The following is a 53,904-nucleotide window of genomic DNA, read 5'->3' as shown; positions in this document are numbered from 1 at the left end:
GGACAGTCGCTGCCCGATCGGAGCCCGCCTCACGGGCAGGGATGGCGCCGCCCGTCATAGCCGAGGAAGGTGCCGCTGCGCGGATCGTAGGAGCGATAGCGCTGCGAGCAATAGGCCACCCAATTGGTGCCCGGGGGCGGGCCCTGGTTGGCGGCAAGGGCCGCTGTTGAGCCGATCACGACGCCGGTCGCGACCGCGCCGCCATAGCCCCAGCCCGGACCCCATCCGGGGCCCCAGCCACCACCCCAGCCCCAGCCGGGCCCATAGACCGGCGCATAGCCCCAGCCGGGACCCCAGCCGACCGGCCGATTCCATCCGGGACCCCAGCCGGGGCGGTTCCAGCCCGGGCCCCAGCCTGGCCGTCCGGCCCAGCCGGGTCCACCCCATCCTGGGCGGCCTGCCCATCCCGGGCGACCGCCCCATCCGGGGCGTCCTGCCCAGCCACCGCCGCCCCATCCGGGGCGACCGCCCCAGCCGGGCCTGCCACCCCAGCCGCGGCGATATTGAACCTGTTCGATGGGGAAAGCGGCGGTGCCGGCGGCCTTCGCGCTCAGGGGCTGCATGGCCCCGAGCCGCAAGGCCTGTGCGCTCGCCGGCGCCATACTGAACCCAAGGCCCGCCACCGCGAGGGCGGCGGTGAAGACTGAAACACGCAAAGGCGTCCGCATCGTCATCTCCTGCCCGGATCCCGCCGGGCGCAAGGCACGAGGCCCCTAGCCTCAATTTAGCAACAAAGCAGAGCGAACGGGCGCAATGATGGCGGCTTAAGCCTTGGCGGGCGGGCAAATGTGTTGCAGTGCGGTGTTTTGCGAAGGGAGCCGGCTTGCGTTTCGCGTGACAGTCCTGTAACGAGTGCGGCCTTCGAACCGGCCGGCGACAAGGGCTGCCGTGTTGGTTCTTATCGCTCATATCAACAAAAGGCTGAATGCCCCGTGCGGCAACGTGCGGCGGATGGCGGTCACGGAGAGCAAAATGCCCAAGATGAAGACCAAGTCGGGAGCGAAGAAACGCTTCCGTCTGACGGGTACCGGGAAAGTTATCGCCTCCCAGGCCGGCAAGCGGCACGGGATGATCAAGCGGACCAATGCCCAGATCCGCAACCAGCGCGGCACCACCATCCTCTGCGAGAGCGATGGACGGGTGATCCGCAAGTCGTTCCTGCCGAACGGCTGACGCACTGCGATCTGAAGGAGATCATCCATGGCCCGCGTGAAACGTGGCGTAACTTCCCACGCCAAGCATAAAAAGGTCTTTGAAGCCGCCAAGGGCTTCTATGGCCGTCGTAAGAATACCATCCGCGCTGCCAAGTCGGCCGTCGAACGGTCGATGCAGTATGCCTACCGCGACCGCAAGGTGAAGAAGCGCACGTTCCGCGCGCTCTGGATCCAGCGCATCAACGCCGGCGTGCGCGAACTCGACCTCGGCCTCACCTATGGCGGCTTTATCAACGGTCTCGCGAAGGCGGGGATCGAAGTGGACCGCAAGGTGCTCTCGGATATCGCCATCCACGAGCCCGAGGCGTTCAAGGCCCTGGTGGAAAAGGCCAAGGCCGCCTTGGCCTGAGCCTTACTCCGGCGCGACCCGCCCGACCGAGACTGACAAGCCCCGCACGGAGATCCGTTCGGGGCTTTTCGCTTTGCGCGGGACGCGTCTATAACCGGCGCCGAATTCATCCCGTCCCGGCCGGGCGTCAACCGGCCGTCCACGCGACTCCGCCAGCGCCCGCCTCTCGGGGCCACGCCGGCGGACCGGCGCGGATCCTCCCGGGCCACGCCGGGGGATGACGGCACACCACTTGGCTGCATCTGAAGGCCCGACCCATGTCCGAGCTCGTTTTGACCGATCATCCCGGCCTCGATGCCCTGGAGCGTGAGGTCTCCGCCGGGATTCTCGCGGCAGGCGACGAAGCCGCGCTGGAAGCGGTGCGCATCGCCGCCCTCGGCAAGAAGGGCAGCGTCTCCGAACTGCTGAAATCGCTCGGCGGCATGACGCCGGACGAGCGCAAGACCATGGGTCCGGCCATCAACGGCCTGCGCGACCGGGTGCAGGGGCTGCTCGCCGTGCGCAAGGAAGCGCTGAAGGCCGCCGCCCTCGAAGCGCGCCTCGCCACCGAGCGGGTGGACGTGAGCCTGCCGGTGCGCGAGCCGCGCGCCGAGATCGGCCGCGTGCATCCCATCACCCAGGTCACCGAGGAACTGACCGCGATCTTCGCCGACATGGGCTTCTCGGTGGCGGAAGGGCCGGACATCGAGACCGACTTCTATAATTTCACCGCGCTGAACTTCCCCGCAGGCCATCCGGCGCGCGAGATGCACGACACCTTCTTCCTGCCGCCCAATGCCGAGGGCGAGCGCAAGGTGCTGCGCACCCACACCTCCCCGGTGCAGGTGCGGACCATGATGAGCAAGACCCCGCCCATCCGCGTCATCTGCCCCGGCCGCACCTATCGCTGCGACAGCGACCAGACCCATACCCCCATGTTCCACCAGGTGGAGGGGCTGGTGATCGACAAGGGCTCGCACATGGGCCACCTCAAGTGGATCCTGCAGGAATTCTGCAAGGCCTTCTTCGAGGTGGAGAATGTGACGATGCGCTTCCGCCCGTCCTTCTTCCCCTTCACCGAGCCGAGCATGGAAGTGGACATCCAGTGCGACCGCTCGCGCCCCGGCGAGATCCGCTTCGGCGAGGGCAATGACTGGCTGGAGATCCTGGGCTGCGGCATGGTGCATCCCAACGTGTTGCGCAATTGCGGGATCGATCCGGACGTCTACCAGGGCTTCGCCTGGGGCATGGGCATCGACCGCATCGCCATGCTGAAATACGGCATGAGCGACCTGCGCGCCTTCTTCGAGGCGGACGTGCGCTGGCTCTCCCACTACGGCTTCCGCCCGCTGGACTTCCCGACCCTGGCTGGTGGGTTGAGCGCGTAACGCTCCCCTCAATGCCTCGCCGGTGTTCGTCCTAACATGCCCTCTTCCCTCCCTCCTCGGCCGTGACGTCTGGGTGAGGGACACTGGAACAGACCGATGAAATTCACCTTCTCCTGGCTCCAAGAGCATCTTGAACCCACGGCCTCCTTCGAGGAGATCGTCGATCGCCTCTCCCTGATCGGCCTCGAAGTGGAGGGCGTGGAGGACAAGGCGAAGGCGCTGGCGCCGTTCGTGGTGGGCGAGGTGCTCACCGCGCAGAAGCATCCCAATGCCGACAAGCTGAAGGTCTGCACCGTCTCTATTGGCAAAGGGGACCCGATCCAGGTGGTTTGCGGCGCGCCCAACGCCCGCGCCGGCCTCAAGACCGTGTTCGCCGCGCCGGGCACCATCATTCCGGCCACCGGCACCGAGCTGAAGATCGGCAAGATCCGCGACGTGGAAAGCCGCGGCATGCTGTGCTCGGCGCGCGAGATGGGCCTGTCGGAAGAGCATGACGGCATCATGGAATTGCCGGAAGACGCGCCGGTGGGCGCGCCGTTCGCGCAGGTGCTGGGCCTGAACGACCCGGTGGTGGAAATCGCCGTCACCCCCAATCGCGCCGACTGCCTCGGCGTGTCGGGCGTCGCCCGCGACCTGGCAGCTGCCGGGCTTGGCGAGCTGCTCGCCCCCCGCATCGCTCCGGTGGAGGGCAAGTTCCCCGCGCCGGTGAATGTGACGCTGGATTTTGGCGAGACACCGTCGCTCTGCCCGGCCTTCGCGGTGCGGGTGATCCGGGGCGTGAAGAACGGCCCCTCGCCTGACTGGATGCAGGAAAAGCTGCGCGCCATCGGCCTTCGGCCCATCAATGCTTTGGTGGACGTGACGAATTTCCTCACCTTCGACCGCAACCGGCCGCTGCACGTGTTCGACCTGAACAAGGTGAAGGGCGATCTCGTGGTGCGCCGCGCCAAGGCGGGCGAGACCCTGCTGGCGCTCGACGGGAAGACCTACACGCTCGACGAGAGCATGTGCGTGATCGCCGACGACAAGGGCGTTGAGAGCATCGCCGGCGTCATGGGCGGCGAGGAGAGCGGCTGCGACGAGACGACCACCGACGTGGTGATCGAGAGCGCGCTCTGGGACCCCATCAACATCGCCCAGACCGGACGCAAGCTGGGGCTGAATTCGGACGCCCGGTTCCGCTTCGAGCGCGGCATCGACCCCGCCTTCACCGTGCCGGGGCTCGACCTCGCCACCCACATCATCCTCGACATCTGCGGCGGCGAACCCTCCGAGATGGTGCTGGCCGGCGCGATCCCGGACACCACGCGCACCATCGATTTCCCGCTCAGCGAGGTGAAGCGCCTCTCGGGCCTTGAGGCGAGCGAAGACGAAATCCGCGACGTGCTCACCCGTCTCGGCTTTGCGGTTTCGGGCGCGGCGCCGATGGTGCAGGTGGTGCCGCCCTCCTGGCGCGCCGATATCGAGGGCAAGGCCGATCTGGTGGAAGAAGTGGTGCGCATCCTGGGCCTCGCCCGCGTGCCTGCCACCGAATTCCCCCGCGCCGACGACGCCCGCCGTCCCGTCCTGACCCCGCTGCAATTGCGCGTGCGCAAGGCGCGCCGGGCGCTCGCCGCGCGCGGCATGGTGGAGGCGGTGACTTGGTCGTTCGTCTCCAAGGAACAGGCGGAACTGTTCGGCGGCGGCGCGGCGGAACTGGCCTTGTCCAATCCCATCGCGTCCGACCTCTCCGACATGCGGCCGAGCCTGCTGCCCGGCCTCATCCGCTCGGCCCAGGCCAATGCGGACCGGGGCTATGGCGATGTGGCCCTGTTCGAAGTGGGACAGGTGTTCGCCGGCGATCAGCCGAAGGACCAGCGCATGGCCGCCACCGGTCTGCGCCGGGCCACGGCCAAGCCGGAGGGTGCCGGGCGTCACTGGGCCGGGGCTGCGAAGAGCGTGGACGCCTTCGACGCCAAGGCCGATGCCCTGGCGGCGCTCGCGGCGGTGGGCGCGCCGGTCGCCAACCTCCAGGTCACGACAGATGCGCCCGGCTGGTATCATCCGGGGCGTTCGGCGAGCCTGCGGCTCGGCTCGAATGTGCTCGCGACCTTCGGCGAACTACACCCGCGGGTGCTGGAAGCGCTGGATGTAAGCGGACCGCTGGTGGCGTTCGAAATCATTCTCGACCGTGTGCCCGAGGCCAAGGCCAAGCCCACCAAGGTGAAGCCGCCGCTCGATCTGTCCGCCTTCCAGCCGGTGCGGCGCGATTTCGCCTTCCTGGTGGATCGCACCGTGGCGGCGGGGGATATCCTGCGGGCCGCCCAGGGCGTGGACAAGAAGCTGATCACCGACGCCTCGGTGTTCGACGTCTATGAGGGCGTCGGCATCGAGGATGGGAAGAAGTCGGTCGCCATCGAGATCACGCTCCAGCCGCGCGAGCGCACGCTCACCGACGTGGAGATCGAGGCCGTGGCGGCGAAGATCGTTGCCGACGTGGCGAAGAAGACCGGCGCCAGCCTGCGCGGGTAGGATCGGGATCGGCAGCCGGGGAGGGTCGGACGGGGATTGCCGCCCGTCCGTAGGTCCCTGTTTGCCTTTTCGCGGTTCGTGCAAGGGCGTCGCCGGAACGCCTTGCCGCGCGGACCGCGCGCAGCTTACCTTTCTCAGGCTATGGAGCGGAGGACGGAATGGGTGCGGCCGGAGGCTGTCTGTGCGGCGGCGTGCGTTACGAGATCCGCGGCGATCTCACCCAGCCCGTGGCCTGTCATTGCGCGCAATGTGCGCGCACCAGCGGCCATTTCGCGGCCATGACCTGCTGCAAGAGCGAGGATCTCACCCTCATCGCATCCGAAACCCTGGTGTGGTTTCGATCCTCCGCCGCCGTCGCGCGCGGTTTTTGCGCGCGCTGTGGAGGAAACCTGTTCTGGCGGGAGGACCCCGGCACGGAGACCTATGTCACCGTGGGCACGCTTGATCGGCCCACCGGGCTGAAGCTGGCCGGACATATCTATGTCGGGTCGAAATCGGATTATTACGAACTGGGCGACGGCCTGCCGCAAAAGCAGGAATGGTAGCTCAGCCGGGCTGAGCGCGGCGCCGTCGCTTATTGGGAAATGCTCGCCGCGCCCATGACGCCCAGCACCCGCAGGGCCTGCGTCGCCGCGCGCTCGCCGGAAAGCCAGGCGCCGTTCACCGTGCCCCACAGCGTCTCGTGGGCATGTTCGCCGGCGAACATCAGCCGGCCGTTGACCACCTCCGTGAAGGCGCGGCGCAGATTGCCGCTGCCGGGCAGGGCGCAGGAGAAGGCGCCCAGCGCCAGCGGCTCCTTGGTCCAGCGGGTGTGGTGCACCTTGCCGACGCGCGCCGCGACATCGGCGCCGAACTCGCGGGTGAGCGCCTCCTTCAGGAAGGCGGCGCCGGATGTTGCCGGGCCGTCGGCCAGCTCTTGGGCGAACTTGCCGCCCACCTCCAGCATATGCAGGTCGCTGCCGCCCATGCGGGCGACGAGCGCGAAGGTGCGCGGGCCGTCCGCCTTCACATGCACGGTCTCGTCGGGCGAGAGGCGCAGCGGATTGCCGGGGAGCTCGAAGGCGATATGGTCGTATGCGCCGAGCGTGATGCGCTCCACGGCGCTGCGATAGCGCAGCGGCAGGCCGGGATTGACGCGGATCTTACCCGCGAGCAGCAGGCTGGGCGGCACGGCGAGGATCACCGCGCGGCCGGAGAGCGTGCCCTTGTTGGTGGAGACCTGCACCAGCCGCCCGCCCATGTCGACGCTGGCGGCTGTGGTCTCGAACCGCACCGAGAGGCCCTCGGCCATCTTCGCCACCAGCGCGCCATAGCCCTGGCGGCAGAACAGATCCTCGCCGCGCTCCTCGGAGCGGGAGAAATCCACGCTCGACACCTGGTCGAGATCCTTGGCGCAGCTGAACGGCCCGGCGACGAAGGCGGCGCTCGGTCCCCATATGCCGAGGTCGGGCAGCACCCGCGAGGCGGCGAAGTCGCGCCCCGCATCGCCCGCGGCGCCGATCGCCCGCTCGCCCCGCCGCACGGCGGAGACGAAATCCTCATAATCGCTTTGGGACGCCTCGCGTCCCTTGATATAGAGCCGCGCGCCCTGTGGCGGGGCATAGAGATCGAACCCCGCCTGCGCGCCGAGTTCGGCAAGCGGATTGTTGTCGGGGGCGTGCAGCCAGTGGGCGCCGCGGTCGAACGGCACGCCGAACAGGCTGGTATCCGTGAAGGCGCGCCCACCGACGCGCTTGCTCGCCTCGATCAGGGCGTAGCTGCGCCCGGCGGCGGCGACCTTGCGCGCGGCGGAAATGCCGGCCGCGCCGGCGCCGATGATGACCACGTCCACTTGCCCGGAGGCCGGCACCTGCCCGAGCGCGCGGGCGGCGCCAAGCGGCGCCACGGCCAAGGCGGAGGCTCCGGCGATGAAGGTCCGGCGGGTCATGGGGGAGGGGGGCGGTCTGCGTATCACGATGGGGCGGACGCTAGCATGGCGCGGCGCGCCGCGCGACCGGGCCGGCCCGGCGCGGGCCTGAGGCGGCGATCAAATCTTGCGGGCCGGGGGGGCGCCCGCTCAATTCTTGCGCTCGGCGACAAAGCGCGCCGCCTCCGCCAGGATCGCGCCGCGTGCGCCGAAGGGGGCGAGCGCGTCTTGTGCTTCGCCGACCAGTTCCCCCAGAAGGTCGCGCGCCGCGTCCACCCCGAGGCTCGCCACCAGGGTTGCCTTGCCGGCGGTCACATCCTTGCCGGCGGTCTTGCCGAGGTCGGCGGTGCTGCCCTCGATGTCGAGAATGTCGTCGGCGATCTGGAACGCCGCCCCGAGCGCGCGGCCATAAGCGGCGAGCGCCGCGCGCTCCTCGCTCGTCGCACCGCCGAGCAGCGCGCCCGCATCCACCGAGACCGCGAGCAGGGCGCCGGTCTTCATGGCCTGGAGATCGCGAATTTCCGCCATGGAGAGGGCCAGCGGCACATGGTCGGCGAACCGGCCCTCGGCGGCGAGGTCGAGCATCTGCCCGCCCACCATGCCGCCCATGCCCGCGGCCCGCGCCAGGGCGGACACGAGCGCGATGCGCACCTTCGCGTCGGGATGGGCATCCTCCCCGGCGAGCAGGTCGAAGGCGAGGGTCAGCAGCGCATCGCCGGCCAGGATGGCAGTGGCTTCGCCATAAGCCACATGGACCGTGGGCCGGCCGCGCCGCAGCACGTCATTGTCCATGGCGGGCAGATCGTCGTGGACCAGGGAATAGCAATGCACGCATTCCACGGCCGCAGCGGCGGTCACCGCCGCATCCGGCGCGAGGCCGAACAGGGCGGCCGTCTCGATGACGAGGAACGGCCGCAGGCGCTTGCCGCCGTCGAGGCTGCCGTGGCGGATCGCCTGCATCAGGCGCTGCGGGCGGAGCCGTTCGCCGGGAAGCGGGGCATCGGCAAGGGCGCGTTCGAGCCGCGCCTGGGTCAGGGCGGCTGCAGCTTCGAGGCGGGCGGGGAGGGATAGGGACACCGGGCGGGCCTTCGGGCTGGAGCGCGTCGGGGAAGCGCGCGGTTGACGCGCTCCTCCCGGTGCCCCAACCAGAGCGGGCGGTCAAGCCGCAGGCGGAACCGAAGCTCGACCTTCGCACTTACCATACGTTCTTCTCTCGCCCCGCGGAGCGGCCATGTCCCTGTTCAGGCGGTTCGTGATCCTGGTGCTGGTGCTGGCCCTCGTCCCGTTCGTGCTCTCGGTGCTGTATAATGTGGTGAACCCGGTCTCCACCCTGATGCTGGGCCGCTGGCTCACGGGGCAGAGGGTGGAGCGCATCTGGACCCCCATCGCCGACATGGCGCCGATCCTGCCGCGCACCGTCATCGCCTCGGAGGATGCGCGCTTCTGCCGGCATTGGGGCGTGGACATCACCGAGATCCAGGCGGCCATCTCCCGCGCCGATGACGAGATCGAGGACGCGCGCGGCGCCTCCACCATCCCCATGCAGGTGGCGAAGAACCTGTTCCTGTGGCCCGGCCGCTCGTTCGTGCGTAAGGCGATGGAACTGCCGCTGGCGCTGTGGCTCGATCTGGTGCTGAGCAAAAGGCGGCTGATGGAGATCTATCTCAACATCGCCGAATGGGGGCCGGACGGGGAGTTCGGCGTGGAAGCCGGCGCCCGCCGCGCCTTCGACAAGGGCACGGCCAGCCTGACCGCGGAGCAGGCGGCCCTGCTGGCTGTGATGCTGCCGAACCCGCATCGGCGCGATGCCGGCAAGCCCACCACCGGGGTGCGGCGGCTTGCGGCGCGGCTGCAAGGGCGGGTGGTGTCGGAGGGGCCGGAGATCGTTTCCTGCCTCGGCCTGCGTGGCTAAGCCAGTGCGCGCCGGTGCGAAATCCGCCGCCGGCCTTGATTGCGCCGTGCCGGCTCTGCAAAAGGGGAGCGGAAACGAGGATCCGATGACTGAAAGCGCCGCAGCCGAAACCGCCGTTCGCCCCAAGATGAAGCCGGGCCTCAAGCTCGCCCTGGAACTCGGCCCCCTGGTGCTGTTCTTCATCGGCAATGCCTATGGCGGCATCTATGTGGCCACCGGCGTGTTCATGGTGGCGACCCTCGCCGCGCTCGCGGCCATGTGGGTGCTGGCGCGCCGCATCGCGGTGATGCCCCTGGTCTCGGCCGTGGTGGTGATGGTGTTCGGCACCCTGACCCTGGTGCTGCAGGACGATCATTTCATCAAGATGAAGCCGACCATGGTGAACGCCTTGTTCGGCGTTCTGCTGCTGGGCGGGTTGTTGTTCCGCAAGCCGCTGCTGCCTTATGTGTTGGACGGCATGGTGCGCCTGACCGACCAGGGCTGGCGCATCCTGACCCTGCGCTGGGGCGTGTTCTTCCTGTTGATGGCGGTGCTGAACGAACTGGTGTGGCGCAATTTTTCGACCGACACCTGGGTCAATTTCAAGACCTTCGGCTATCTCCCGCTGACGTTCCTGTTCGCGTTCGCCCAGGCGCCGCTGATGGCGCGGTGCGAGGACAAGAGCGCCCCTAAGGACTGACGGCGGCGTCCCGCCGGGCTCGCCGGTTCAGTCCGCCTTGCCTGAGAGCTTTGCGACCAGCGGCAGCAGCGTGGAGCGCACCGTCTCCTCGTTCAGCGGCCCGACGAATTTGTGCGCGATGGTGCCGTCCGGCGCCACCAGGAAGGTCTCGGGTACGCCATATACGCCCCAGTCGATGGCCACGCGCCCGTTGGGATCGACCCCGACCGCCGCGAACGGCAGGCCATATTGCCCCAGGAACCGGCGGGCATTGTCGGGCGCGTCCTTGTAATTGATGCCGATCACACGCAGCCGCTGATCCTTCGCGAGGCTCATGAGCAGCGGGTGCTCCTCCCGGCACGGCGCGCACCAGGAGGCCCAGACGTTCACCAGCGTGACGCGGCCCTTGAAGTCGGCCGAATCCAGCCCCGGCACCGGTGTACCGTCCTTCAGCAGGCCGGGCAGGGGCGGCAGGCCGAGGGTGGGCGCCGGCCGGCCCACCAGGGCGGAGGGGATCTGCGAGGGATCGCCGGCGAACAGGCGCACCAGGAACAGCGCGGCGAGCAGGCCGAAGGCCACCACCGGCAGCAGCACCAGCAGCGGGCGCCGCCGCTTGGCGGCCGGCGCGGCGGGACGGGGAGGCGTATCGCTCATGGCCGGCTCCGTTCCGAGCGCCGGCGCACGCCGCGCGCCTCGAGGTCCGCCAGGGCCTTGGCCTGGGCGCGATAGTCCAGCACCAGCCACAGCGTCAGCACGCCGAGCCCGAGTGCAGCCGCGCCGTAGGAGGCATAGATGAACAAGGCGTGCTGCATCAGGCCGCGGCCTCCGCGGCGGCGCGTGCTTCCAGCGCCTGCACCCGGCGGCGCAGGATTTCGGTCCGCATGGCGACCATGTGAAGCGTCAGGAACAGAAAGGTGAAGCCGAGCGCGCAGGTGAGCAGCGGCCACAGCAGGCTGCCGTCGATGGTGGAGCCGCCCATGCGGAACACCGAGGCCGGCTGGTGCAGGGTGTTCCACCAATCCACCGAGAATTTGACGATCGGCACATTGATGAAGCCCACCAGCGTGAGCACCGCCGCCGCCCGTCCCGCCCGGTTGGGCTCGTCGATGGCGGCGCGCAGAGCCATCAGGCCGAGATAGAGCAGGAACAGCACCAGCACCGAGGTGAGGCGGGCGTCCCACACCCAATAGGTGCCCCACATGGGCCGCCCCCACAGGGCGCCGGTGAGCAGGCACAGGAAGGTGAAGGTGGCGCCGATGGGCGCCGCGGCCTTGTGCGCCACGTCCGCCAGCGGGTGGCGCCACACCAATATGCCGAGCGAGGACGCCGCGAGCATGGAATAGCCGAACATGGAGAGCCATGCGAACGGCACGTGAATGTACATGATCCGCACCGTCTCGCCCTGCTGGTAGTCCGGCGGGGCGAGGAAGGCGAGGGTGAAGCCAAGCGCCAGGGCGAGCGCCGCCGCCCCCGCCGTCCAGGGAATGAGCCGGGCGGAGAGGGAGAGGAAGCGGGTCGGATTGGCGAAGTCGAGAAGCGCCATGGCTGGCGTTCTAGACCATCTCGCGGCGGCAGGGGAGCGCCCCGGACGCGCGATTGTGTGAAACGGGGTGCGGCGGAATGAGCAGGCCCGGCCTTGTCGCGGGCGTCAGGCGCCTTCCGGCACCGGCACGTCGAAGCCGTTGAGAATGACCGAGACCAGGCAATAGAGCCCGACCAGATAGATCAACTCGGCGGCGGCATATTCGCCGAACGTGTCCACCGCCTGTCGGTAGACCAGCTCCGGCAGGGTGCTGCCGCGCACCAGCGCCGAGGCGACGTCATAGGTCACGGCCTCCTCGCGGGTGAGATCCGCCGGGCGCTGGCCGGCGACGATGGTGGCGATCTTCTCGTCCGGCAGGCCGCGCGTCTCAGCCACCAGGATGTGGGCGTAAAGCTCGTAGGCTGAATGGAAATGGGCGCCGGTCACCAGGATCGCCACCTCGCGCACGGGCTTCGGCAGCGTGGGGCTGGAGGACATGGCCTTGGTCAGCTCCCACACCGGGCCGCCGAACTTGGGATAGTGCAGCCAGGGGTTCCAGGGGCCGATGAGCGCGCCGTCGTCGGCGATGGCCTTGAAGCCCTTGAAGCTGGTCTCGATGCCGGCGCGCATGTCGTCATAGAGCGGGCGCTGCTCTTGCGAGAGGTCGGCGGGGGCGGTGAGGGGCACGCGCATGGGGATATGCCTTCGATGCTGGGGTTGCCCAAGTAACGCAACTGGCCTTCGCTGCGCCGCATCACGATTCCTTCAGCGTATGACGCTGCCGTGTCGCCCGATCGCCCAGCTCAGCCGCGCGCCGCCCGCAGGGCCGCCGCCGCCGCCACCGGCCCCAGCACCAAAGCGAACAAGGTGAGGCCGATGAGGATGCGGAACGGCGTGCCGAACGGCACCGGGCCGGTCACCGCCGCGCCGGTGGCGGAAACGGCGAAGATCAGCACCGGGATCGCCAGCGGCAGCACCAGGACCGCGATCAGCAGTCCACCCCGGCGAAAGGCGCCGGCGAAGGCCGCGCCGATGAGGCCGAGCGCGGTGACCGCCGGCGTGCCCACCAGCAAGGTGAGAACCACCGCGCCGATCGCCGCCGGTTCCAGATTGAGCATGAGCGCCAGCACCGGCGCTGCCACCACGAGAGGCAGTCCGGTGGCGATCCAATGGGCAAGTCCCTTCGCCGCCGCCACCAGTTCGAGCGGCAAAGCGGAATGGGCCAGGGCATCGAGCGATCCGTCCTCCACGTCCGCCGCGAACAGGCGCTCGAGCCCGATGAGGCTGGCGAGCAGCGCGCCGATCCACAGGATGGCCGGGCCGATCCGCGCCAGCAGCACCATGTCCGGCCCAACCGCGAATGGCACGATGGTAATGACGGAGAGAAAGAACACGACGCCGAGCCCGGCTCCGCCGCCCGAGCGCAGGGCGAGCGCCATGTCGCGGCGCACCAGCGCCAAGAACGCCGCCATCATGCGCCGGCCTCCAGTTTCGGGCCGAGCTGAAGGGTGCCCACGCGGGGGCCGAAATCCAGCGGGGCGTGGGTCGCGGCCAGGATCGCCCCGCCCGAATCGAGATGCGCCCGGCCAAGTTCTGCGAACCGCGCCTGGGCATTCACGTCGAGCGCCGTGGTCGGCTCGTCCAGGATCCAGATGCGCCGGCGCGACACCAGGAGGCGGGCAATGGCGAGGCGGCGCTTCTGGCCGGCGGACAGAACCGCCACCGGCAGCCGCCCGAGGCCGCCCAAGCCCACCTCTTCCAGGGCCTCCGCGACCGGCAGGCCGGTGGCGCCGAGCATGGTGCGCCAGAAGGAAAGATTGTCGGCAACGCTCAAGGCGGCTTTCAGCGCATCGTCATGGCCCAGATAGTGCATCTCTTCCGTGTAGGGCCGTTCCGTTGCGCCCTCGGTCAGCGTGACGCGGCCGGATGTCGCGGCAAGAAGGCCGGCGACGATTCGCAGGAGGGAGGATTTTCCGGCGCCGTTGCGCCCCACCACCACCAAGGCGTGGCCGGCTCTTAGCTCAAAGTCGAGCTTGTCGAACAGCAGCCGCACGCCTCTTTGGCAGGACAGACCCTCGGCTTTCAGGACCGCGGCGGGAGCTTCCCCAGCGTGCGGGAATGGGCCTTGCGGGTGAATTTTGGATGCATCGCACATTGAACGTTCTTATCGCATGACCGCCGTTTGAAATCGCTCTATAAAGCGGCTGAACCGCACCCCTAGGTGGCCCGGCACCTCCTTAGCCCGGTCCTCTAGGCGTGTCGCGTCGGTCGATCATCGAACCGGAGAAAACGCGCCGTGACTTCTTCTTCCCTCGACAGCTTCCAGTGCCGCACCACCCTGACGGTGGATGACAAGGAATACACCTACTACAGCCTTGAAGCGGCCGAGAAGAACGGGCTCTCCGGCATCTCCCGCCTGCCTTTCTCCATGAAGGTGCTGCTGGAAAACCTGCTGCGCTACGAAGATGGCCGCTCGGTCACCAAGGAAGACGTGATCTCGATCGCCGACTGGCTGACCTCGCGCGGCAAGGCCGAGAAGGAAATCGCCTATCGACCCGCCCGCGTGCTGATGCAGGACTTCACCGGCGTGCCCGCCGTGGTGGATCTCGCCGCCATGCGCGACGCCATGGTGACCCTGGGCGGCGACCCGGCCAAGATCAACCCGCTGGTTCCCGTGGACCTCGTCATCGACCATTCGGTAATCGTCAACTTCTTCGGCACCGACAACGCCCTGAAGAAGAACGTGGACGAGGAATACAAGCAGAACCAGGAGCGCTACCGCTTCCTGAAATGGGGCCAGAGCGCGTTCGACAATTTCCGCGTCGTTCCCCCCGGCACCGGCATCTGCCACCAGGTGAACCTGGAATACCTCGCCCAGACGGTGTGGACCCGCAAGGAAGAGCTGAACGGCAAGACCGTCACGGTCGCCTATCCCGACACGCTGGTGGGCACCGACAGCCATACCACCATGGTGAACGGCCTCGGCGTGCTGGGCTGGGGCGTCGGCGGCATCGAGGCGGAAGCCGCCATGCTCGGCCAGCCGATCTCCATGCTGATCCCCGAAGTCATCGGCTTCAAGCTGGACGGCAAGCTCAAGGAAGGCATCACCGCCACCGACCTCGTGCTCACCGTCACCCAGATGCTCCGCAAGAAGGGCGTCGTGGGCAAGTTCGTGGAATTCTTCGGCCCCGGCCTGGAGCATCTCTCCCTCGCCGACCGCGCCACCATCGCCAATATGGCGCCGGAATATGGCGCCACCTGCGGCTTCTTCCCGGTGGACCGCGAGACCATCGACTATCTGGAAGAGACCGGCCGCAAGGAAAGCCGCGTGGAGCTGGTGGAAGCCTATTCCAAGGCCCAGGGCATGTGGCGCAACAAGAGCACGCTCGATCCCGTGTTCACTGACACGCTGGAACTCGACCTCGACACCGTGCTGCCCTCCATCGCCGGCCCCAAGCGCCCGCAGGACCGGGTGCTGCTGAGCGATGCCAAGGCCGGCTTCCTCGCCGCCCTCGAAGGCGAGTTCAAGAAGCCGGGCGAAGCCGCCAAGCGCGTGGATGTTGAAGGCGCCAATTTCACGGTCGGCCATGGCGACGTGGTGATCGCCGCCATCACCTCCTGCACCAACACCTCTAACCCGAGCGTGCTGATCGCAGCGGGCTTGCTCGCCAAGGCGGCGGTGAAGAAGGGTCTGAAGTCCAAGCCGTGGGTGAAGACCTCGCTCGCGCCGGGCTCCCAGGTGGTCGAAGGGTATCTGAAGGCCGCCGATCTGCAGGAATATCTCGACGCTCTCGGCTTCAATCTGGTCGGCTTCGGCTGCACCACCTGCATCGGCAATTCCGGTCCGCTGCCGGAGGCGATCTCCGAGGCGATCAACAAGAACGATCTGGTCGCCGGTGCCGTCATTTCCGGCAACCGCAACTTCGAAGGCCGCGTGAATCCGGATGTGAAGGCGAACTACCTCGCCTCGCCTCCGCTGGTGGTGGCCTATGCGCTGGCCGGCTCGCTTCAGGTCGATCTCGCGACCGAACCGCTGGGCGAGGACAAGGACGGCAATCCCGTCTATCTCAAGGACATCTGGCCCTCCAACAAGGAGATCGCCACTTATATCCGTGAGAACATCACCAAGAAGATGTTCAAGGAAAAATATTCCGACGTCTTCAAGGGCGACGCCCATTGGCAGAAGATCGCCATTCCCACCGGCCAGACCTATGCCTGGGAAGACGGTTCCACCTATGTGCAGAACCCGCCTTACTTCGTCGGCATCTCCTCGACGCCCGACCCGGTCACCGACATCGTCGATGCCCGCATCCTCGGCCTGTTCCTGGACAGCATCACCACCGACCACATCTCACCGGCGGGTTCCATCAAGCAGGCCTCGCCTGCGGGCCAGTACCTGATCGAGCATCAGGTGCGCCCGGTGGACTTCAACCAGTACGGCACCCGCCGCGGCAATCACGAAGTGATGATGCGCGGCACCTTCGCCAACATCCGCATCAAGAACCAGATGGTGCCCGGCGTCGAAGGCGGCGTGACCCTGCACCAGCCGGACGGCGCCCAGCTGCCGATCTATGACGCGGCCATGCAATATAAGGCCGAGGGCGTGCCGCTGGTGGTGTTCGCCGGCAAGGAATACGGCACCGGCTCCTCGCGTGATTGGGCGGCCAAGGGCACCAAGCTGCTCGGCATCCGCGCCGTGATCGCCCAGTCTTTCGAGCGCATCCATCGCTCGAACCTGGTGGGCATGGGCATCGTGCCGCTGGTGTTCGAAGAAGGCACCTCCTGGCAGACGCTGGGCCTGAAGGGCGATGAACTCATCACCCTGCGCGGCCTGGAAGGCGATCTGAAGCCTCGCCAGAAGATGACCCTGAACATCGCCTATGCCGACGGCCGGGTCACTCAGGTGGAGCTGATCTGCCGCATCGATACGCTGGACGAGCTGGATTATTTCCGCTCGGGCGGCATCCTGCCCTACGTGCTGCGCCACCTCGCGGCGTGAGGCATGGCGGCCCTGCCGCCATCAGCATTTGACATCCAGACAGCCGCTCGCGGATATCCGCGGGCGGCTTTCTCATTGCGGCAGCGGCGGCGCGTCTCACTGCGAATTGACTGGCATCAAAGACCTCGCGCGCCTAAGCGTGTGCCACTCACTCTTCGCTATTCGCAGGTCCCGGTGCATTGAAGAGCCGCCTCCCGTTCCGCCTTTCGATCCTCGGCATGATCGCGCTGACGTGCGCGTTCGCGGCAGGGAGCGCAAGTGCGCAGGGGCAGGCGCCGACTCCCGCCGCCCCTGCCGCTGCGGCGCCTAAGGCCGTGCTGGAATTGTTCACCAGCCAGGGCTGCGCCTCCTGTCCCCCCGCCGATGCGCTGCTCTCGGAAATGGCGAGTGATCCGCAGATCATCGCGCTGACGCTCGCGGTCGATTATTGGGATTATGTCGGCTGGAAGGATACCCTCGCCAAGCACGGGCATTCGGTGCGCCAGCGCGCCTATGCGGAACAGCGCGGCGACCGGATGATCTATACCCCGCAGATGGTGGTGGATGGCGTCGCCCCGGCAAAGGGCAGCGACAAGGTGGCGGTCGAGAAGGCTGTGCTGCGCGCCCACGATGCGGGCTCGACCTTGCTGGTGCCGGTCGCGCTGCGGCGCTCCGGCGAAAACCTGGTGGTGGACGTGGCCGACGGGGCGGAGCCTTCTAACCCCGGACATGTTCCGACCGCCGCCGAAGTCTGGCTCTGCCCCATTTTGAGCAGCCATACGGTCGCCATCGGCCGAGGCGAGAACCAGGGCAAGAACGTCACCTATACCAATGTGGTGCGCGCCTGGGTGAAGCTGGGCACTTGGACCGGGGGCCCTGCGCGCTTCTCGGTGCCGCTCAGCGAATTCTGGAATGATGGCGTGGATGGCGCGGCTGTGCTGGTGCAGCGCGGCTCATTCCAATCCCCCGGCCCGATTCTCGGGGCCGCGAAGATCGACCTTAAATAACCCGAGCTTACGTAGCTGGAGTCGCGCGTTTGAGCGATGCAGCTCGTTCTGCATTGCCGGCCGTCCTGCGCGCGGACAATAAAAAAGGCCGCTTGCGCGGCCCTTGAAAGTTAGAAACTTGAAGGATGCGTAGCAGTGGCCGGTTCGCCTGTCACCCCGGGGGGCTGGGGGGCTGGGATAGACCGAAGCAACTGCGAACCGGCCCTGCTACGTTTTTGACTTTGCCTGCGGCGCTTGTCGAGGGAAGGGCCGAATTCCGGCGAGACTGTGATGGTCGTTGACGACCCCGTGATCGTGTTTCCGCCCGGAGCCAGCCGGCTATTCAATCCCCTTGAACCCGGCGGCGATGACGGCGATCATAGGATCTCTGCACCTTGGAGGTCCGATGGGAATCGTTGAGCCCATACGTCCCGCCCGTCCGCCAGCACCGACGCCCCAGGCCTCGCCCGCGCTCGTCACGTTCGACCGACGGGAACTGGACCGGATCCTTGACCTTTATGGCCGCATGGTCGCCGCGGGCGAATGGCGCGATTACGCGATCGATTTCCTCAAGGACAAGGCGGTGTTCTCGATCTTCCGCCGCTCGCTCGACGTGCCGCTGTACCGCATCGAGAAAGACCCCAAGCTCGCGCGCAAGCAGGGCGCTTATTGCGTGGTGTCCCAGACCGGGCTGATCCTGAAGCGCGGCCACGAATTGCCGCGCGTCCTCGCGGTCCTGGAAAAGCCCCTCGCGGCGGTCTGACCCCGGCGTCCGGCGCGGCCGGCGGCGGGGCGGTCGGGGAAGGGTTGTCGGCGGGCGGGCGCTCGGGCATCGTGCGCGCCTTGCCATTGGATGCCCGGATGTCACACGCTCCCAGCCCGATCAAACCCGGCGATCACGTCTTCCTTGTGGATGGTTCGTCCTTCGTCTTCCGGGCCTATTTCCAGTCGATCAACCAGGATCGGAAGTATAATTTCCGCTCCGATCGGCTGCCGACGGGGGCCGTGCGTCTGTTCTGCACCAAGCTGTTCCAGTTCATCCGCGAGGGCGCCATGGGCATCAAGCCCACGCACCTCGCCATCATCTTCGACAAGAGCGAAGACTCGTTCCGGCGCGAGATCTATCCCGCTTACAAGGCCAACCGCTCCGAGCCGCCACCGGAACTGATTCCCCAGTTTCCGCTGATGCGCGAGGCGGTGCGGGCGTTCGGCCTGATTCCGGTGGAGATGGCCCGCTTCGAGGCCGACGACCTGATCGCCACCTATGCCAAGCAGGCTGCCGCCGCCGGCGCCGACGTGCTGATCGTCTCCGCCGACAAGGACCTGATGCAGGTGGTGGGCGATCGCATCGGCATGTACGACCCGGCCTCGGGCGAGGCCGGTGGGCGCGGCGCCCGGCCGGAGCGGCGCATCGGCCTTGGCGAGGTGCTCGAATATTTCGGCGTGCCGCCGGAAAAGGTGACCGACGTCCAGGCGCTGGCGGGGGATTCCACCGACAATGTGCCCGGCGTGCCCGGCATCGGCATCAAGACCGCCGCCACGCTCATTCAGGAATATGGCGACCTCGAAACCCTGCTGGCGCGGGCCGGCGAGATCAAGCAGGTGAAGCGCCGCGAATCGCTGCTGAATCCTGAGAATGTGGAGAAGGCCCGTATTTCCAAGCAGTTAGTGACCCTGGATTGCGCCGTGCCGGTGGAGGTGCCGCTGTCCGACTTGGTGCTGGAGCAGCCCGACGGCAAGCGCCTGATCGCCTTCCTGAAGGCGATGGAGTTCACCACCATCACGCGCCGCGCCGCCGAGGCGTTTGGTGTGGAGGCGGGTGCCATCGAGGCCGACCCGGCGCTGGCGCCGAGCACGACGGGCGGTCTGTTCGGCGCGGAGGAGGATGGCGCCGCGATGCCGGCCCCTGCGTCGGCACAGGCCTCCGCGCCGGCGAACGGCGCAGGTTCCGCAGACGGGCGGCCGAACGTGCTCAACCCGGCCGATCTGGTGGCGGCGCGGGTACAGGAGGCGCGCTCCACCAAGGTGGACCGCAGCCGGTACCGCATGTTGACGGATCTGGCCGAACTCCAGGCTTGGTGCGCCCGCGCCATCGACCAGGGTTACGTCGCCTTCGACACCGAGACCACCTCCATCGATCCCCAGGTGGCGGATCTTGTCGGGGTCTCGCTCGCGCTTGCGCCCAACGAGGCCTGCTACATCCCGCTGGCCCATCGCGGGGCCGGCGACGGCCTGTTCGAGGAAGGGCTGCTGCCGGGGCAGATCCCGTTCCAGGATGCGCTCGCCGCGCTGAAGGGGGTGCTGGAAGACCGCGGCACGCTGAAGATCGCCCACAATGCCAAATATGACGTCGCCCTGCTGGCGCGCCATGGCATCGAAGTCGCCCCGTTCGACTGCACCATGTGCATGTCCTATGCGCTGGATGCCGGCAAGGGCAACCACGGCATGGACGACCTCTCGGTGCGCCACCTCGGCCACACCCCCATCGCGTTCACGGAAGTGGCGGGCAAGGGCAAGGGCCAGGTGACGTTCGACCGGGTCGCGCTGGAGCCGGCCACCTCCTATGCGGCGGAAGACGCCGACGTGACCCTGCGTCTGTGGCGCGTGTTCAAGCCGCGGCTCGTGGCGGATGGCATGAGCACGGTCTATGAGACGCTGGAGCGGCCGCTCATTCCGGTTCTGGTGCGCATGGAAGGCCGCGGCATCGCCATCGACCGGCCGATCCTCGGCCGCCTCTCCAGCGAGTTCGCCCAAGGCGCGGCGCGGATCGAGGACGAGATTGCGGAAATTCTGGGTGGCGAGCGGCTGAACATCGGCTCGCCCAAGCAGATCGGCGACGTCTTGTTCGGCCGTCTCGGGCTGCCCGGCGCCACTAAGACGCCGACCGGCGCCTGGTCCACAAAGGCCAATGTGCTGGAGGAACTGGCGGAGGCCGGCCACACCCTGCCGCAGAAGATCCTGGACTGGCGCCAGCTCGCGAAGCTGCGCTCCACCTATACCGACGCTTTGCCCAATTATGTGAATGCGCGCACGAAGCGCGTCCACACCTCCTATGCGCTGGCAGCGACCACCACCGGGCGGCTCTCCTCTTCCGAGCCGAACCTGCAGAACATCCCGATCCGCACCGAGGAAGGCCGCCGCATCCGCCGCGCCTTCGTCGCCGAGCCGGGGCGGCTGCTGGTTTCGGCCGATTATTCGCAGATCGAGCTGCGGCTGCTGGCGGAGATCGCGGATATTTCGCGCCTGCGCGAAGCGTTCCAGGAGGGGCTGGACATCCACGCCATGACGGCATCCGAAATGTTCGGCGTGCCGGTGGAAGGCATGCCTGCCGAAGTGCGTCGGCGTGCCAAGGCGATCAATTTCGGCATCATCTACGGCATTTCGGCGTTCGGCCTCGCCAACCAGCTCGGCATCGGGCGGGAGGAGGCGGGACTCTATATCCGCCGCTATTTCGAGCGCTTCCCCGGCATTCGCGCCTATATGGACGAGACCAAGACCTTCTGCCGCGAGCATGGGTATGTGGAAACCCTGTTCGGTCGGCGCTGCCATTATCCCGATATCGCGGCGTCCAATCCCTCGATCCGCGCTTTCAACGAGCGCGCCGCCATCAATGCCCGCCTCCAGGGGACGGCAGCGGACATCATCCGCCGCGCCATGGTGCGCATGGAGCCGGCGCTGAAGCAGGCGGGCCTTTCCGCCCAGATGCTGCTTCAGGTGCATGACGAACTGGTGTTCGAGGTGCCGGAAGCCGAGGCGCAGGCAACCCTGCCGGTGGTGAAGCATGTCATGGAGCAGGCCGCGCTTCCGGCCGTGGCGCTCGCCGTGCCGCTGAAGGTGGAGGCCCACGCCGCCGCCAATTGGGAAGAGGCGCACTGACTTTCAACGAAGTTTGAATGTTGAAATGATAAAACCACATTTTCCACGTTGAATAGGTTTGGGCGTTGCGTCATAACAGGCGCGACGCCCCGCGCTTGGCAAAACCAGGCGATGGGCACAGACTGATGGACCCCGGACGCAGCCCGTAGGTGCAGCGCAGGGGTTTCCAACGCGACGGAGTTCCAAACCCATGGCCTCTGGGCCTGCCGACAAGCCATCCCTCTCCGGCCGCGCGCCCCGTGAGCGCGGCGGTGCCCGCATGGACAAGCTGGCGCGGCTGCCGGTGTTCTTCGCCCTCGCCGGCAAGCGCGTGGTGGTGGCTGGCGGCACCGAGCCGGCGGTCTGGAAGGCGGAACTGCTCTCCGCCGCCGGCGCTCATGTGGAGGTGATCGCCGCCGCGCCGTGCGAGGAGATGCGCGCGCTCGCGCAATCCGCCCCGGACGGCCCCATCGCGCTGGTCGAACGGGCCTGGGTCGCGCAGGACCTGGCCGGCGCGGCGCTCGCCATCGCCGACGCGGAGGATGAGGCGGAAGCCGCCCGTTTCGCCGCCGCCGCCCGCACGGCCGGCGTGCCGGTGAACGTGGTGGACAAGCCGGCCTTTTGCGATTTCGCCTTCGGCGCCATCGTCAATCGCTCGCCTCTGGTGGTGGGCATTTCCACCGATGGCGCGGCCCCCGTGTTCGGGCAGGCGGTGCGGGCCAAGATCGAGGCGCTCTTGCCGCCGGGTTTCAAGGCGTGGGCCCAGGCGGCGCAATCCTGGCGCGGTGCAGTTGCTGCCCTCGGCCTCAGTTTTCACGGCCGCCGCCGCTTCTGGGAGCAGTTTTCCGCCCGCGCCATGTTCGCGCCCGACCAGCCGCCGGGCGAGGATGACCGCGCCGCATTGCTGGCCGACGCCGAAAGCACGCGCGCCGCGCCCGACAGCGGTTCGGTGGTCCTGGTGGGCGCGGGGCCGGGCGATCCCGAACTGCTGACCTTGAAGGCGGTGCGGGTGCTGCAATCCGCGGAAGTGGTGCTCTATGACGACTTGGTCTCCCCGCAGGTGCTGGATTTCGCCCGGCGGGAGGCGAAGAAGATGCTGGTGGGCAAGACCGGCTATCGCCCGTCCTGCAAGCAGGATGACATCAACGCGCTGATGGTATCGCTGGCGAAGGAAGGCCGCCGCGTGGTGCGCCTGAAGGGCGGCGACCCCATGATCTTCGGCCGCGCGGGTGAAGAGATCACCGCTTGCCGCCTCGCCGGCATTCCGGTGGAAGTGGTGCCCGGCATCTCCTCCGCCCAGGGGGTGGCGAGCCGGCTGACCACTTCGCTCACCCACCGCGACCATGCGCGGCGCCTGCAATTCGTCACCGCCCATGCGCGCGACGGCAAGCTGCCGAAGGATCTCGATTTTCACGCTTTGTCGGATGCCGCCGCCACCACCGTGGTCTACATGCCGCGCCGGACCTTGCCGGAACTGGTGGAAAAGCTCGCGGCCGCCGGCACGGATCTCGCCGTTCCCGCTTTGGCGGTGTTCTCCGCAACGCGGCCCGACGAGCGGGTGGTGCATGCGCCTCTCGGCGGCCTGTCTGCGGCCATCGACGCCGCCATCGAGGCCGGCGCCCAGGGGCCGTGCCTCGTGCTCTATGGCTATGCGCTCAGCGAAGGCATCGCGGCCGCCGCCGCGCCGCGGGCGGCCTCGGCCGGCTGAACGGCCCCGGCCCGCATTGGGCATGCGCGCCCGGCCTCCTATCTATGGGTGAGGCCGGCGGGACGAAGGACAAGGTAAATGGCGTTTTCCACGGACGAGATCGAGCGCTATGCCCGCCATATCGTGCTGCATGACGTGGGCGGGCCGGGCCAGCAGAAGCTGAAGGCCGCGCGGGTGCTGGTGGTGGGCGCGGGCGGGCTCGGCGCGCCGGTGCTGCTCTATCTCGCCGCGGCCGGCGTGGGCACGCTGGTGCTGGTGGATGACGACGACGTCTCGCTCTCCAACCTTCAGCGACAGGTGATCCACCGCACGCAGGATATCGGCCGCCCCAAGGTGGAGAGCGCGCGCGACGCGGTGGCCGCTCTCAACCCCCACGTGGAAATGGTGCTGCATCAGGGCCGGCTCGACGCCGCCAACGCGCTCGATCTGATTCGCGACGTGGACGTGGTGGTGGACGGCTCGGACAATTTCGCCACCCGCTATCTGGTCTCGGACGCCTGCGTCTTGGCGGGCAAGCCGCTGGTGACGGCGGCGCTCGGAACTTTCGATGCGACCATCACCACCCTGCGCGCCCATGAAACCGGGCCGGACGGCACGCCGAACCCGACCTATCGCTGCCTGTTCCCCGAGCCGCCGCCGCCCGGCACGGTCGCGCCCTGCGCCGAAGCCGGCGTGCTCGGCGCCTTGGCGGGGCTGGCCGGTTCGCTCGCGGCCCTGGAAGTGATCCGCGCCATAGTGGGTTTCGGCGAGGGGCTGGTGGGCAAGCTGCTGATGATCGACGCCCGTTCCATGCGTTTCGAGACGCTGAGCTATGCCTATGACCCGGAAAACCCGCTCACCGGCACGGGAACGCGCATCACCGATCTGTCGGAGCACGTGAAGGCGGCGTGAGGGAGCGGCCCGGATGGTCACAGCTTCCCAGCGGGATTACTTCGGCGATTTGCGGCTAAGTTTCGAAAGCAATCGGCGTATTTCAGGATAGGCGGCCATAAGCACGATTGCGAGTAAGAATACGCTGTTGAATCGCGATACGTATTTTTGCACTTCTAGGCTGAATAAATGCCTGGAAAATATGAGAATACCCAGAAATATAAAGAATGCGCAAAATGCTTTGCGTCTGAAATCTAGTTTTTGCATGGGCTATTAGCCTAATTCCTGTTGAATCAGGGTAACCTCGCGCCAATATCCTGCCTTTTCGATGTCCATGCGCCGAGACCACGCGACATGTGCTTCGTTGTGATGCGATTAGGCATCCGCCGTGTTTGTCTCAACTTATTTCAATCACCTTAAATAAGTTTACGTGACGCCAGTTTGGTCGAGCCATCGCGCCTCACAGCATGGAGGGCAGCACGCGGTCCGGCGGACGGTGGCCGTCCATGAAGGTCTTGATGTTGACGATGACCTTCTCGCCCATGTCGATGCGGCCTTCCAGCGTCGCCGAGCCCATGTGCGGCAGCAGCACCACCTTGCCCTGGCGGGCGAGCTTGACGAGCTTGGGGTTCACCGCCGGCTCATGCTCGAACACATCAAGGCCCGCGCCGGCGATTTCGCCGGCTTCCAGCATGCGGGTCAGGGCGTTCTCGTCGATCACCTCGCCGCGCGCCGTGTTCACCACATAGGCGTCGGGCTTCAACAGCTTGAGGCGGCGGGCCGAGAGCAGGTGATAGGTGGCCGGCGTGTGCGGGCAGTTGATGGAGACGATGTCCATGCGGGCCAGCATCTGGTCCAGGCTGTCCCAATAGGTCGCTTCCAGCGCCTCTTCCGTAGCGGCGGGCAGGTGGCGGCGGTTGTGGTAATGGATCTGCAGGCCGAACGCCTTGGCGCGGCGCGCCACCGCCTGGCCGATGCGGCCCATGCCGACGATGCCGAGGCGCTTGCCCCAGATGCGCCGGCCGAGCATCCAGGTGGGCGCCCAGCCGTTCCATTCCTCGGGATCGGAGGTGATGATCTGCGCGCCCTCGGCCAGCCGGCGCGGTACGGCGAGAATCAGCGCCATGGTCATGTCGGCGGTGTCCTCGGTGAGGACGCCTGGGGTGTTGGTGACGGTGATTCCCCGCGCCAGGGCGCTGGCCACGTCGATGTGATCGACGCCGTTGGAGAAGCTGGCGATGAGGCGCAGATTCTCGCCCGCATGCGACAGCACCGCCGAATCGATCTTGTCGGTCACGGTGGGCACCAGCACGTCCGCGGTCCGCACGGCCTCGACCAGAGCGGCGTGATCCATGGGCACGTCGTCGACGTTCAGACGCGCGTCGAACAGTTCGCGCATCCGCGTTTCCACCGTGTCAGGCAGCTTCCGCGTGACGACAACGAGGGGTTTGCGACGCGCCATAATCTTCCCCGTTCCCGGTTTTTTAACCCTTCTCGTTCCGTCTAGCAGACAGACGAGGAAACACAAAGGGTATGCGCGCAGCGACCCTTGACGATGTCCGGGTGCAGGCGCACTTCAGGCACGCGATTTCACTGAGCGGAGAGGATCAGCGGATCATGCAGGCGAGCAAACGGCAGTCCCTTCCGGCACGCGCGATGGCTTTCCTGCTGGTGTTGGCGGCCACCTCTTCGCTTAGCGGTGCGGCATTGGCGGCAGATGATTCCGGCAGCGGCCTGCCGGTGCCGCGCTTTGTCTCACTGAAAGCGGACAAGGTGAATGTGCGCACCGGGCCGAACAAGGATCAGGACGTGTCCTGGATCTTCTCGCGCGCCGGCTTGCCGGTGGAGATCACCGCCGAGTTCGAGACCTGGCGCCGCATCCGCGATGTGGATGGCTCGGAGGGCTGGGTCTATCATTCCATGCTGTCGGGCCGTCGCACGGCGCTGGTGTCGCCCTGGCTGAAGAGCGGCACGGCGGTGCTGCGCGAGCGCGCCGATTCCAACGCGCGCGCCACCGCGCAGTTGGAGCCCCGCGTGCTGGCGTCCGTGAAATCCTGCGATGGAAAATGGTGCCGCATCACCGGCCCCGGCTTCGATGGCTTCATCGAGCAGGGCAATCTGTGGGGTGTCTACCCTGACGAGAAGGTGGAGTGAGGCCTGCTGCGGCCTCGTCTTGCGGGGGGCGCCCGCGGCCCGTCTTAAATGAAAAAGCCCTCGCGCGGGCGAGGGCTTTGATCCGGAATCGGCGGAAGGAGTGGAGCGATCAGCCCTTGCCGACGGCCTTGCGGCGCAGGCGCACCACCACGTCGACGCGGGCGACTTCGAAGCCTTCCGGGGGCTCGGGCAGGCGGTCGACGCCGACATGAGCCGAGGGAATGTCCACCAGCTCGTTATGGCCTTCCACATAGAAATGGTAATGGTCCGACGCGTTGGTGTCGAAATAGGTCTTCGACCCGTCCACGGCCACCTCGCGCAGGAGGTCCACCTCAGTGAACTGGTGCAGGGTGTTGTAGACGGTGGCGAGCGACACCGGGAAACGGGCGCGGATGGCTTCTTCGTGCAGCATTTCTGCCGTCACATGGCGGTCGCCCTTGGCGAACAGCAGCCAGCCGAGCGCCAAGCGCTGGCGCGTCGGGCGCAGGCCCACTTCGCGCAGCATCTCGCGCACGTCATGGAAGGGACACCCGGTGCGACGCGTGGATGAGACATCCCGCAACTGGGCCACCGGCAGCACCGCGTCACCGTCCTCCACCGCGCCGCGAGAGGCGACGGCGGGGCTCGTGAGGCTGGCTCTGAAGCGGGACATGTCGGACATCGGCGGTTCTGCACTCTTCAATGAAACACGTGGCCTTGGCGGCGGCGGTACAAAGCTCCGCAAAGCGCTGATCAATCTCAATAGCGGATCGCGCCGCGAATTGCCACTATTATAGATTGTAGCTGTACTAATGTAAGTCAATGACACCAATGCCTTGCTTGTGACTTGCGTCCTCGGCGCATGCCATTGCATGGCTTCGCGACGGCGGTCTCCGCGACCGCATGCAGACATGAGGACCACGCCTTTGATCGATCTGCGCGCGCCGATCACAGCCTGTCTGGTGGTTTCCGCAGGCGCGGCCGCGGCCCTTGCCGCGGCCTGGTATTTCCAGCTGGTGGTGGGACTTGCGCCGTGTCCGCTGTGCCTGGATCAGCGTCTGCCCTATTACGCAGCGGTACCGATCGGCCTGCTTTCGGCCTATGCCGCCCATCGCGGTTGGGCCGGTGTGGCGCGGGCGGGGCTCGCGGTGCTGGCGCTGCTGATGCTGGTGGATGCGGGGATCGCAATCTTCCATGCCGGGGTGGAATGGCGCTTCTGGCAGGGGCCGACCGCCTGCACTTCGGGCACGCCGCTGGTGGTCAGCGACATTATGTCCGCCCTCAAGACGGCTCATGTGCCCCGCTGCGATGAGGCCGCATGGCGCCTGATGGGCATTTCCATGGCCGGCTGGAACGCTTTGATCGCCCTTGGGCTTGCGGGCGTGGCATTGATCGGCCTGCGCGGCCGGGGTACGGCGCGCCGCACGATCGCCGCCTGAGCGGGCTTACGGCTCCAGTTCGGTATCCCAATAGAGATAGTCGAGCCAGCTCTCGTGCAGATAATTGGGCGGGAAATGGCGACCGTTCTGATGCAAATCGTGCACGGTGGGCTGGAACGGCACCTGATGGGGCCACATGCCCGAATGCGCCGGCATGTCGCTGCCCTTGCGCAGATTACACGGTGAGCACGCTGTCACCACATTGTCCCAGGTCGTCTGGCCACCGCGGGAGCGGGGAATGAGGTGATCGAAGGTGAGGTCGTCGCGCGAGCCGCAATATTGGCAGGTGAAGCGATCGCGCAGGAAGACGTTGAAGCGGGTAAAGGCCGGATGCCGGGCGGGCTTTACGAAGGTGCGCAGGGACAGCACGCTCGGAAGCCGGATCTCTATGCCCGGACTTCGCACCGCTTTGTCGTAATATTCGACGATGTTCACGCGGTCGAGGAACACCGCCTTGATGGCATCCTGCCAGCACCAGACAGACAGGGGATAGTAGCTCAGCGGACGGTAGTCCGCATTGAGCACCAGCGCCGGCCAAGCCCCAGATGGTAACGCAGCGGTCAAGGATCGAACTCCTCGCCCTCCATGGCACCGAATCAAAACAAGCCTGCCCGGTGCGCCGCGATACTCTATATTCTCCGTGTCATTCTTGTGAAGCCGTTCGGTGCGTCGGCTTACGCGGCTGCGAGCCGCTGGGCCAGAAACAGGCCCCCCTGGGCAAGGCCGGTGTCGTCGATCCCATGGCCGAGGCCGTGGCTGAGATGCCATTCCACGGGGATGCCCGCGCCGGCGAGCCCGAAGGCCGATTGGAACAGGGCCTGGGCGGGAATCAGCGTGTCGTCGGTGCCGTGCACCAGCAGGATCGGCGGGGCAGCGGCGCCGTCCGCTTGCGGTTCGGGAACCCATAGGCCGGAATAGCCGACCACGGCGGCCGGCGGCTGCGGCATGGCGAGGGCCACCGATAAGGCCATCATGCAGCCCTGGCTGAAGCCGACCAGGGCGAGACGGCTCGCCGGTAGGCGGGCACGCTGCAATTCGCTTTGGATCAGGCGGTGCAGGCCGGGGGCGGCGCTTGCCACGCCGCGCACCATGTCGTGCGGGTCCATGTCGCCGAGCGGAAACCATTGCCGCCCCATGGGCGCTTGCTCGCACGGGTCCGGGGCGTGAGGCGACACGAAGGCGGTGTCCGGCAGCAGCTCCGCCCAGGCGCTGCCGAGGTCGATCAGGTCCCGCCCATCGGCCCCATAACCGTGCAGCAGGATGACCAGCGAATCGGGCGCGCCGCCCGAGCGGGGCGGCAGGCGGGGGCTATCCAGGACGGGCATGAGCGGGAAGCCTTAGGTGGGAAGGTCTCAGGTGGGAACGCCGGTGCGGGCGCGCTTCGCGCCATAATAGGCCCAGAGCACCTGCGCCGCCACGCCGCGATAGGGCCGCCAGTCCTCCGCGATCGCCCACAGGCCGAGGGCCGAGGCGCGGCCGGGCAGTTCGAACGCCTCGCCCGCCGCCACCTGAAGGGCAAGGTCGCCGTGCGGGAACGCATCGGCGCGGCCGAGACAGAACAGGAGATAGATGTCCGCGCTCCACAGGCCGATGCCGGGAAGCTTGGTGAGATAGGCGGCCGCCGCGTCCGCCTCCATATGCGCAACGGCATCGAGGTCCACCGCGCCGGACACGAGGTCGCGGGCGATGCCGGTGAGGGTGCGGATCTTCGGCGCGGAAAGACCGGCGGCGCGCAGGCTTTCCGACGGCGCGGAGAGCAGGGCTTCGGGCGTCGGCGCTCCGCCAAACAGGGCCTCGAGGCGGGCGGAGATGGAGCGGGCGGCGGCCACCGACAATTGCTGCGCCACCACGATCGCCACCAGTCCCGCAAAGCCCGGCGCGCGGCGGCGCAGGGCCGGCCGGCCGGCGAATGCCACCAGCGGAACAAGGCGCGGATCCAGCGCCAAAAGCCGGTCGAGGGCGTGGTCGAAATCCGCCTGCCGGTCCAGCCGCGGCTCGAGATCCGAGGCCGGGCCGAGGGGGGCGGGGGTGAGGTCGGTCATGGTGCCTTGGGTCCTCGATCAATCCGCTGCCGGCGGGTTTTGGGGGGATGAAATCACCGGCGGGCGATCTTGGCCAGCGGGCGCGCCGCGCGCCGTGGCGGCGACAGGCGGTGAATCCTGCGTCATAAATCCTGCCCCATGCGCTTCACCTGCCGCTTCGCCCCCAGCCCCAATGGCCGCCTGCATCTGGGCCATGCCCTGTCCGCCTTCATCAATGCCGATGCGGCGAGAGAGGCGGGCGGGGACTTCCTGTTGCGCATCGAGGACATCGACGCCACCCGATCCCGTCCCGCTTTCGAACAGGCGATCCGGGAAGATCTGGACTGGCTCGGCATTCTCCCCGCCACGCCGCCCCGCCGGCAATCGGAGCATCTCGCATTCTACCGGGAGGCGCTGGACCGGCTGGAGCGCGACGGCCTGCTCTATCCCGCGTTCGAAAGCCGGGCGCAGATCGCCCATGCGGTCGCGCAAAAAGAGGCCGAGGCCCCCTGGCCGCGCGATCCGGACGGGGCCCCGCTCTATCCTTTCGCACGGCAGTCGATGACGCAGGCCGAGCGCACCCGCCTGCGCGCGGAGGGGAGGCCGTTCGTGCTGCGGCTGGATATGGCCGCCGCCCTGGCGCGCATCGGCGGTCCGCTCGCCTGGAGCGAAGCCCGCGAAAGCCCGCTCGGCCCGCCGGTTCCGCAAGAGGCGGACCCGGCCGCGTGGGGCGATGTGGTGGTGGCGCGCAAGGATGTGCCGGCCAGCTATCACCTCGCCGTGGTGCTGGACGATGCGGCGCAGGCCATCAGCCATGTGATCCGCGGGCGGGACCTGTTCGCGGCGACTTCGGTGCACCGGGTGTTGCAGGAGGTGCTGGGGCTTCCCGCCCCGGTCTATCACCATCACCGCCTGGTGCTGGGGGCGGATGGCCGCAAGCTCTCGAAAAGCGAGGGCGCGGCGAGCCTCGAGGTGCTGCGGCAGGCGGGAGAGGGGCCAGCCGATATTCGCCGGCGGCTTGGCCTTTCCGCTTAGCGCAGGTCTCGCGCAAACCGCCGCCACGCGCCGCGTTTCCCGAAAATGTTTCACGTGAAACAATGGCTTGGCACAGACGAACAGGGGTTTTATGGCACGTCTCCGCGCCTGTTTCGCGGACCAAACCGCGATTTCGGGCGAAGCTTCCCGCACGAATTTCGGCGCGGTGGCCGAGCGGCCGATCCCGCGCCCAAACCCAAGCCCGCGTCCCAAGCCCGCGTCCCAAGCCCGCGCTCCCGACGGACCTCGCACGCCGCGTCACCCCGGCGCCGCGTCCCTCAGCCGACGCCGAGGACGTAGAGCCACAAGGCGATGGTGAACAGGCCGAGCACGGTGGAGAGCGAAACGGCGCTCGAACTGGTGTGCACGCCCACCCCGTAGCGCTGCGCCAGCAGATAGGCATTGATGCCGCACGGCATGGCGGCGAACAACACCGCCACCCCGGCCCACACCGGCGGCATGGGCAGCACCAGGGTGAGCAGATAGACCAGCAGCGGATGGACGATCAGCTTCATGAAGGAGATGAAGGTGCTCGGCCCGATATCGCCGGAAATGCCATAGCGGTTCAGCGCCAGCCCGAGCGAAATCAGGGCGCACGGCGAGGCCGAGGCCGCCACCAGATCGAGGATCTGCTTGATGACGCCCGTGGTCTGGATGCCCAGCACCCGCCCGAGCCCGCCGGCATAGATGCCGATCAGGATGGGATTGAAGGCAAGCGTGCGCACCAGGCGCTTGCCGGTGGCCCAGGAGAGGCCGGAGCCGCCTTCCACCAGCACGGTCGCCGCCACCAGCATGATGGGCAGATGGATGGCGATGAGCAGGAACAGCGGCACCGCGCCTTCCTCGCCATAGGCCTTCAGAATCAGCGGCACGCCGAGGAAGACCGTATTGGCCTGCCCGGCGGAGAAGCCGTGGATCACCGCTTCCGTATGGCTGCGGTGGAACACATAGCGCGCCACCGCCATGGCGATGCCGAAGGCGATGAAGGCGCCGGTGAAATAGGCGATCCAATAGCCCCAGGGCTGAGCATCCGGCATCTTGGATTCGCTCAGCGTCTTGAAGATCAGGATCGGCACGGACAGCCCGAACACATATTCGGCGAGGCCGTCGGAGGCCTTGTCCGAAATCAGGCGGGTCTTCGCGGCCAGGAAGCCCATCGCCACGATGCCGAACACCGGCAGGATGACGATGGCGATGTCCGCGATGATGCTGCCCATGAGCCGTCCGTCAGGCTGCCACGCCGGCGGCGCGCCGCTGGGCGAGGGGCACGGCGCGCTCGCACACCGCGTCGCGCACGCCCACCATGGCCTGCATGCGCGCCTCGAGCCGTTCAGCGATGGCCTCCGGCGCGCGGAACAGCAATTCCACGCTGATGCAGTCCTCCTGGCGCGCCACATCGAGATGATCGGGCAGCACGTCGTGGATGACGAAGGGTTCGAGGAGGCGCAGGAGCACGTTGGACTCGGGTTCGGCCTCGAGAACGAGGCGATACGTCGCGTCGCCGGCCGGCGCGCAGCAAAGGGAGGTCATGGAAGTCGATTCCGAAGAAGGAAGAAGCAGGATGCGCGTTATCGTGCCCGGCCGATGAGATCGACCGGGCGGAGAATTCGCAGCATCGCCGCACCGGCGGGCCGGTTCTTGCTCTCCGTAAAAGACATGGGGCCAAACTAGGCGGGCCTGTGCGGGGCGTCAACGGTGGATGAAGGCGCGCTCGCGCACGGGCATGGACACACAAACCTTTGACATTGCTTGCCTTGGCGCGGAGCCGTCTGCGCTGTAGGCTTATCTGGCTCCGGTAGCCATGCCGGGACAGGGACGGTATCGCGCCATGACGAGAGCGAGCGAGGGGGCAAGCGGCGGCGAGTGGATGGCCGCGACCCGTGTCGCGCCCGCGCTCGCGGTGCGTCCCTCGGGCCGGCAGCCTTTGGTGCTCGCGGCCCTGGTCCTCGTCCTGGTGGCATTGCTTGCCGGGGCCGGCCTGCTCTGGGTCGTGCACGGGCCGACGGTCTTTTTCGACACCCTCGCCAGCGGCTTTGCCACATGCCTGTGATCCGGTGCCGACCGGGCGTCGATGCCCGGCGCGGCGACAGGCGGCCGGCGTCGTCCCGCCGTCTGCGCACGTCGCACATGGCGATGCTGCGCCCATCGGTCCGATGGACGGCCGGCGTGCGCGCGCCTAATCACGCCGGGCTCGATCAAACCGCGCCCGGCGCTTTCCGCTCGGGCGCACCGGCCTTGCCCGCTGCCGCGCGCCGGGCCTGAAACGAGGTATCCATGTCCCCGCGCACCAAGATCTTCGTCCTGTTCGCGAGCTTCCTCGCGGGCGCAGCGATCCTGGTCGCCGTGACCACCGCCTTGCTGCCGGCGCGGCAGCAAAATCCGGTGGCCGCCGTGGCGACCATCGGCGGCCCGTTCCAGCTCGTCGACCAGAACGGCGCGGCGGTGACGCAGGACGTGCTGAAGGGCAAGCCTTCGCTGATTTTCTTCGGTTTCACCCATTGCCCGGACGTGTGCCCAACCGCGCTGTTCGAGATGTCCGAGGTGTTCGGCGCGCTCGGCCCGGATGCGGGCAAGCTGCAGGCCTTCTTCATCACCGTGGACCCGGAGCGGGATTCGCCTGAGGTGATGAAATCCTACCTCTCCAGCTTCTCTCCGCAGCTGAAGGGCCTCACCGGCACGCCCGAGCAGGTGGATGCGGTGAAGCGCGGCTATCGCGTCTATTCCAAGAAAGTGCCGCTGGATGGCGGCGACTACACCATGGACCATACGGCCGTGGTCTATCTGATGGACAAGAGCGGGGCGTTCGTCGCGCCGTTCAATCTCAAGCGGTCGCCGGCCGAGGCGGCGGCCGACCTGCGGCGTCTTCTCTGACCCTGTGACCGCCCGCTGACGCCGGAGCGGACCGGGCGCGTGTGCGCGCGGCGACGCCGTGCTCCGTCTTGTTCCAGCGGTGCGGCGCGCGGATGAGTTCCACCATCGCCAAAAGCGTCGCGAGCGACAGCAGCAGCCAATAGAGCGTCAGCGTGGGCAGCACGAAAGCGCTGGAGAGCAGGCCGCGCCGACGGGCTCCGCAGAGGGCGAGGACGGCCGCCCCACCATAGCCGAAGGCGAGGTTGGTGTAGCTGAGCGAGGAAATCAGCAGTTCCGCCAGGTCGGAGACGCTCGCGCCCAGGGCGCCGCGCGCCATGTCCCAGCACAGCACGGCCACGCACAGCGGGTGCAGCAGCGCGGCGACGAACGGGAAGGCGACCAGGAGGGTCGCGCCCACGGCCTGCCCCGCGCCGAGCTCGCGCACCAGGCGGCGTGGATCGCGCCCGTGGACGAGCAAGGTCTGCGCCCAGCCCTTCATCCACCGCGTGCGCTGGCGCAGCCAGGGGCGCAGGTGCACCGGCGCCTCCTCATGGGTGGTGGAGGCGATCACCTCCGTACGCCAGCCCTTGCGCGCGAGGCGCAGGCCGAGATCGGCATCCTCGGTCACATTATAGGGGTCCCAGGCCCCGACCCCTTCCAGCACGCTGCGGCGAAAATGGTTCGAGGTGCCGCCGAGCGGCATCGGCAGGCCGAACGTCGCCACGGCGGGGAGGACGACGTCGAACTGGACGGCATATTCCAGCGCGAATTGCCGGCTGATCCAGCTGTCGCCGCCATTATCGATGGCGAGGCGCGCCTGGACGCAGGCGAGACGGGGCCCGCCTTTCTGGAACGCGGCAAGGGCGGCCCGCAATTGCCCCGGTTCGGGGATATCCTCGGCATCGTAAACCACCAGGAATTGGCCGCGCGCGAACGGCAGGGCGGCGTTCAGCGCCTTGGGCTTGGTGCGCGGGCCGATGGCGGGGACCGGGATGATCTCGAACCGGGCCGGCAGCGCCAGGCGCCTGAGGGCTTCGCGGGTCTGCCGGTCGTCCTCCTCCACCACCAGCTTGATGTCCAGCTTCTCGGGCGGATAGTCGAGCGCCGTCAGGGCGGCGAGGAGGCGCGGCAGCACCGCCGCTTCCCGGTAGAGCGGCACCATCACCGTATAGATCGGCAGATGGTGGTCGCCGAGCCGGCAGGGGCTGTCGGGCTCCGGCGTGATGAAGCAGGCCGCGAGGCGCAGGGCGATCGCGCCGAGGAACATGACCGACAGCATCCCCTGCACGATCAGGAAGGTCGTCTGCGGCGTGGCGAGGAAGCCGGTCGCGAGCAGAGCCGCCGCCAGCAGCAGCGGCCCCGCCAGAATGCGGACCGGCGAGAGCAATGCGGCGGAAAACTCCGGCATGCGGCGGCGCAGATCGAAGGCGGCCTGCCGTGTCAGCGCCGGGCCGGCGTATCGCGCCAGATGGGCGCGCAGGCGCTCCGGCGCGAGAATGGAGGTGCGGCCCGCAAGGCCGGGGTCCTGCGCCATGGCCCGCGCCAGCCGGCGGGCCCCGTGTCCGCGCGGGCACAGGGTGAAGACGGCGCCCCGCGCGGGGTCCGCTTGCGCCAGCATGCCGGTGCGCAGGGCGCCGCGCACGCCGTCCGCATCGAGCGGCAGGCGTCGCGGCAATGTCGCGCGCGGCAAGCCGAGATGGTCTGCCAGGGCGGCGCTCGCGGCATCGGGATCGATCAGGCCGGCGGCGATCAGCACCTCGTCGCCGCCGACACCCAGATGGCGAGCCCGGGCGAGCGCGGCGGCAAGGGTGGCGTCGGGCAGCAGGCCGCGCAATGCGGCGAGTTCGGGCGGCAGGCGCAGATCGCCGGAGGCAGCACCTGTGCGCGTGTCCGGCCCGTGCGTGCCCGGCGGGAGAGGGGGACGGGCGGGCCCGGGTTCAAATGGCGCTGCCGCGTCGGCGTCGGCGGCCGCGTCGATCGTGGCGTCTTCCGGCCATTGCCGGTCGCCCTCTTGCGTCCGCGTCCATCCCGGCGCAAATCCGTCATGCGCATGCGTATCATGCGCCCGGGCCATGTGGCTCCGCGCGTCCTTGCCCACCCAGAGTTCCCCCCGCAGCCCCCTGCAACTGAGCAGAACGGTACGATGAAACTGAAGCAAGGGCCAGTCACCGCAACCTGCGATATTTTAGTCCTCGCACTGCTTTGCGCGGCCCTTTTGTGGTCCGTGACGCCCGTGCGCGCGCAGAATGCAGCCGCCCCCGCACGCGCGACGGCCCTGGTGCCGAGCTTCTGGAATCCCGAGCGCAGGGTAGAGCGGCCGGACGCCACACGCCTGCCGAGCAATCTGCGCTTCCTGACCACGGACGATTATCCGCCGTTCAATTTCCTGTCCTCCGACGGGGCGCTGATGGGGTTTCATGTGGACCTGGCGCGCGCCATCTGCGCGGAGCTTGCCATTTCCTGCACCATTCAGGCGGTGCCGTTCGACACGCTGCTGGACAGTCTCGACCAGAGCAAGGCCGATGCCGCCATCGCCGGCATCGCCGCGAACGCCACCAGTCGCCAGCGCGCGGATTTCACCGAGCGCTATCTCGGCACGCCGGCCCGCTTCGTCTCCCGCAAGGGCCAGGGCCTCTCCGAGGCGCCGCCGGAGCAGGTGGCCAACAAGAGCGTGGCCGTGGTCGCCGGCACCGCGCACGAGGCCTATCTGCGCGCTTTCTTCAACGAGGCCGCGATCCGCCCCTATCCCGACGCCCAGGCCGCGCGCGAGGCGTTGCGCACCGGCAAGGTGGACCTGCTGTTCGGCGACGCCATCGGCCTCGCCCTATGGCTGAACGGCTCGTCCTCGCAAGGCTGCTGCGCCTTCACCGGCGGCCCGTTCACCGAGAGCCGCTATTTCGGCGACGGGCTGGCCGTGGCGGTGAAGCCCGGCAACGACCAGGTGCGCCGGGCCATCGACTATGCGCTCCAGCGGCTCTGGGAAAAGGGCGTTTATACCGACCTGTACCTGCGCTGGTTCCCGGTGGGCCTCTATTGAGCGCCGACCGCGCCCTGTGGCGTAGTCCTCCGGCGGAGCGGCGGTTTCGGAGCCCCCATCCCGGAAAAGTGCGACCTGATCCCGAAGCGGTCCGGACGGCGTGCAGGAGCCGAAAACATAGTTCCGTTTCAAGCATTTAGCCTCTCTGCCTGAAAGTTTTCGCGCCGCCGCGCCCAAGCTCGGCGGCCAGCTGATGACGCGAGCGTGTCTGGCCTCGGACGCGGAACGGGCCTCACATGCGCGGCGCTGTGTTCATGGGTCATGGAGACCTTCATGTTTCAACGCCTTCAGGGCTTCGCCCTCGCTTTTGCCCTTCTCGCCAGCCCCGCCCTCGCCCAGCAACCGCCTGCGATCGTGCGGGGCACGATCCTCGCCGTCGAGGGCCGGGATCTCACGCTGGACACCAAGGAGGGTGCGACCAAGGTCACCCTCGCCGACACCACCTTGCTGACCGGGGTCAACAAGATCTCGCTCGCGGACATCAAGCCCGACACCTATGTGGGCGTCGTTTCCGTGCCCGGTTCGGACGGCGTGGATCATGCCGTCTCGATTCATGTCTTCCCGCCTGACCAGCGCGGCACCGGCGAAGGCTCGCGGCCCTGGGATCGTCCCGGCAGCACCATGACCAACGCCGCCGTCACGCAGGAGGTGACCGCCAAGGACGGCGAGATGCTCACGCTCAAGTACGGAAACGGCGAGAAGAAGGTTCTGGTGACGCCGGAGACCTCGCTGGTGCGCTTCGAGCCCGGCGCCACCACAGCCGAGCTGAAGCCGGGGGTGAAGGTAATGGCGTTCACCAACGCTCCCGCCGAGGGCGAGCGGCAGGTGCGCCGCCTGCTGGTGGTGCGCGGGGATTTCATTCCGGCGCTGTGAGCCGGCACCTTTGATCGGTGACTCCGACGGGTATCATGGAAAACCGGGGGCGATGCGTGAACATCCGCGCTTCCCTCCGGCGGCATCGCGCACTAGTGTCCGCGCCTTCCCGAACCCTGCGCCCACCGGAGACACGTCATGACCCTGGCGCCCGCCACGACCGATCCTCTTGCCGCCGAAGCCGAATTGCGGGCGTTCGCCGAGACCGCGACCGCCTGGCCGTTCGAGGAAGCGCGCAAGATCGTCGCGCGGCTGAAGCGCCAGCCCAAGGACGAAGTCCTGTTCGAGACCGGCTACGGCCCCTCGGGCCTGCCGCACATCGGCACGTTCGGCGAGGTGGCGCGCACCACCATGGTGCGCCACGCCTTCCGCGTGCTGACCGAAGACAAGATCAAGACCCGTCTGCTGTGCTTTTCCGACGACATGGACGGCATGCGCAAAATTCCCGACAACGTGCCGGATCGCGCCGCGCTGGAGCCCTATCTCCAGATGCCGCTGACCTCCGTGCCCAATCCGTTCGGCGGGGATTTCGCGAGCTTCGGCGACCACAACAACACCATGCTGCGGCGCTTCCTCGACACGTTCGGCTTCGATTACGAATTCGCCAGCGCCACCGACTATTACAAGTCCGGCAAGCTGGACGCGGTGCTGCTGCGCGCGGCCGAGAAGTACGACGCCATCATGGCGGTGATGCTACCGACCCTCGGCGAGGAGCGGCAGGCGACCTACAGCCCGTTCCTGCCCATTTCGCCCATCAGCGGGCGGGTGCTGTATGTGCCGCTGAAGGCGGTGGATGCGAAGGCCGGCACCATCACCTTCACCGACGAGGACGGGGTGGACAAGACCATCCCGGTCACCGGCGGGCATGTGAAGCTGCAGTGGAAGCCGGATTTCGGCGCTCGCTGGGCCGCGCTCGGCGTCGATTTCGAGATGTTCGGCAAGGACCACCAGACCAACGCGCCGGTCTATGACAAGATCTGCGAGATCCTCGGCGGCACCGCGCCCGAGCATTATGTCTATGAGCTGTTTCTCGACGAGAACGGCCAGAAGATCTCCAAGTCCAAGGGCAATGGCCTGACCATCGACGAATGGCTCACCTATGCGAGCCCGGAGAGCCTCGCGCTTTACATGTTCCAGTCGCCGCGCTCCGCCAAGAAGCTGCATTTCGACGTGATCCCGAAGGCGGTGGACGAATATTTCAGCTTCCTCGCCCGCTATCCCACGCAGGATTGGAAGACCCGGCTGGGCAATCCGGTGTGGCATATCCATTCCGGGGAGCCGCCCGCGCTCGACATGCCGGTGTCCTTCACCATGCTGCTGAACCTCGCCTCGGCCTCCAATACCGAGGATGCGGCGGTGCTGTGGGGCTTCCTGAACCGCCATGTCGCCGGCGTTTCCGCCCAGACCCATCCCAAGCTCGACGAGTTGGTGGGCTATGCGGTCAAGTATTTCCATAGCTTCGTGAAGCCGAACAAGGTGTATCGCGCACCCGACGAGGTGGAGCGTGAAGCCCTGGAAGCGCTCGACGTCGCGCTCGCGGCGCTTCCCGCCGGCGCCACCGCCGACGATATCCAGACCGTGCTGTACGACGTGGCGCGGCCGATCCCGCGCTATCAGGATCTCAAGGCCAAGGGCGCGACGGCGGAGCGGCCGGGCGTTTCGGTGCAATGGTTCAACACGCTCTACCAGGTGCTGCTGGGCCTGGAGAAGGGCCCGCGCTTCGGCTCGTTCGTGGAGATCTACGGCGTTCCCGAGACGCGCGCGCTGATCCGCAAGGCGTTAGCCGGCGAGATGGCGGAGGCGCTATAAGGTCTTCCCAGGAACGCGGAGCGTTTCATCCAGCAGATCCGCCGCGTTGGAGGAAGACATGTCGGGCGTTGAATTGGTTTCGGTGCATGTGCCCAAATGCGCCGGCACGTCCCTGCGCCTCGCCCTGCAGCGTGCCTATGGCGAGGCGTCGGTGTTTGCCGATTATGCCGACGGCGTCGCCAATCCCGCCTCGCCCATGAATATCGACCCGGTTCGGTTTTTCGCCCGCTGGCGGACGGCGGATTGGGCGCAGTTTCCCTATCGGGCGGTGCATGGCCATTTCCACCCCAACAAATACCTCACCTTGCCTGCCAGGGTGCGTGCGACGTTCCTGCGCCACCCGCTGAACCGCCTCGTCTCCCATTATCATTTCTGGCGGCGGCACTGGGAGGACGGGCCCCATCCGGTGCGCGATTACATGAACGAACAGAACCTCTCCTTGGAGGAGTTCGCGCATTTGCCGACCATTCGCTATTTCTACACGCGCCTTTATTTCCGCGACGTGGACATGGGGTTTTTCGATTTCATCGGCTTTCACGAGACGGCGGCCGAGGACGTGGCGCGCCTTGAACAAGCACTCGGCGTGACCCTGGAGCTGGGCCGCGACAACACGAACACCACGCCGGAATATGCCCGCGCCCTCGACGAAGTCTCCTGCGACGCCGAGCAGACCAGGCGCCTGCGCGCGCTGCTGAACGACGACATCGCCTTTTACGAGACGCTGCGCGAACGCGCCGCAGGCTGATCCGGCTGTGGCTCCTTCACGTCTCGCTTAAAACTGAAGTACAATAAATTTAATCACCTGTTTTATTTGTATTTAAGGAGAGCCGTGATGTCGCTTCGTTTAGGAGACGTGGTTCCCGATTTCACCGCGCAGACCACCGAAGGCCCCGTGAGCTTCCATGAGTGGCTCGGCAATTCGTGGGGCATCCTGTTTTCCCATCCCAAGAATTTCACCCCGGTTTGCACCACCGAACTTGGGCAGGTGGCGCACCTGAAGGGCGAGTTCGACAAGCGCAACGTGAAGGTCATCGGCCTCTCCGTCGATACGCTGGAAAACCACCCGCAATGGGTCAGCGACATCGCGGACGCCACCGGCGCGCAGCTCAATTTCCCGCTGATCGCCGACAGCGACAGGACCGTCTCCGGCCTCTACGACCTGATCCATCCCAATGCCAGCGACACCGCCACCGTGCGCGCGGTGTTCATCATCGGGCCGGACAAGAAGCTGAAACTGACCCTGACCTATCCCGCCAGTACCGGTCGCAATTTCCAGGAAATCCTGCGGGTGCTGGATTCCCTGCAGCTCACCGCCCAGCATTCGGTCGCCACCCCGGTGGATTGGAAGCAGGGCGAAGACGTCATCATCGTCCCCTCGGTTTCGGATGCGGCGGCGAAGGAGAAGTTCCCCGAAGGCTGGAAGACCGTGAAGCCCTATCTGCGGGTGGTTCGCCAGCCGGGCGCCTGAACGGCGGACGGGAACAGGCTCCCGCCCCTCGGCACAGCGCGGGAACAGGTTCCCGCGGTTCGGCGGCGCGTGCTAAATGGGCGCCTGTGCGATCCGGGAGTGCGCCATGGCCGAGGGAAACAACCAGCTGACCCGCTTCTTCGGCGGCTCGCCCGCTTTGGTGCTGGTGCGGCTGATCGTGCTCTCCGTCGTGGTGGGGGTGATCCTCGCCGCGCTCGGGCTCGATCCGCGCAATCTGCTCTCCAGCCTGCGGCATCTGGTGGAAAATCTCTTCACCTTCGGCTTCGAGGCCTTCGAGCGGCTGTGGCGCTATTTCCTGCTCGGCGCCGTCATCGTCTTTCCCCTGTGGCTGATCCTGCGGCTCGTGCGCGGCAGCCGCTGAGCATGGCGAACGCGCCGGGCGCGGGGGATGCCGGCTCATGACCTCCGTCGCCGAAATCGAGACATCGCCTGCGCACGCGCCCCGGCCCGAGGGCGGGCCGCGCCCCGTGGAGGTGTCGCACCGCCGGGTGCTGGCGATCGCCTTGCCCATGACCATCGCCCACCTCACCACGCCGCTGCTGGGCGTGGTGGATACGGCCGTGGTGGGCCGGCTGGGGGATGCCGCGCTCATGGGCGGGGTGGCGCTCGGCGCGGTGATTTTCGATTTTCTGTTCTGGGGCTTCGGGTTCCTGCGCATGGGCACGGTGGGCCTGGCCGCCCAGGCCCTGGGCCAGGGCGACACGATGGAGACCCGGGCCGTCGCGGCGCGGGCGCTGCTGCTGGCGCTCGCCTGCGGGCTCGGCCTCATTCTCCTGCAATGGCCCATCGGGCTCGGCGCGCGGGCGCTGGCCGGGGCGAGCCCTGCGGTGGATGCGGCGGTCGCTTCCTATTTCCACATCCGCATCTGGGCGGCACCGTTTTCGCTCGCCAATTATGCGCTGGTGGGCTGGCTCACGGGCATCGGCCGCACCGGCCACGCGCTGGCGATCCAGGTGGGCATCAGCCTGGTGAACATGGCGGCGACGGTGGTGCTGGTTCTGGTGTTGGGCTGGGGCGTCGCAGGCTCGGCGGCGGGAACGCTGCTCGCGGAAGCCCTTGGCGCGCTCGCGGGACTATTGCTCTGCGCCCGCCTGCTGAATTTCCGCCTCGCCGTGCCGCAGGCCATTCTGTTCGACCGCTCGCGGCTGACGGCGACCTTCGTGCTCAACCGCGACATCATGATTCGCACCGCCGCGCTTTTGGCGGGCTTCAGCTTTTTCGCGGCCCAGGGTGCGCGGGCGGGCGACGTGGTGCTCGCCGCCAATGCGTTGCTGAACAACATGATTTTGCTGGCCGCCTACTTTCTTGACGGGTTCGCGACCGCCGCCGAGCAAATCTGCGGGCAGGCGGTGGGCGCGCGCAACCGGCCGGCGTTCGGCCGGGCGGTGCGGCTGGTGCTGCTCTGGGGCTTCGGCTTTGCCCTGTGCGCCTGCGCGCTGTATCTGGCGGCCGGCCCGTCGATCGTCGACCTCATGACCACGAGCCCCGAAGTGCGGGTGGCGGCGCGGGAATTCCTGATCTTCGCCGCCATTCTTCCGGTGGTGGGGGTGGCGGCCTATGCCTTCGACGGCGTCTATATCGGCGCTTTGTGGTCGCGCGACATGCGCAACCTCATGCTGCTCTCGCTCGCTTTGTATCTCGGCTCGTTCTTTGTGCTGCGGCACCTTGGAAACGAGGGGCTCTGGCTCGCCTTCCTGGTGTTCCTCGGCGCGCGCGGGGGGCTTCAGGCATTGCGCCTTCCGACCCTGCTGAATCGCACGTTTTCCGCTTAAGGCCCCGACATCTCAACTGGGAATATATGCTTCCCGTCGGCACCGAGGGGCAGCGGGCGTACCCAGGAGACGGCGGAGAGGGGGAGCGCGGCATAAAGATGCGGAAACAGGGCGCCGCCGCGCGAGACTTCCCACTTCAGCTCTGCGCCGAGGGCCGCCGTCTCGACCGCGACCAGGAGCAGATTCTCCTGTCCCGCGAAGTGCTTGGCGGCGGTTTCTCGGGCCTGCGTGGCGGTGGAGAAATGGATGTAGCCGTCGGCATGGTCCACCGGCGCGCCGTCGAAACGGCCGGCGGTTTCCGCCGCGGTCCACAAGGTGGTCGAACAGATCTTGAAGATGAGGCGGTCGCGTTGGATCATGCAGCCATGTAGCGCGCAGACCGTCGGCGCGCCACCCAAGATCTCGCCCGGTTCCTCGGACGAATCGGACTTAATTCCTGGACTTTCGTCCTTTTTGAACTTATTTTCCTATTATTCGGACGTCTTTTCGTACAGTCTGGTTTCGAAAGTGTTCTGTCAGATTGATTCCCAGCGGGGTGGAAGGGGGTACCTCCTTTTGCCTCGGATGCGGATCGCTTTGCGTGCACGGGATGCGCATGCTCACTCATGGTCAAGTCTGGGGCGCCCTCGACCGCCTCGCCGCGCAGCATGGCCTTTCCGCTTCGGCCCTCGCCAAGCGGGCGGGGCTGGATTCGACCGCCTTTAACCGGTCGAAGCGGATCACGCCGGACGGGCGGCCGCGCTGGCCCTCCACCGAGAGCCTCGCCAAGGTGCTCGCCGCCACCGGCTCCAGCATCGACGATTTCACCGCTTTGCTGGACGGGAACGGCGAGGGCCTCCACCGCCATGCCGGCCTTGCGGATGAGTCCATGCCGCCGCCCCGGCTGGCCCGCACCATTCCGCGCATCGGATTTGCCCAGGCAGGCAAGGGCGGCTTCTTCGACGATGCCGGCTTCCCGGTGGGCGGGGGATGGGACGAGCTGCTGTTTCCCGAGGTGGGCGACGAGCATGCCTATGCCCTGGAGATTTCCGGCGATTCCATGCAGCCGCTCTATCGCGAGGGCGATATCGTCATCGTCTCGCCGGCCGCCAAGCCGCGCCGCGGCGACCGGGTGGTGGTGAAGACCCGCGACGGCGAGGTGCTGGCGAAGGAGCTGGTGCGCATGACCCCGCGCACGGTGGATCTGCGCTCCCTCAATCCCGAATATGAGGACCGCCAGATCCCCGCCGCAGACGTGCTCTGGGTCGCCCGCATCATCTGGGCGACGCAATAGGGATGCCGCGCCGGCTTATCCCGCGGGCCCCAGCAGCTTCTCCAGCGTCTCCAGCCGGTCGGCCTCGCGCGGCGGCTTGTCCCAGCGCAGGCGGGCGATGCGGGGAAAGCGCATGGCGATGCCCGAGCGATGGCGGGTGGAACGGGCGAGCCCCTCGAAGGCGATTTCCAGCACCAGCCCGGCGTCCGGCTCGTGCAGCACTTCGCGCACCGGGCCGAAGCGGTTGACGGTCGCCTCCCGCACGAATTTGTCGATGGCCAGCAATTCCTCGTCCGTGAAGCCGAAATAGGCCTTGCCCACGGGCACCAGGGTTTCCAACCCCTCGGCCTTTGTCCACACGCCGAAGGTGTAGTCGGAATAATAAGATGAGCGCTTGCCGTGGCCGCGCTGGGCATACATCAGCACCGCATCCACCGTGTGGGGATCGCGCTTCCATTTCCACCAGGGGCCTTTCGGCCGGCCGGGCAAATAGGCGCTGTCGGCGCGCTTCAGCATCACCCCTTCCACCGCCTCCGCATCCACCCCCGCGCCCGCCGCGGCGGGGTTCGCGCGGGCGGCCGCCAGCTCCTCCCAGGTGGCGAACGGCACCAGGGGGGAGAGATCGAGCCGGGACGCGGCGGTGCGGGCGATCAAGGCGGAAAGCCGCGCTCGCCGCTCGGCGAACGGGCGCTCGCGCAGGTCCTCGCCCTGTTCCACCAGCAGGTCATAGGCGCGCATGTGGGCGGGATAATCCCGCAGCATCTTCGGCGTCACGGTCTTCCGGTTCAGCCGCTGCTGGAGCACGTTGAACGACTGCACCCGCCCCTCGCGCACCACCAGCAATTCCCCGTCCATGGCGCCCTCGAAATCGAGCGCTTCCACGAGGTCGGGAAAGGCGGGGGAGATGTCCTCGCCGGTGCGGCTGTAGAGACGCACGATCTTCTCGCCCTCGGGCGAGCGCCCGGCCACCGCCTGGATGCGGATGCCATCCCATTTCCATTCGGCGGTGAAGGCTGAGGGATCGAGGGCGAGGAAGTCGCTGTCCTCGATGGCGTGGGAGAGCATCACCGGGCGGAACGGCGCGGGATCGAGGTTTTCCGGGCGCGGCGCGCGCCCCTCCACCCAGGCGAACAGGTCGAGATAGGGCGGGGCGAGGCCCGGCCACACCAGCTCCACCTCGTCGGGCGCGATGCCGCCGAGCGAGGCCACGGCGGTCTTGGCGAGGCGGGCGGAGGCGCCGACCCGCAGCGCGCCGGTGATCAGCTTCAGCAGCGCCCAGCGGCCGGTATCGTCGAGGCCGTCCAGCCAGTCGGCGAGTTGGCCGGGCAGGGCGCGCTTGGGCAGGGTTTCGAGGCCATGGACGATGTCCGACAGCGAAGGCGCGTGGTCCGGCGGCGCGGCGCCCTCGGGCAGCGGCCACATGAGGGCGACGGTCTCGGACAGATCGCCCACATAATCATAGGACATGGCGAACAGCACCGGGTCCGCCCGCTCCTGGATGAGCGCGCGCACGAGGCCCGGCTTGGCATTGGCGAAGGACAGCGCGCCGGTGAGCGCGGCGAGCGCGATGCCGCGCTCCGGGTCCGGGGTGGTGGCGAAATAGTCCGCCATCAGGCGGATCTTGGCATTGCGGCCGCTCTCATAGGCGAGGCGATCCAGCAAGGCGGCGAAACGGTTCATGACGCCGCCTCCGGGGCGGGCGGCGCTTCGGGCGGCCCCTCGTTTTCCTCCTCGCCATAGCCCACCATGTGAAGCGGCTTGGCGCGCAATTGCCGGGTCATGGCCCAATGCACCAGGGCATCCTCGGCGCCGTGGGTCACCCACACTTCCTCGCAGCCGGTGGCGGAAATGGCGGCGGTCAGCCCGTCCCAGTCCGCATGGTCGGAAATGACCAAGGGCAGCTCGATGCCGCGCTGGCGGGCGCGGGCGCGCACCCGCATCCAGCCGGAGGCGAAGGCGGTGACGGGATCGGGAAACTTGCGCGACCAGATGTCGGTGATGGAGGCGGGCGGGGCGATCACCACGGCACCGGCGAAATCGGCCTTCTTCGCCTCCTTCGCCAGGCGAATGTCGCCCAGCGCAATGCCGCGCTGCTGGTAATAGGCGCTGATCTTCTCCAGCGCGCCGTGGATGTAGATCGGCGCGGCATGCCCGGCCGCGCGCAGCAGCGCCATGACGCGCTGCGCCTTGCCGAGCGAATAGGCGCCGACGATGTGCGCCCGCTCGGGAAACACATGCAGCGAATTCATGAGCTTTGCGGTCTCAGAGGCGGCATCGGGGTGGCGGAACACCGGCAGGCCGAAGGTCGCCTCCGAGATGAAGACATGGCAGCGCACGGGCTCGAAGGTCGCACAGGTGGGGTCGCGCGCATCCTTGTAATCGCCCGAGGCGACGATGGTGCAGCCGCGCCAGGAGAGTTCGAATTGCGCCGAGCCCAGCACATGGCCGGCGGGGTGGGCGGTGACGGTGACGCCGTCGATCTCCACGCTTTCCCCATAGGCGATGGCCTGGGTCGCCCCGGCGAAATCGGCGCCATAGCGGATCGCCATCAGGTCCAGCGTCTCGCGGGTGGCGAGCACATGGCCGTGGCCGGCGCGGGCGTGATCGGAATGGCCGTGGGTGATGAGCGCGCGCGGCACGGCGCGCGTCGGATCGATGAAAAAATCCCCTTTGGGACAATAAAGTCCACCCGGGGCGGGATGCAGAAGCTCGTCGGGGCGCATGATTGCAGTTTATATGGGGCCCTGCGCCGGTGACGCGAGGGGCCGGCGCTGTGTTTCCGGCGCATCGGGTTCAGGGAGTGCGTTTCCAAGGTGTCCATCGTTCCCATTCCCCTTTCCGGCGATCCGGCGCTGCACCGCCGGCTCGATTGGGCGCGCGCCTATCTCGACGGCGGGGAGGCGAAGGTGGCCGCCGAGATGCTGGCCGACCTCGTCGACGAGGCGCCGCACTTCCTCGCCGCCTGGTTCCTCTTGGGCGAGGCGCGCGAGGCAGCGGGCGATGCCGCCGGCGCGATCGTCGCCTATGAGGAAGCCCTGGCGCGCGACGAGGCGGACGTGCTCGGCGCCGGCCTGCGGCTGGCGCGGCTTGGCGCGCGCGGCCCGGGAGGGGCCATGTCGCCGGCTTTCGTGCGCACCTTGTTCGACCAATATGCCGGGCGCTTCGATACCGCCCTGCGCGAGGGCCTCGCCTATCGCGGGCCGGAGGTGCTGGACGCGGCGCTGCGCACCGCCTGCCATGCCGCCGGCGCGCCGCTCCGGTTCGGCCGGGCGCTGGACCTCGGCTGCGGCACCGGCCTCGCCGCGCCGCTCCTGGCGCCCGCGTGCGACGCGCTGGTGGGCGTCGATCTCTCCCCGGCCATGATCGAAAAGGCGCGGCAGCTCGGCCTGTATGCCGCGCTCGAGACCGGCGAGATGGTCGCCTTCCTCGCGGACCAGCCGCCGGGTGGGGCGGACCTCGTCCTGGCGGCGGACGCGCTGTGTTATCTCGCCGATCTCGACGGCGTGTTCCGCGCTGTGGCGCGGGCGCTGGTTCCTGCCGGCTGGCTCGCCTTTACCGTCGAGACCCACGACGGCGCGGGGATCATCTTGCGCGACACCCTGCGCTATGCCCACGGCCGGGCCTATGTGGCGGACGCTCTCGCGGCGGCGGGCTTTGCGGCGCCGGTACTTGAACCGGTCTCGACCCGCACGGAAAAAGGCATTCCGGTGCCGGGGCTGGTGTGCGTGGCCCGGCTGGGCTGAGCCGCGCGCCCTCTTCGCGCCCGTCCCCCTCTTCGCGCCTCCCCTCACCCTAACCCTCTCCCCGTCGGGAAAAGGGAAGGGTGGTGAGGGGAAAGGGAAGGGTGGTGAGGGGAAAGGGAAGGCTGGTGCGGGGAAACCAACCTCAGTTCAGCGCCAGCTCGAACGGCTCGCCGGCCATGCAGTCGCGCCCGCGGCCGATGGCGGAAATTGCGCGGATCATGCGGCCGTGGCGGTTGAGCGCGGCATCGCCCAGCGACACGATCTTCGCATTGGGCGTCGCCGTGGGCGAGGCGGCGCGCAGGCGCACGGCAAGCTCGAACTCGTCGCGATGGGGCAGCAGCGCGCACAGCGTCACATAGGCCGCCGCCGTGGAGCGCGAGACCCCGGCATAGCAATGGATCACCAGCGGCGCTTCGCGCGGCCAGGCGCGCACGAAGTCCAGCAGGTCGCGCATGTGGCCCTCGCCGGGCGTCACCATGCCTTCCACTTCGCTGACGATGTCGTTGATGGAGAGGAACAAATGGTTGGCGGCGTCCACATTGTTGGGCCGCGTCAGCAAAGTCTCGCGCCCGACCAGCGTGATGACGTGGCGCGCGCCGGTCGCCTCCACCGTCTCGTGCAGCTTTGCGAGAGAGCAGACATGGATCATGGCGTTAGCTCCGCGAACCGGGCGAGGAACCGCTCTTTGGCGGTTTCAGCCGGCCAAGGGGTCAGATAATCCTTCTCGGCCTCCGCGTCGAGGCGGATGGGCCGGCCGAAGAAGGCGCGGGCTTCCTGCGGCGCGAAGCCGGCGAGATGGGTGGCTTCCAGAAAAGCGGAGGCGCGGTCGGCGGTCTTGACGATCCGCGTCAGCGCCTGCGGCCATGCCGCGGGCAGGCCGAAGCGCAGGCTGATGGCCGCCAGCAGGCGCGCCTCCACCGCCTTGTAATCACCGCCGATCATGGCCTTGAAAGGCGAGATCATATCGCCGATCACATATTCCGGGGCATCGTGCAGCAGCACCGCCCGCCGCCAGCGCAGGTCAATATCGCCGACCGCGCGGCGGGCGAGCTTTTCGGTCAGCAGGGAATGCTGGGCGACGGAAAAGATGTTCGCTCCGCGCGTCTGCCCGTTCCAGCGCGCCACGCGGGCAAGGCCGTGGGCGATGTCCTCGATCTCGATGTCCAGGGGCGAAGGGTTCAGCAGGTCCAGCCGGCGGCCGGAGAGCATGCGCTGCCAGGCGCGCGGCGTGCTCTTCGCCTTGGGTAAGGTCTCGGCCCCGGGGCCGGTGGAAATCGCCGCCATGACGAATCGCGTGCTCCTTTGAGTCCAAGAAGGTAAGCTTCCCGCATCGCGGAACAACCCGATGGTTTCCCTTATGGCCGATGCTGTCCGCCCGACCCTCGCCGCCAGCGCCGCCGTGTTTCGCGGTCCGCTGGTGCTCCTCGCCCAGCGCGGCTATGCCCCAGGCAAGGGCCTGTGGAGCCTGCCCGGCGGGCGGGTGGAGCCCGGCGAGACCCTGGCGCAGGCGGCGGCGCGCGAGGTGATGGAGGAAGTCCAGGTCGAAGCGGAGATCGTCGGTCTCGCGGCCGCGCTGGATTTCATCTCCCACGCCGAGGACGGCACGCTGAAGAGCCATTTCGTGGTGGCCGCCCATGCCGCGCTCTGGCGCGCCGGGGAACCGGTGCTGAGTGACGAGGCGGTGGCGGTGGGCTGGTTCCATCCCGACGCGGTGGCGGCCCTTGAGACCACCCATGGCCTTGCCGACGTCGTGCATCGCGCCGCGCGGCTCCTCGCCGCCGAAGGGGTGTTGGACGACGCGCCCCCGCACGTGGCGCACGCGGCCTCGTGAGCGCGGCCATCTTGACCGCGCGGGCGCCGCGCGGCACGAGTGGCGCCATGTCGCCTCTTTCCCTTCGCCGTTTCCTTGTCGCTGTGCTGCTGGCCGCCGTGCTGGGCAGCGCGGGCGGCGCCGCTTGGGCGGCGGACGGCTCGACCCCGCCTTATGAGAGCGACATGCTCAAGCTCGCCGAGCTTCTGGGCGGGCTGCATTATCTGCGCCCCTTGTGCGGGATGACCGCGGAAAGCCAGAGCTGGCGCATGCAGATGCAGGATTTGCTGGAGGCCGAGCAACCCTCGGATGAGCGCAAGTCCAAGCTGATCGCCGCCTTCAACCAGGGCTATTCCAGCTATGCCCAGGTCTATCGCGCCTGCACCCCGGCGGCGGCGGCGGCGGTGCAGCGCCAATTGACCGAAGGCGCGAAGCTCGCCCACGACATCGCGGTGCGCTTCGGCGGAAATTGAGCGGGGGACAGGCTGTCCCTTCCGGCGCGGCGGTTAACCTTTCGTTTAGAAGTTCCGCGACGGCGCCCCGGAACGTGGTAGGTATTTGTGCCGCCCCGGCCATGGGGGCGCGGCGCGGAGGCCTCTCTTGTCCAGCACGACCCTTCCTCATCAGGACATCGCCGAACTGGGCTCGGACGAGCGCCACGTCGCCTTCAGCTATCTGGACGATGCCTGGACCGAAGCCCTGCGCGACGGGCTCGATGAGGATTGCCTGGTGCAGGCGGCTCTGTTCACGGCCCTGCGCACGCTGGTCGCGGTCTATGGCGAGGAAGCCTGCGCCACCTATGTGGAAGGTCTCGCCGGCCGCATCCGCCAGGGCGAATACACCATCATCGGCCAACGCCAGTAGGCGGGGAGCGGGGCGCGCCCAAGTCCGCAGCGCTTGCCCGGCTAGAGCATTTTCGAGCGAAGCGGATACCGCTTCGCGTGAAGAAAATGCGTAAACGCAAAAACTTAAATCTAGCCCAATCGCTCTCCGGCTCCCTCCCCAGCCCTCCCCCGCAAGCGGGAGAGGGGCGATCTGGCGGGGGCAGGGAGGAGCGCTCCATCCGCAAGCGTGGGGCGAACCCTCTCCCGCTTGCGGGGGAGGGGCTGGGAAGGGGGCGCGGCGTGGCGCGATCTCACCCGCCGGGCTGCAGCGTCTCCAGGAAGCGCACCGGGGCGCCCTGCGAGGGGGCGATCAGTTCGCCTTCCCACATCACCTTGTTGCCGCGCACGAAGGTGCCCACCGGCCAGCCGGTAACGTCCTTGCCGTCATACGGCGTCCATTGGGCGCGCGAGGCGATCCAGGCGTTGGTGATGGTGGCGCGGCGCTTGAGGTCCACCACGGTGAAGTCGGCGTCATAGCCCACCACGATGCGGCCCTTGCAGGCGATGTTGAACAGCCGCGCCGGGCCGGCGCTGGACAGGTCCACGAAGCGCTGCAGCGAGAGCTTGCCGTTGGCCACATGGTCCAGCATCAGCGGCACCAGGGTCTGCACGCCGGTCATGCCCGAGGGGCTTTCGGGATAGGGCTTGGCCTTCTCTTCCAGCGTGTGGGGGGCGTGGTCGGAGCCGAGCACGTCCACCACGCCGTCGGCGATCGCCGCCCAGAGGGCGTCGCGATGGCGCGCGCCGCGCACCGGCGGGTTCATCTGCGCCAGCGTGCCGAGGCGCTCGTAGCATTCGGGCGCGGCCATCGTGAGGTGATGGGGCGTCACCTCCACCGAGGCGACGTCGCGCGCGCCGGCGAGATATTCCATTTCCTGCGCGGTGGTGACGTGCAGCACATGCACCCGCGCGCCCACCTCGCGCGCCAGCGTCACGAGGCGCTGGGTGGCGATCAGCGCCGCGACATCGTCGCGCCAGATCGGATGCGAGGCCGGATTGCCGGCCATGCGCATGGATTTGCGCTCATTGAGGCGCGGTTCGTCCTCGCAATGGAACGCGGCGCGGCGGCGGATCACTTTCAGGATCTCGCGCACGCCGGCATCGTCCGCCACCAGCAGCGAGCCGGTGGAGGAGCCGATGAACACCTTCACCCCGGCCGCGCCCGGCAGGCGCTCCAGCTCCGGCAGGTCGCGCACATTCTCGTGGGTGCCGCCCACGTAGAAGGCAAAATCGCAATGCATGCGGTTGCGGGCGCGGGCGATCTTGTCTTCCAGCGCCGCCGCGCTGGTGGTCTGGGGATTGGTGTTCGGCATCTCGAACACGGCGGTCACCCCGCCCATCACCGCCGCGCGGGAGCCGGTTTCCAGGTCTTCCTTCTGCTCCAGGCCCGGTTCGCGGAAATGCACCTGGGTATCGATGACGCCGGGCAGGATGTGCAGGCCGGCGCAGTCGATGGTTTCGCCCGCCGCGCGGGGAGAAAGACTGCCGAGCGCGGCGATCCGGCCGCCGCTGACGCCGATGTCCAGCATCGCTTCGCCCGCCGGGGTCACGACGCTGCCGCCCTTGAGGATGAAGTCGAAGGTATCCGCCATGTGGGGGCTCGCTCTAATCTGGAGGGGCCGGCTCTAATGTACGGGGCCGACCCTTGAGGGGGCTGCTGCGCGGCTTTAAGTATGTCTGTAACATCTGACAAGGACATGGCCATGCCGATTGCCCATCTCGCCGACCGGTCGGTGATCCACGTCGGCGGTCCGGACGCCCGCAAATTCCTCCACAATCTCATCACCTGCAACGTCGCGGGGCTGGAGAGCGGTGGCGCGCGGTTCGGCGCGCTGCTCATGCCGCAAGGCAAGATCATCGCCGATTTCTTCCTCTACGCGCCCAAGGGCGAGCCGGACGCCTTCCTGCTGGATGTGCCGGCGGCGTTGAAGGAGGATCTGCTGAAGCGCCTGAAAATGTACCTGCTGCGGGCGAAGGCGGAGTTCACGCTCGACGAGGATCTCGCGGTGGCGGCACGGTTCGGCGACGACGCACCGGCCGTGCCCGCCTCCGCCGAGGCCTTCGCGGACCCGCGCCTGCCTGCGCTCGGCGAGCGCCTGGTGCTGCCGCGCGCCGAGGCCGAGGCGCTGGGCGGCGATGCCGGCGCTTATCACGCCCACCGCATCGCGCTCGGCATTCCGCAAGGCGGCATGGACTTCGCCTATGGCGACGCCTTCCCCCACGAGGCCGACATGGACCAACTCGGCGGGGTGGATTTCAAGAAGGGCTGCTATGTGGGCCAGGAAGTGGTGAGCCGCATGCAGCATCGCGGCACCGCCCGCACCCGCGCCGTGCAGGCCGTGTTTGAATTCGCCCCCGAGGAGGGCTCGGAGATCCGCGCCGGCGAGAAGACCGTGGGCCATATCGGCTCGTCTGCGCGGGGCCAGGGCATCGCCTTGGTGCGGCTCGACCGGGCGGCCGATGCCAGCGCCGCCGGCCTGCCCTTGGTGGCCGGCGGGGTGGAGATCACTTTGCGCCGGCCGGATTGGGCGACCTTCCCGATGGGGGACGCGTGAGCCTTCTTACCCCCCATGCCGACGGCAAGTGCCGCTGCCCCTGGTGCGGCACCGATCCGCTTTACGTGGCCTATCACGACACCGAATGGGGCGTGCCCGAGCGGGACGACCGCGCCCTGTTCGAAAAGCTGTTGCTAGACGGCTTCCAGGCCGGCCTTGCCTGGATCACCATCCTGAGGAAGCGCGACAATTTCCGCCGCGCCTTCGACGGCTTCGAGCCGGAACAGATCGCCCGCTACGATTCCGCCAAGGTGGAAGCGCTGATGGCGGACGCCGGAATCGTGCGCAATCGCGCCAAGATCGAGGGTGCGGTGCTGTCCGCCCGCGCCTATCTCGACTGGCAGGCGCGCGGTCGCTCCTTCTCCGACCTCATGTGGAGCGCGGTGGGCGGCGAGGTGCAGATGAACCGGCCGAAGACGCTCGCCGACATCCCGGCGCAGACGCCGCAATCGGTGAAGCTCTCCAAGGAATTGAAGGCGCTCGGCTTCAAATTCGTCGGCCCCACCATCGTCTATGCCGCCATGCAGGCGTGCGGGCTGGTGAACGACCATCTGGTGGCGTGCCACCGGGCGCCGGGCTGACCTGGCGATCGGCCTATTTCCCGTCGAGCCGCTTGGTGAAGACGATGCGCGGCTCTTCGATATAGCCGCTGGCGACGTAGAAGGCGCGCACCTGCTCGTTTTCGGGGCGTACCAGCAGCATCAGCTTGGGCACGCCGCGCGCCTGGAGCCAATCCTCGGCGGTGTGGGCGAGCGCCCGGCCGAGCCCTTGCCGCGTCAGGGCCGGGTCCACGGCGAGATAATAGATCCAGCCGCGGTGGCCGTCGTGGCCCACCATCACGGAGCCGACGACCGTACCGCCGTCGCGCGCCACCAGAATGGTGGAATGGGGGCCGCGCCGGGCCAGCGCGATGTCGGCGCGCGGGTCGTTCCAGGGGCGGATCAGGCCGGCGCGCTCCCACAGCGAGACCAGGGCCTCCACGTCGCCGTCGCGCATGTGGCCGATGGGCAGAGCGTGGGCCTGCGGCGCACGGGCTTCGGTCGCGGTGTCGTCCATGTCAGTCGTCCTCGAAGGAGAGCGGGCGTGGGGCGGCGGCGCGGCCGAGCCGGTCGGCGATGGCTTCCCCGAGGCCGTCGCGCGGCAGGGGTACCACGGCGATGCCTTCGGCGCGAAGGCCGTCGAGATGGCGCAGCGCCCCGTAGAGCCGGGCGGCCGCCTCCACCAGGTCGCCGGACGGGCTGAGATCGAAGATGGCGACGGCCGCTTCCGCGCCGGGCGGGCGGGCGCCGCCGAAGGTCAAAAGCGCCTCGCCCGCCTTCACCTCCCGCGCGTCCAGCCGCACGGGGGCGTGCGGGGCGTAATGGGA

The 53,904-nt window shown here is 67.9% G+C and carries 58 protein-coding genes (1 of these 58 only partly in view); 33 read left to right on the top strand and 25 right to left on the bottom strand.

From position 1 onward, the window contains the following. Nucleotides 1-29: 29 nt before the first annotated feature. Nucleotides 30-668, bottom strand: coding sequence for a BA14K family protein (locus V5F68_RS18440; protein WP_394015715.1), 639 nt, complete (start codon nt 666-668; stop codon nt 30-32). Nucleotides 669-972: 304 nt separating this feature from the next. On the opposite strand from V5F68_RS18440, the gene rpmI reads away from it, so the two are divergent. The 5 genes from rpmI to V5F68_RS18415 all read left to right on the top strand — a co-directional run bounded on the left by rpmI (nt 973) and on the right by V5F68_RS18415 (nt 5,986). Next, nucleotides 973-1,173, top strand: a complete 201-nt coding sequence (gene rpmI / locus V5F68_RS18435; RefSeq protein WP_348844568.1) for a 50S ribosomal protein L35 — start codon at nt 973-975, stop codon at nt 1,171-1,173. A 27-nt stretch (nt 1,174-1,200) separates the two neighbouring features. After that, complete coding sequence (gene rplT / locus V5F68_RS18430) at nt 1,201-1,563, top strand: 50S ribosomal protein L20 (RefSeq protein ID WP_348843985.1); 363 nt, start codon at nt 1,201-1,203, stop codon at nt 1,561-1,563. A 257-nt stretch (nt 1,564-1,820) separates the two neighbouring features. Continuing rightward, complete coding sequence (pheS, locus tag V5F68_RS18425; protein WP_394015716.1) at nt 1,821-2,930, top strand: phenylalanine--tRNA ligase subunit alpha; 1,110 nt, start codon at nt 1,821-1,823, stop codon at nt 2,928-2,930. 96 nt (nt 2,931-3,026) lie between these two features. After that, nucleotides 3,027-5,441, top strand: a complete 2,415-nt coding sequence (gene pheT, locus V5F68_RS18420) for a phenylalanine--tRNA ligase subunit beta (protein ID WP_394015717.1) — start codon at nt 3,027-3,029, stop codon at nt 5,439-5,441. Between the two features lie 158 nt (nt 5,442-5,599). After that, on the top strand, nt 5,600-5,986 hold the full coding sequence (locus V5F68_RS18415; RefSeq protein ID WP_394015718.1) for a GFA family protein: 387 nt from the start codon (nt 5,600-5,602) through the stop codon (nt 5,984-5,986). Nucleotides 5,987-6,015: 29 nt separating this feature from the next. Here V5F68_RS18415 and V5F68_RS18410 read toward each other — a convergent pair whose 3' ends face one another. Then, complete coding sequence (locus tag V5F68_RS18410) at nt 6,016-7,368, bottom strand: flavin monoamine oxidase family protein (RefSeq protein WP_394015719.1); 1,353 nt, start codon at nt 7,366-7,368, stop codon at nt 6,016-6,018. A gap of 129 nt (nt 7,369-7,497) precedes the next feature. Beyond that, entirely contained in the window at nt 7,498-8,424 is a 927-nt protein-coding gene (locus tag V5F68_RS18405; protein WP_394015720.1) for a polyprenyl synthetase family protein, read from the bottom strand. A 154-nt stretch (nt 8,425-8,578) separates the two neighbouring features. Between V5F68_RS18405 and mtgA the strand changes: the two genes are divergently transcribed. Together mtgA and V5F68_RS18395 are read left to right on the top strand one after the other, a co-directional pair. Continuing rightward, nucleotides 8,579-9,259, top strand: coding sequence for a monofunctional biosynthetic peptidoglycan transglycosylase (mtgA, locus tag V5F68_RS18400; RefSeq protein WP_394015721.1), 681 nt, complete (start codon nt 8,579-8,581; stop codon nt 9,257-9,259). A gap of 85 nt (nt 9,260-9,344) precedes the next feature. Further along, nucleotides 9,345-9,938, top strand: coding sequence for a septation protein A (locus V5F68_RS18395; protein ID WP_394015722.1), 594 nt, complete (start codon nt 9,345-9,347; stop codon nt 9,936-9,938). A gap of 27 nt (nt 9,939-9,965) precedes the next feature. On the opposite strand, the gene V5F68_RS18390 is transcribed toward V5F68_RS18395, so the two are convergent. The 6 genes from V5F68_RS18390 to ccmA form a co-directional block, all read right to left on the bottom strand. Beyond that, nucleotides 9,966-10,571 carry a DsbE family thiol:disulfide interchange protein gene (locus V5F68_RS18390; RefSeq protein ID WP_394015723.1) on the bottom strand — a complete coding sequence of 202 codons (606 nt, stop codon included), beginning with the start codon at nt 10,569-10,571 and terminating at the stop codon, nt 9,966-9,968. Continuing rightward, complete coding sequence (gene ccmD / locus V5F68_RS18385) at nt 10,568-10,729, bottom strand: heme exporter protein CcmD (RefSeq protein ID WP_394015724.1); 162 nt, start codon at nt 10,727-10,729, stop codon at nt 10,568-10,570. Before ccmD ends, V5F68_RS18390 begins: the two co-directional genes overlap by 4 nt. Further along, the gene (locus V5F68_RS18380; protein ID WP_394015725.1) at nt 10,729-11,460 is read right to left on the bottom strand and encodes a heme ABC transporter permease; all 732 of its coding nucleotides are present in this window, start codon (nt 11,458-11,460) and stop codon (nt 10,729-10,731) included. The genes ccmD and V5F68_RS18380 overlap by 1 nt, the downstream gene beginning before the upstream one ends. A 105-nt stretch (nt 11,461-11,565) precedes the next feature. Further along, nucleotides 11,566-12,132, bottom strand: a complete 567-nt coding sequence (locus V5F68_RS18375) for a carboxymuconolactone decarboxylase family protein (RefSeq protein WP_394015726.1) — start codon at nt 12,130-12,132, stop codon at nt 11,566-11,568. Between the two features lie 110 nt (nt 12,133-12,242). Next, nucleotides 12,243-12,911, bottom strand: a complete 669-nt coding sequence (ccmB, locus tag V5F68_RS18370) for a heme exporter protein CcmB (protein WP_394015787.1) — start codon at nt 12,909-12,911, stop codon at nt 12,243-12,245. Continuing rightward, a complete protein-coding gene (ccmA, locus tag V5F68_RS18365) occupies nt 12,911-13,492 on the bottom strand; it encodes a heme ABC exporter ATP-binding protein CcmA (RefSeq protein WP_509274545.1) in 582 nt (193 codons plus the stop codon). Before ccmA ends, ccmB begins: the two co-directional genes overlap by 1 nt. 243 nt (nt 13,493-13,735) lie before the next feature. On the opposite strand from ccmA, the gene acnA reads away from it, so the two are divergent. The 6 genes from acnA (at nt 13,736) to V5F68_RS18335 (ending at nt 23,857) form a co-directional block, all read left to right on the top strand. Further along, nucleotides 13,736-16,438, top strand: a complete 2,703-nt coding sequence (acnA, locus tag V5F68_RS18360) for an aconitate hydratase AcnA (protein ID WP_394015727.1) — start codon at nt 13,736-13,738, stop codon at nt 16,436-16,438. A gap of 179 nt (nt 16,439-16,617) precedes the next feature. Further along, entirely contained in the window at nt 16,618-17,424 is an 807-nt protein-coding gene (locus tag V5F68_RS18355; protein ID WP_394015728.1) for a DUF1223 domain-containing protein, read from the top strand. Nucleotides 17,425-17,809: 385 nt separating this feature from the next. After that, nucleotides 17,810-18,166, top strand: coding sequence for a DUF2794 domain-containing protein (locus V5F68_RS18350; protein ID WP_348844000.1), 357 nt, complete (start codon nt 17,810-17,812; stop codon nt 18,164-18,166). 98 nt (nt 18,167-18,264) lie between these two features. Then, on the top strand, nt 18,265-21,279 hold the full coding sequence (polA, locus tag V5F68_RS18345) for a DNA polymerase I (RefSeq protein WP_394015729.1): 3,015 nt from the start codon (nt 18,265-18,267) through the stop codon (nt 21,277-21,279). Between the two features lie 190 nt (nt 21,280-21,469). After that, entirely contained in the window at nt 21,470-22,966 is a 1,497-nt protein-coding gene (gene cysG / locus V5F68_RS18340) for a siroheme synthase CysG (RefSeq protein ID WP_394015730.1), read from the top strand. A gap of 78 nt (nt 22,967-23,044) precedes the next feature. Then, nucleotides 23,045-23,857, top strand: a complete 813-nt coding sequence (locus V5F68_RS18335; protein ID WP_394015731.1) for a HesA/MoeB/ThiF family protein — start codon at nt 23,045-23,047, stop codon at nt 23,855-23,857. Nucleotides 23,858-24,296: 439 nt separating this feature from the next. On the opposite strand, the gene V5F68_RS18330 is transcribed toward V5F68_RS18335, so the two are convergent. Further along, nucleotides 24,297-25,298, bottom strand: a complete 1,002-nt coding sequence (locus V5F68_RS18330) for a 2-hydroxyacid dehydrogenase (protein ID WP_394015732.1) — start codon at nt 25,296-25,298, stop codon at nt 24,297-24,299. A gap of 155 nt (nt 25,299-25,453) precedes the next feature. Between V5F68_RS18330 and V5F68_RS18325 the strand changes: the two genes are divergently transcribed. Then, nucleotides 25,454-25,990, top strand: a complete 537-nt coding sequence (locus V5F68_RS18325; protein WP_394015733.1) for an SH3 domain-containing protein — start codon at nt 25,454-25,456, stop codon at nt 25,988-25,990. A 109-nt stretch (nt 25,991-26,099) separates the two neighbouring features. Here V5F68_RS18325 and irrA read toward each other — a convergent pair whose 3' ends face one another. Then, on the bottom strand, nt 26,100-26,642 hold the full coding sequence (gene irrA / locus V5F68_RS18320) for an iron response transcriptional regulator IrrA (protein WP_394015734.1): 543 nt from the start codon (nt 26,640-26,642) through the stop codon (nt 26,100-26,102). Between irrA and V5F68_RS18315 the strand changes: the two genes are divergently transcribed. Next, on the top strand, nt 26,641-26,766 hold the full coding sequence (locus tag V5F68_RS18315) for a hypothetical protein (protein WP_394015735.1): 126 nt from the start codon (nt 26,641-26,643) through the stop codon (nt 26,764-26,766). The genes irrA and V5F68_RS18315 overlap by 2 nt on opposite strands. A gap of 114 nt (nt 26,767-26,880) precedes the next feature. Beyond that, the gene (locus tag V5F68_RS18310) at nt 26,881-27,408 is read left to right on the top strand and encodes a disulfide bond formation protein B (protein WP_394015736.1); all 528 of its coding nucleotides are present in this window, start codon (nt 26,881-26,883) and stop codon (nt 27,406-27,408) included. 6 nt (nt 27,409-27,414) lie between these two features. On the opposite strand, the gene V5F68_RS18305 is transcribed toward V5F68_RS18310, so the two are convergent. The 3 genes from V5F68_RS18305 to V5F68_RS18295 form a co-directional block, all read right to left on the bottom strand. Next, entirely contained in the window at nt 27,415-27,972 is a 558-nt protein-coding gene (locus tag V5F68_RS18305; protein WP_348844008.1) for an HNH endonuclease, read from the bottom strand. Between the two features lie 110 nt (nt 27,973-28,082). Beyond that, on the bottom strand, nt 28,083-28,733 hold the full coding sequence (locus V5F68_RS18300; RefSeq protein ID WP_394015737.1) for an alpha/beta hydrolase: 651 nt from the start codon (nt 28,731-28,733) through the stop codon (nt 28,083-28,085). A 27-nt stretch (nt 28,734-28,760) separates the two neighbouring features. After that, on the bottom strand, nt 28,761-29,450 hold the full coding sequence (locus tag V5F68_RS18295; RefSeq protein WP_394015738.1) for a DNA-3-methyladenine glycosylase family protein: 690 nt from the start codon (nt 29,448-29,450) through the stop codon (nt 28,761-28,763). 138 nt (nt 29,451-29,588) lie between these two features. Here V5F68_RS18295 and gluQRS point away from each other — a divergent pair, with 138 nt between their 5' ends. Continuing rightward, nucleotides 29,589-30,464 (top strand): tRNA glutamyl-Q(34) synthetase GluQRS, encoded by an 876-nt coding sequence (gene gluQRS, locus V5F68_RS18290; RefSeq protein WP_394015739.1) that lies wholly within the window; start codon nt 29,589-29,591, stop codon nt 30,462-30,464. 278 nt (nt 30,465-30,742) lie between these two features. On the opposite strand, the gene V5F68_RS18285 is transcribed toward gluQRS, so the two are convergent. After that, nucleotides 30,743-31,681, bottom strand: a complete 939-nt coding sequence (locus tag V5F68_RS18285; RefSeq protein ID WP_394015740.1) for an AEC family transporter — start codon at nt 31,679-31,681, stop codon at nt 30,743-30,745. A 10-nt stretch (nt 31,682-31,691) separates the two neighbouring features. Then, nucleotides 31,692-31,994: an ACT-like domain-containing protein gene (locus V5F68_RS18280; RefSeq protein ID WP_394015741.1), complete on the bottom strand. Its 303-nt coding sequence runs from the start codon at nt 31,992-31,994 to the stop codon at nt 31,692-31,694. Between the two features lie 298 nt (nt 31,995-32,292). On the opposite strand from V5F68_RS18280, the gene V5F68_RS18275 reads away from it, so the two are divergent. Beyond that, nucleotides 32,293-32,514 carry a hypothetical protein gene (locus tag V5F68_RS18275; RefSeq protein ID WP_394015742.1) on the top strand — a complete coding sequence of 74 codons (222 nt, stop codon included), beginning with the start codon at nt 32,293-32,295 and terminating at the stop codon, nt 32,512-32,514. 224 nt (nt 32,515-32,738) lie between these two features. Further along, nucleotides 32,739-33,335 carry an SCO family protein gene (locus V5F68_RS18270; RefSeq protein ID WP_394015743.1) on the top strand — a complete coding sequence of 199 codons (597 nt, stop codon included), beginning with the start codon at nt 32,739-32,741 and terminating at the stop codon, nt 33,333-33,335. On the opposite strand, the gene V5F68_RS18265 is transcribed toward V5F68_RS18270, so the two are convergent. Next, the gene (locus V5F68_RS18265; protein ID WP_394015744.1) at nt 33,286-35,388 is read right to left on the bottom strand and encodes a glycosyltransferase; all 2,103 of its coding nucleotides are present in this window, start codon (nt 35,386-35,388) and stop codon (nt 33,286-33,288) included. The genes V5F68_RS18270 and V5F68_RS18265 overlap by 50 nt on opposite strands. A 69-nt stretch (nt 35,389-35,457) precedes the next feature. Between V5F68_RS18265 and V5F68_RS18260 the strand changes: the two genes are divergently transcribed. The 7 genes from V5F68_RS18260 to V5F68_RS18230 all read left to right on the top strand — a co-directional run bounded on the left by V5F68_RS18260 (nt 35,458) and on the right by V5F68_RS18230 (nt 42,294). Then, nucleotides 35,458-36,351 (top strand): transporter substrate-binding domain-containing protein, encoded by an 894-nt coding sequence (locus V5F68_RS18260; protein ID WP_394015745.1) that lies wholly within the window; start codon nt 35,458-35,460, stop codon nt 36,349-36,351. Between the two features lie 273 nt (nt 36,352-36,624). Next, the gene (locus V5F68_RS18255) at nt 36,625-37,224 is read left to right on the top strand and encodes a hypothetical protein (RefSeq protein ID WP_394015746.1); all 600 of its coding nucleotides are present in this window, start codon (nt 36,625-36,627) and stop codon (nt 37,222-37,224) included. 138 nt (nt 37,225-37,362) lie between these two features. Next, nucleotides 37,363-39,033, top strand: coding sequence for a lysine--tRNA ligase (locus V5F68_RS18250; protein ID WP_394015747.1), 1,671 nt, complete (start codon nt 37,363-37,365; stop codon nt 39,031-39,033). A 58-nt stretch (nt 39,034-39,091) separates the two neighbouring features. Beyond that, nucleotides 39,092-39,778, top strand: coding sequence for a sulfotransferase family 2 domain-containing protein (locus tag V5F68_RS18245; protein WP_394015748.1), 687 nt, complete (start codon nt 39,092-39,094; stop codon nt 39,776-39,778). Between the two features lie 87 nt (nt 39,779-39,865). After that, nucleotides 39,866-40,501: a peroxiredoxin gene (locus tag V5F68_RS18240; RefSeq protein WP_394015749.1), complete on the top strand. Its 636-nt coding sequence runs from the start codon at nt 39,866-39,868 to the stop codon at nt 40,499-40,501. A gap of 106 nt (nt 40,502-40,607) precedes the next feature. Then, a complete protein-coding gene (locus tag V5F68_RS18235) occupies nt 40,608-40,883 on the top strand; it encodes a DUF6460 domain-containing protein (RefSeq protein ID WP_348844022.1) in 276 nt (91 codons plus the stop codon). 37 nt (nt 40,884-40,920) lie between these two features. Then, nucleotides 40,921-42,294: an MATE family efflux transporter gene (locus tag V5F68_RS18230; RefSeq protein ID WP_394015750.1), complete on the top strand. Its 1,374-nt coding sequence runs from the start codon at nt 40,921-40,923 to the stop codon at nt 42,292-42,294. Here V5F68_RS18230 and V5F68_RS18225 read toward each other — a convergent pair. Next, nucleotides 42,291-42,653 (bottom strand): DUF952 domain-containing protein, encoded by a 363-nt coding sequence (locus V5F68_RS18225; protein WP_394015751.1) that lies wholly within the window; start codon nt 42,651-42,653, stop codon nt 42,291-42,293. The two genes, V5F68_RS18230 and V5F68_RS18225, sit on opposite strands and share 4 nt — an antisense overlap. Nucleotides 42,654-42,889: 236 nt before the next feature. On the opposite strand from V5F68_RS18225, the gene V5F68_RS18220 reads away from it, so the two are divergent. Then, entirely contained in the window at nt 42,890-43,567 is a 678-nt protein-coding gene (locus V5F68_RS18220; protein ID WP_394015752.1) for a S24 family peptidase, read from the top strand. Nucleotides 43,568-43,582: 15 nt separating this feature from the next. Here the strand turns inward: V5F68_RS18220 and V5F68_RS18215 are convergent, their stop codons facing one another. Both V5F68_RS18215 and V5F68_RS18210 read right to left on the bottom strand, forming a co-directional pair. After that, nucleotides 43,583-45,226 carry a cisplatin damage response ATP-dependent DNA ligase gene (locus V5F68_RS18215; protein WP_394015753.1) on the bottom strand — a complete coding sequence of 548 codons (1,644 nt, stop codon included), beginning with the start codon at nt 45,224-45,226 and terminating at the stop codon, nt 43,583-43,585. Further along, the gene (locus V5F68_RS18210) at nt 45,223-46,269 is read right to left on the bottom strand and encodes a ligase-associated DNA damage response exonuclease (protein WP_394015754.1); all 1,047 of its coding nucleotides are present in this window, start codon (nt 46,267-46,269) and stop codon (nt 45,223-45,225) included. Before V5F68_RS18210 ends, V5F68_RS18215 begins: the two co-directional genes overlap by 4 nt. A 90-nt stretch (nt 46,270-46,359) precedes the next feature. Between V5F68_RS18210 and V5F68_RS18205 the strand changes: the two genes are divergently transcribed. Next, a complete protein-coding gene (locus V5F68_RS18205; protein WP_394015755.1) occupies nt 46,360-47,289 on the top strand; it encodes a methyltransferase domain-containing protein in 930 nt (309 codons plus the stop codon). A 142-nt stretch (nt 47,290-47,431) separates the two neighbouring features. Here V5F68_RS18205 and V5F68_RS18200 read toward each other — a convergent pair whose 3' ends face one another. Both V5F68_RS18200 and V5F68_RS18195 read right to left on the bottom strand, forming a co-directional pair. Continuing rightward, entirely contained in the window at nt 47,432-47,938 is a 507-nt protein-coding gene (locus tag V5F68_RS18200) for a tyrosine phosphatase family protein (protein WP_394015756.1), read from the bottom strand. Continuing rightward, nucleotides 47,935-48,573 carry an HD domain-containing protein gene (locus tag V5F68_RS18195; RefSeq protein ID WP_394015757.1) on the bottom strand — a complete coding sequence of 213 codons (639 nt, stop codon included), beginning with the start codon at nt 48,571-48,573 and terminating at the stop codon, nt 47,935-47,937. The genes V5F68_RS18200 and V5F68_RS18195 overlap by 4 nt, the downstream gene beginning before the upstream one ends. A 61-nt stretch (nt 48,574-48,634) precedes the next feature. Here V5F68_RS18195 and V5F68_RS18190 point away from each other — a divergent pair, with 61 nt between their 5' ends. The 3 genes from V5F68_RS18190 to V5F68_RS18180 all read left to right on the top strand — a co-directional run bounded on the left by V5F68_RS18190 (nt 48,635) and on the right by V5F68_RS18180 (nt 49,963). Then, complete coding sequence (locus tag V5F68_RS18190; RefSeq protein WP_394015758.1) at nt 48,635-49,120, top strand: NUDIX hydrolase; 486 nt, start codon at nt 48,635-48,637, stop codon at nt 49,118-49,120. A 47-nt stretch (nt 49,121-49,167) separates the two neighbouring features. After that, nucleotides 49,168-49,572, top strand: coding sequence for a TIGR02301 family protein (locus tag V5F68_RS18185; RefSeq protein ID WP_394015759.1), 405 nt, complete (start codon nt 49,168-49,170; stop codon nt 49,570-49,572). 127 nt (nt 49,573-49,699) lie between these two features. Beyond that, nucleotides 49,700-49,963 carry a hypothetical protein gene (locus V5F68_RS18180; RefSeq protein WP_348844033.1) on the top strand — a complete coding sequence of 88 codons (264 nt, stop codon included), beginning with the start codon at nt 49,700-49,702 and terminating at the stop codon, nt 49,961-49,963. 271 nt (nt 49,964-50,234) lie between these two features. Here V5F68_RS18180 and V5F68_RS18175 read toward each other — a convergent pair whose 3' ends face one another. Continuing rightward, nucleotides 50,235-51,575, bottom strand: coding sequence for a dihydroorotase (locus tag V5F68_RS18175; RefSeq protein ID WP_394015760.1), 1,341 nt, complete (start codon nt 51,573-51,575; stop codon nt 50,235-50,237). Nucleotides 51,576-51,686: 111 nt separating this feature from the next. Between V5F68_RS18175 and ygfZ the strand changes: the two genes are divergently transcribed. Then, on the top strand, nt 51,687-52,538 hold the full coding sequence (gene ygfZ, locus V5F68_RS18170; RefSeq protein ID WP_394015789.1) for a CAF17-like 4Fe-4S cluster assembly/insertion protein YgfZ: 852 nt from the start codon (nt 51,687-51,689) through the stop codon (nt 52,536-52,538). Next, nucleotides 52,535-53,119 (top strand): DNA-3-methyladenine glycosylase I, encoded by a 585-nt coding sequence (locus tag V5F68_RS18165; protein WP_394015761.1) that lies wholly within the window; start codon nt 52,535-52,537, stop codon nt 53,117-53,119. The genes ygfZ and V5F68_RS18165 overlap by 4 nt, the downstream gene beginning before the upstream one ends. 13 nt (nt 53,120-53,132) lie before the next feature. On the opposite strand, the gene V5F68_RS18160 is transcribed toward V5F68_RS18165, so the two are convergent. Beyond that, nucleotides 53,133-53,594, bottom strand: a complete 462-nt coding sequence (locus V5F68_RS18160; protein WP_394015762.1) for a GNAT family acetyltransferase — start codon at nt 53,592-53,594, stop codon at nt 53,133-53,135. A gap of 1 nt (nt 53,595) precedes the next feature. Next, nucleotides 53,596-53,904, bottom strand: the end of a protein-coding gene (locus V5F68_RS18155) for an L-threonylcarbamoyladenylate synthase (protein ID WP_394015763.1). Its footprint extends 717 nt past the window's final position; only the last 309 of its 1,026 coding nucleotides appear in the window; its start codon lies beyond the right edge, outside the window; it ends in the stop codon at nt 53,596-53,598.

Source organism: Roseixanthobacter pseudopolyaromaticivorans (genome assembly GCF_043195145.2).
Taxonomy (GTDB): Bacteria; Pseudomonadota; Alphaproteobacteria; order Rhizobiales; family Xanthobacteraceae; genus NCEH01.
Note: the sequence above shows the minus strand (reverse complement) of the source record. Positions and strands in the feature narration are given on the sequence as shown.

What these genes read in the sequence shown, in the direction of transcription:
- V5F68_RS18190 (WP_394015758.1), top strand. Translation starts at nt 48,635, where the DNA reads ATGGTTTCCCTTATGGCCGATGCTGTCCGCCCGACCCTCGCCGCCAGC.
- V5F68_RS18200 (WP_394015756.1), bottom strand. Translation starts at nt 47,938, where the DNA reads ATGATCCATGTCTGCTCTCTCGCAAAGCTGCACGAGACGGTGGAGGCG.
- V5F68_RS18395 (WP_394015722.1), top strand. Translation starts at nt 9,345, where the DNA reads ATGACTGAAAGCGCCGCAGCCGAAACCGCCGTTCGCCCCAAGATGAAG.
- V5F68_RS18195 (WP_394015757.1), bottom strand. Translation starts at nt 48,573, where the DNA reads ATGGCGGCGATTTCCACCGGCCCCGGGGCCGAGACCTTACCCAAGGCG.
- V5F68_RS18275 (WP_394015742.1), top strand. Translation starts at nt 32,293, where the DNA reads ATGACGAGAGCGAGCGAGGGGGCAAGCGGCGGCGAGTGGATGGCCGCG.
- irrA (WP_394015734.1), bottom strand. Translation starts at nt 26,642, where the DNA reads ATGTCCCGCTTCAGAGCCAGCCTCACGAGCCCCGCCGTCGCCTCTCGC.
- V5F68_RS18325 (WP_394015733.1), top strand. Translation starts at nt 25,454, where the DNA reads ATGCAGGCGAGCAAACGGCAGTCCCTTCCGGCACGCGCGATGGCTTTC.
- gluQRS (WP_394015739.1), top strand. Translation starts at nt 29,589, where the DNA reads ATGCGCTTCACCTGCCGCTTCGCCCCCAGCCCCAATGGCCGCCTGCAT.
- V5F68_RS18295 (WP_394015738.1), bottom strand. Translation starts at nt 29,450, where the DNA reads ATGACCGACCTCACCCCCGCCCCCCTCGGCCCGGCCTCGGATCTCGAG.
- V5F68_RS18240 (WP_394015749.1), top strand. Translation starts at nt 39,866, where the DNA reads ATGTCGCTTCGTTTAGGAGACGTGGTTCCCGATTTCACCGCGCAGACC.
- V5F68_RS18245 (WP_394015748.1), top strand. Translation starts at nt 39,092, where the DNA reads ATGTCGGGCGTTGAATTGGTTTCGGTGCATGTGCCCAAATGCGCCGGC.
- V5F68_RS18230 (WP_394015750.1), top strand. Translation starts at nt 40,921, where the DNA reads ATGACCTCCGTCGCCGAAATCGAGACATCGCCTGCGCACGCGCCCCGG.
- polA (WP_394015729.1), top strand. Translation starts at nt 18,265, where the DNA reads ATGTCACACGCTCCCAGCCCGATCAAACCCGGCGATCACGTCTTCCTT.
- V5F68_RS18260 (WP_394015745.1), top strand. Translation starts at nt 35,458, where the DNA reads ATGAAACTGAAGCAAGGGCCAGTCACCGCAACCTGCGATATTTTAGTC.
- V5F68_RS18285 (WP_394015740.1), bottom strand. Translation starts at nt 31,681, where the DNA reads ATGGGCAGCATCATCGCGGACATCGCCATCGTCATCCTGCCGGTGTTC.
- V5F68_RS18225 (WP_394015751.1), bottom strand. Translation starts at nt 42,653, where the DNA reads ATGATCCAACGCGACCGCCTCATCTTCAAGATCTGTTCGACCACCTTG.
- V5F68_RS18175 (WP_394015760.1), bottom strand. Translation starts at nt 51,575, where the DNA reads ATGGCGGATACCTTCGACTTCATCCTCAAGGGCGGCAGCGTCGTGACC.
- V5F68_RS18235 (WP_348844022.1), top strand. Translation starts at nt 40,608, where the DNA reads ATGGCCGAGGGAAACAACCAGCTGACCCGCTTCTTCGGCGGCTCGCCC.
- V5F68_RS18265 (WP_394015744.1), bottom strand. Translation starts at nt 35,388, where the DNA reads ATGGCCCGGGCGCATGATACGCATGCGCATGACGGATTTGCGCCGGGA.
- pheS (WP_394015716.1), top strand. Translation starts at nt 1,821, where the DNA reads ATGTCCGAGCTCGTTTTGACCGATCATCCCGGCCTCGATGCCCTGGAG.
- V5F68_RS18380 (WP_394015725.1), bottom strand. Translation starts at nt 11,460, where the DNA reads ATGGCGCTTCTCGACTTCGCCAATCCGACCCGCTTCCTCTCCCTCTCC.
- V5F68_RS18440 (WP_394015715.1), bottom strand. Translation starts at nt 668, where the DNA reads ATGCGGACGCCTTTGCGTGTTTCAGTCTTCACCGCCGCCCTCGCGGTG.
- V5F68_RS18215 (WP_394015753.1), bottom strand. Translation starts at nt 45,226, where the DNA reads ATGAACCGTTTCGCCGCCTTGCTGGATCGCCTCGCCTATGAGAGCGGC.
- V5F68_RS18185 (WP_394015759.1), top strand. Translation starts at nt 49,168, where the DNA reads ATGTCGCCTCTTTCCCTTCGCCGTTTCCTTGTCGCTGTGCTGCTGGCC.
- V5F68_RS18210 (WP_394015754.1), bottom strand. Translation starts at nt 46,269, where the DNA reads ATGCGCCCCGACGAGCTTCTGCATCCCGCCCCGGGTGGACTTTATTGT.
- V5F68_RS18300 (WP_394015737.1), bottom strand. Translation starts at nt 28,733, where the DNA reads ATGCCCGTCCTGGATAGCCCCCGCCTGCCGCCCCGCTCGGGCGGCGCG.
- ccmD (WP_394015724.1), bottom strand. Translation starts at nt 10,729, where the DNA reads ATGCAGCACGCCTTGTTCATCTATGCCTCCTACGGCGCGGCTGCACTC.
- ygfZ (WP_394015789.1), top strand. Translation starts at nt 51,687, where the DNA reads ATGCCGATTGCCCATCTCGCCGACCGGTCGGTGATCCACGTCGGCGGT.
- V5F68_RS18335 (WP_394015731.1), top strand. Translation starts at nt 23,045, where the DNA reads ATGGCGTTTTCCACGGACGAGATCGAGCGCTATGCCCGCCATATCGTG.
- V5F68_RS18350 (WP_348844000.1), top strand. Translation starts at nt 17,810, where the DNA reads ATGGGAATCGTTGAGCCCATACGTCCCGCCCGTCCGCCAGCACCGACG.
- V5F68_RS18315 (WP_394015735.1), top strand. Translation starts at nt 26,641, where the DNA reads ATGTCGGACATCGGCGGTTCTGCACTCTTCAATGAAACACGTGGCCTT.
- V5F68_RS18280 (WP_394015741.1), bottom strand. Translation starts at nt 31,994, where the DNA reads ATGACCTCCCTTTGCTGCGCGCCGGCCGGCGACGCGACGTATCGCCTC.
- V5F68_RS18415 (WP_394015718.1), top strand. Translation starts at nt 5,600, where the DNA reads ATGGGTGCGGCCGGAGGCTGTCTGTGCGGCGGCGTGCGTTACGAGATC.
- V5F68_RS18410 (WP_394015719.1), bottom strand. Translation starts at nt 7,368, where the DNA reads ATGACCCGCCGGACCTTCATCGCCGGAGCCTCCGCCTTGGCCGTGGCG.
- V5F68_RS18220 (WP_394015752.1), top strand. Translation starts at nt 42,890, where the DNA reads ATGCTCACTCATGGTCAAGTCTGGGGCGCCCTCGACCGCCTCGCCGCG.
- V5F68_RS18330 (WP_394015732.1), bottom strand. Translation starts at nt 25,298, where the DNA reads ATGGCGCGTCGCAAACCCCTCGTTGTCGTCACGCGGAAGCTGCCTGAC.
- ccmB (WP_394015787.1), bottom strand. Translation starts at nt 12,911, where the DNA reads ATGGCGGCGTTCTTGGCGCTGGTGCGCCGCGACATGGCGCTCGCCCTG.
- mtgA (WP_394015721.1), top strand. Translation starts at nt 8,579, where the DNA reads ATGTCCCTGTTCAGGCGGTTCGTGATCCTGGTGCTGGTGCTGGCCCTC.
- V5F68_RS18250 (WP_394015747.1), top strand. Translation starts at nt 37,363, where the DNA reads ATGACCCTGGCGCCCGCCACGACCGATCCTCTTGCCGCCGAAGCCGAA.
- V5F68_RS18375 (WP_394015726.1), bottom strand. Translation starts at nt 12,132, where the DNA reads ATGCGCGTGCCCCTCACCGCCCCCGCCGACCTCTCGCAAGAGCAGCGC.
- rpmI (WP_348844568.1), top strand. Translation starts at nt 973, where the DNA reads ATGCCCAAGATGAAGACCAAGTCGGGAGCGAAGAAACGCTTCCGTCTG.
- V5F68_RS18255 (WP_394015746.1), top strand. Translation starts at nt 36,625, where the DNA reads ATGTTTCAACGCCTTCAGGGCTTCGCCCTCGCTTTTGCCCTTCTCGCC.
- V5F68_RS18160 (WP_394015762.1), bottom strand. Translation starts at nt 53,594, where the DNA reads ATGGACGACACCGCGACCGAAGCCCGTGCGCCGCAGGCCCACGCTCTG.
- cysG (WP_394015730.1), top strand. Translation starts at nt 21,470, where the DNA reads ATGGCCTCTGGGCCTGCCGACAAGCCATCCCTCTCCGGCCGCGCGCCC.
- V5F68_RS18390 (WP_394015723.1), bottom strand. Translation starts at nt 10,571, where the DNA reads ATGAGCGATACGCCTCCCCGTCCCGCCGCGCCGGCCGCCAAGCGGCGG.
- V5F68_RS18310 (WP_394015736.1), top strand. Translation starts at nt 26,881, where the DNA reads ATGAGGACCACGCCTTTGATCGATCTGCGCGCGCCGATCACAGCCTGT.
- pheT (WP_394015717.1), top strand. Translation starts at nt 3,027, where the DNA reads ATGAAATTCACCTTCTCCTGGCTCCAAGAGCATCTTGAACCCACGGCC.
- V5F68_RS18270 (WP_394015743.1), top strand. Translation starts at nt 32,739, where the DNA reads ATGTCCCCGCGCACCAAGATCTTCGTCCTGTTCGCGAGCTTCCTCGCG.
- rplT (WP_348843985.1), top strand. Translation starts at nt 1,201, where the DNA reads ATGGCCCGCGTGAAACGTGGCGTAACTTCCCACGCCAAGCATAAAAAG.